Below are 57,671 nucleotides of genomic sequence, written 5' to 3'. Positions count from 1 at the left end.
GATTTCCGGCGCTGCCCGATCTTCCAGGACCTGAGCAGCGGGATCACCCCCGCCGGCATCGAGTACTACCTGCCGCTGTTTTTCGAAGAAACCTCCACCCTGTTCGACTACCTGCCCCAGGACACCCAGGTGTTTTCCCTGCCGGGCATTGAGCAGGCGGCGGAAAACTTCTGGAACGACGTGCGCAACCGCTACGAAGAGCGTCGCGTCGATCCTTCCCGTCCTTTATTACCTCCGGCCGAACTGTTCCTGCCGGTGGAAGACTGCTTTGCCCGCCTCAAGGGCTGGCCACGAGTGGTGGCCAGCCAGCAAGACGTGGAAACCGGCGTCGGCCGTGAACGTTTCCCGGCCAAGGCGTTGCCGGACCTGGCCATCGAAGCCAAGGCCACGCAGCCCCTGGCGGCGCTGGCAGGCTTTCTCGATGCATTTCCCGGCCGCGTGCTGTTCACCGCTGAATCCGCAGGTCGTCGCGAAGTGCTGTTGGAGCTGCTTGAGCGCCTGAAGCTGCGACCGAAGACGGTGGACAGCTGGCCGGACTTCGTCGCCGGCAAGGATCGCCTGGCGATTACCATCGCGCCACTGAACGACGGGCTGGTCCTGGATGACCCGGCCCTGGCACTGGTGGCCGAAAGTCCTTTGTTCGGCCAGCGCGTCATGCAGCGCCGTCGTCGCGAGAAACGCGCCGACGCCGCCAACGACGCGGTCATCAAGAACCTCACCGAACTGCGCGAAGGCGCGCCCGTGGTGCACATCGACCACGGCGTGGGCCGCTACCTGGGCCTGGCGACACTGGAAATCGACAACCAGGCCGCCGAGTTCCTGACCCTCGAATACGCCGAGGGTGCCAAGCTCTATGTACCGGTGGCGAACCTGCACCTGATCGCCCGCTACACCGGCAGCGACGACGCCCTGGCCCCGCTGCATCGCCTGGGTTCGGAAACCTGGCAGAAAGCCAAGCGCAAGGCGGCCGAACAGGTGCGCGACGTGGCCGCCGAGCTGCTGGACATCTACGCCCGTCGTGCGGCCCGCGAGGGCTATGCCTTCGCCGATCCGAAAGCCGACTACGAAACCTTCAGCGCCGGTTTCCCGTTCGAAGAAACCGTCGACCAGCAGACCACCATCGAAGCCGTGCGCGCCGACATGCTCGCACCCAAGCCGATGGACCGGCTGGTGTGTGGCGACGTGGGCTTCGGCAAGACCGAAGTGGCGATGCGCGCCGCGTTCATTGCCGTGCACGGTGGCAAGCAGGTAGCGATCCTGGTGCCGACCACCCTGCTCGCCCAGCAGCACTACAACAGTTTCCGCGACCGTTTTGCCGACTGGCCGGTGACCGTGGAAGTGATGAGCCGTTTCAAATCCACCAAGGAAGTGAACGCCGCCGTGGCCGACCTGGCCGAGGGCAAGATCGACATCGTCATCGGCACGCACAAGCTGCTGCAGGACGACGTGAAGTTCAAGAGCCTGGGGCTGGTGATCATCGACGAAGAGCACCGCTTTGGCGTGCGCCAGAAAGAACAGCTCAAGGCCCTGCGCAGCGAAGTCGACATCCTGACCCTGACCGCCACACCGATCCCGCGCACGTTGAACATGGCAGTGTCGGGCATGCGCGACCTGTCGATCATCGCCACGCCGCCGGCCCGTCGCCTGTCGGTGCGCACCTTCGTCATGGAACAGAACAAAAGTACGATCAAGGAAGCCTTGCTGCGCGAGCTGTTGCGTGGCGGCCAGGTCTATTACCTGCACAATGACGTGAAGACCATCGAGAAATGCGCCGCCGACCTGGCCGAGCTGGTGCCGGAAGCGCGTATCGGCATCGGCCACGGGCAGATGCGCGAACGCGAACTCGAACAGGTGATGAGCGACTTCTACCACAAGCGCTTCAACGTGCTGATCGCCTCGACCATCATCGAGACCGGCATCGACGTGCCGAGCGCCAACACCATCATCATCGAACGCGCCGACAAGTTCGGCCTGGCCCAGTTGCACCAGTTGCGCGGCCGGGTTGGTCGTAGCCACCACCAGGCCTACGCCTACCTGTTGACGCCACCGCGCCAGCAGATCACCCCGGATGCGGAAAAACGCCTGGAAGCCATCGCCAATACCCAGGATCTGGGCGCCGGCTTCGTACTGGCCACCAACGACCTGGAAATCCGCGGTGCCGGCGAATTGCTCGGCGACGGCCAGAGCGGCCAGATCCAGGCCGTTGGTTTCACCCTGTACATGGAAATGCTCGAACGCGCGGTCAAGTCGATCCGCAAGGGCGAACAACCGAACCTCGATCAACCCCTGGGCGGCGGGCCGGAAATCAACCTGCGGGTGCCGGCACTGATCCCGGAAGACTACCTGCCGGACGTCCACGCACGGCTGATCCTCTACAAACGCATCGCCTCGGCCAGCGACGAGGAAGGCCTCAAGGACCTGCAAGTGGAGATGATCGACCGCTTCGGCCTGCTGCCGGAACCGACCAAGAACCTGGTGCGCACGACGCTGCTCAAGCTCAAGGCCGAACAACTGGGCATCAAGAAAGTCGACGGCGGCCCCAACGGCGGCCGGATCGAGTTCGAGGCCCAGACCCCGGTCGATCCCCTGGTGCTGATCAAGTTGATCCAGGGCCAGCCCAAACGCTACAAGTTCGAAGGGGCCACGATGTTCAAATTCATGGTGCCCATGGAACGCGCGGAAGAGCGCTTCAATACCGTAGAGGCGCTGTTCGAGCGCCTCACTCCGACCACTGCTTGAAGGACGCCAAATGCGCCTGTTTCGCTCACTGACCTTGTTGATGACCCTGGTCGCTCCCCTGGCATTTGCCGACGACCTGTATCAGGTTGAAATGATCCTGGTGCGCCAGAACGCCGAGCCGGCGATTGCCAGCCGCGCCGCACCGGAAGACTGGGACGCCGGCGCGCAACGCCTGGGCGCGGACAGCCAGCGCACACCGGCCATGGGCAACATCGTCGAGAAACTCAACGCCAGCGGCCAATACACGGTATTGATGCACAAGGCCTGGCAGCAGACCCTCGGCGAGCAGGGGCGCAAAATCGCCATCAGCGACGGCGCCGAACAGTTCGGGCAGTTCCCCATCGAAGGCACCCTGGAACTGAAGCTGGGCCGTTTCACCGACGTGGATGCCGATTTCTGGATCAACCAGATCAACGCCAATGGCCTGGTCACCTCCAGTGAGCGCCTCAAGCAGCAGAGCCATACCAAAAATGGCCAACTGAACTTCCTCGACAACGGTCATCTTGGCCTGCTGATCAAGATCACCTCGTTGACCGCGCCCGCGCCACGGCAGGCACCTGAAGTCATTCCGGACTGATTGGCGCGCCTATGCCCTCGCCCCTGAGCAAACCCCTGGCACCTTCCTGGGTCAATCGATTCAAGGAACAGAGCCTGGAGCGCGGGCGCCGTTATGCGCTGGAAAACCGCGTCAGGATCGTCGAGGCCGGCGACAGCACCATCACCGCCAGTTGCGAAGGCTCTGGCGGTAACGTCTACCGTCAGACCATTCGCCTGAAGGAGTCAGCCAAGGGCACGCTGATCCTGCTCGAAGCCGCGTGCTCCTGCCCGGTGCGCATCAACTGCAAGCACTGCGCGGCCGTGTTGCTGCAAGTCCAGGAAACCCTGGCCTACCCGGCCGCCGAAAAAGACGCGCACCTGCTGGAGAAACTCCAGGCCGTGCTGGACAACCGCAGCCCCAAGGCCCCACCACAAGTGCTGGTGGACAACGTGCAACCGGTGCCGCGCCTATGGCTGGCCAGTGTCGAGTTCAGCGCCTTCGAGCCGCGCAACGGCAAGATGCAGCGCTACATCCAACACCGCGCCGCGCTGTCCTTCGGTTACCTGGACGAATACGTCAGCGGCCAGCGCAACACCGACGTGCTGATTCGCCAGGAAACCCAGACGCTGCGGATAAAACGCCAAACCGATGTGGAACAGTCCTACCGCGAACAGCTGCGAATCCTCGGCTTCAAGGTCGCGACCCGACAAAGCAAGGCCCTGCCGGAAAGCGCCGGCGAACTGTACGAGATGGTCAACGATAGTGCCTGGCTGACCTTCACCCTCAACGACCTGCCGAAACTGCGCACCCAAGGCTGGGAACTGCAGATCGACGAAGACTTCGGCTTCGACCTGACGGCAGTGGACGAGTGGTACGCCACGGTAGAGGAAACGCCGGAGCGAGACTGGTTCGACCTGGAACTGGGAATCATCGTCAACGGTGAGCGCCTGAGCCTGCTGCCGATCCTGCTGAACCTGATGCGCTCGCACATCGAACTGTTCAACCCGGAACGCCTGGCCAGGCGTCGGGACGACGAACTCATTCTGGTCAACCTGCCCAACCGCCCGAACTCGGAGTTCGGCCCGCAGCAGGTGGCCCTGCCCTATGGCCGGCTGAAACCGGTGCTGGCGACCCTGGGCGAATTTTACCTGCAAGAACCCGGCACCACCAAACTGCGCCTCAACAGCGCGGACGCCCTGCGCCTGAACCCGCTGCAGGACATGCCGTTGACCTGGGAAGGTGGCGAACACATTCGCGGCCTGGCCCAACGCCTGAGGGACATCAAGGATTACACCGCCACCGCGCCAGAAGGCCTGAACGCGACGCTGCGGCCCTATCAACTCGAAGGCTTGAGCTGGATGCAATCGCTCAGGCAGCTGGAAGTCGGCGGCATTCTCGCGGACGACATGGGCCTGGGCAAAACCCTACAGACCCTGGCGCATATTCTCAGCGAAAAAAACGCCGGACGCCTGGACCGACCGTGCATGGTGGTAATGCCCACCAGCCTGATCCCCAACTGGCTCGACGAGGCGGCTCACTTCACGCCGCAACTCAAGGTGCTGGCCCTGTATGGCGCCGGGCGCAAAAAGCATTTCGAACGACTGGCCGATTACGACCTGGTCCTCACCACCTATGCCCTGCTGCCCAAGGATGTCGAACGCCTGGCCGCGCAGCCATTGCACGTGCTGATTCTCGATGAAGCCCAGTACATCAAGAACCCCACCAGCAAAGCCGCCCAGGCCGCCCGCGAGCTCAACGCCCGCCAGCGGCTGTGCCTGTCCGGCACGCCCCTGGAAAATCACCTGGGGGAACTGTGGTCGTTGTTTCACTTCCTGTTGCCGGGCTGGCTCGGGGACGTCAAGAGTTTCAATCGCGATTACCGTGTACCGATCGAAAAGCGTGGCAGCGATGTACGACTGCAGCACCTCAACGGTCGGATAAAACCTTTCCTGCTGCGCAGGACCAAGGAGCAAGTGGCGACGGAGTTGCCACCCAAGACCGAGATCATCCATTGGGTCGAACTCAGCGACGCCCAGCGGGACGTCTACGAAACCATGCGCCTGGCGATGGACAAGAAGGTCCGCGACGAGATCACCCGCAAAGGCGTGGCCCGCAGCCAGATCATTATTCTCGAAGCACTGCTCAAGCTGCGCCAGGTGTGTTGCGACCTGCGCCTGATCAGCGACGCCACCCTGCCCGCTCGAGGCAGCACCTCGGGCAAGCTCGACAGCCTGATGGAAATGCTCGAAGAGCTGTTTGAAGAAGGTCGCCGGGTGCTGTTGTTTTCCCAATTCACGTCCATGTTGGCGCTGATTGAAGATGAACTGAAGAAACGCGGCGTCGATTATGCCCTCCTGACCGGCCAGACCCGGGACCGTCGCACGCCCGTCAAGGAATTCCAGAGCGGCAAGCGTCAGATCTTCCTGATCAGCCTGAAGGCCGGTGGTGTAGGCCTGAACCTGACCGAGGCCGACACGGTGATTCACTACGACCCGTGGTGGAACCCGGCCACCGAAAACCAGGCGACCGACCGGGCCTACCGCATCGGCCAGGAAAAGCCGGTGTTCGTCTACAAGCTGATTGCCCGAGGCACGGTGGAAGAGAAAATCCAGCTGCTGCAAAAGGAAAAATCCGACCTCGCGGCCGGGGTGCTGGACGGACGCGTAGCCGGAGACTGGAAATTGCAGAGCGATGATATTGAGGCGTTGTTCGCGCCGCTGCCGGACAAGCTGGAAAAGCGCTAACCCCCCAATCCTTGTGGGAGCCGAGCTTGCTTGCGATGGCGGAGGGTCAGATCGCGCCGATGTTGCTCCCACCTTGCTTCGAGATAGCGACCTTCAAAAGATGCTAATCAACCAGCTGGGCAGCCCTCAGCGCGCCAAGCGCCGCCAACCAGCGAGGGTCCTGGCGATACTCGGTGGAGGCAAAGGCCCGGCCACGCATGCGGGCGATCCGTGCCGAAGGCTTGACCTTCAGGCGCTGGGCAGCGCTCAAGGCCAACTCTGCAGCCGCGCGATCATTGCACACCAGGCCCATGTCGCAACCCGCCGTCAACGCCGCTTCGATACGACTGGCGGCATCACCGACCACATGAGCACCGGCCATCGACAGGTCATCACTGAAGATCACACCCTCAAATTGCAACTCGCCGCGCAGGATGTCCTGCAGCCAGCGGCGGGAAAACCCGGCTGGATTGGCGTCGACCTGCGGGTAGATGACATGGGCCGGCATGACGGCGGCCAGTTGCTTGCTCAGCCTGGCGAACGGCACCAGGTCATTGGCGCGAATCTGCTCGAGGCTGCGCTCATCGTTCGGAATCGCCACGTGGGAATCGGCCTCGGCCCAGCCATGCCCCGGGAAATGCTTGCCAGTGGCGGCCATCCCGGCGGCGCTCATGCCGCGGATGAAGGCACCGGCCAATAACGCAGCGCGCTCGGGATCGCCTTCGAAGGAACGACTGCCGACGACGGCGCTGCGCTGGTAATCGAGGTCCAGCACCGGGGCAAAACTCAAGTCGAGGCCGACCGCCAGCACTTCGGTAGCCATGATCCAGCCACACTGCTCGGCCAGGTATTCGGCATTCGGGTTATCGGCTATCGCCCGCATCGCCGGCAGCCGCACAAAACCCTGGCGCAGCCGCTGAACACGACCACCTTCCTGATCCACCGCCAATAAAAGGTCGGGGCGGATGGCGCGGATCGATGCGCTCAACTCGCGCACCTGACGTGGATGCTCGATATTGCGGGCAAAGATGATCAGGCCGCCTACTTCAGGCTGGCGCAACAGGTGGCGATCTTCGGCCGTCAGCCAGGTACCGGCGACGTCCACCATCAACGAGCCTTGCAGGCCAGCAGTCATAGCATTTCCTTGATAATGATGAACCCGTGCGGTAACACAGGCACGACCACACCGCTGGGCCCAAGGCCCGGCAGGTTGCGGTCATGCAATGAAAAATGGAACGGGTTCGAAACGAGAGTCGGCATGGGCGGCTAGCTTAGCGGATGTAGGCCGCCGCGCCCACCCGTGCACTTACGCCTTGGCCAGCGCCGGCGTTGATTTACTGCGCGGACGCAGTTGCGCGGCAGCCATGGCTTCATCGGTGACGCCACTTTCGGCACGCATGCCCGCTGCCAGGAACGGCACCATCAGGCGCATCACCTGCTCGATGGACGTGTTCACGCCAAAATCGGTTTCAGCAATGGCGCGCAGCGCCTTGATACCGGACATGCTGAACGCCGCGGCGCCGAGCATGAAGTGCACCCGCCAGAACAGCTCGATGGGTGGAATACGCGGTGCGGCCTCATTGACCAGCAGCATGTAGCGACGGAAAACCTTGCCGTACATGTCTTCCAGATAACGTCGCAGGTGGCCCTGGCTCTGGCTGAAGGCAAGGCCCAACAGGCGCATGAAAATGGACAGGTCGTTGCCGCTGCGCGGTTGCACGACAAGGGCTTGCTCGACCAGGATTTCCAGCAGCTCTTCCAGGGTCGGCTTGACGTCAGGCTTGGCCTGGCGCCGTTCCAGCTCGCGATCGAGGCTGAGGCAGAAAGGCCCGAGGAACCGCGAGAATACCGCCTGGATCAGGGCCTTTTTCGAGCCGAAGTGATAGTTCACCGCCGCCAGGTTCACCCCGGCCTTGCTGGTGATCAGACGCAACGAGGTTTCAGCGAAACCTTTTTCCGCGAACAACTGCTCGGCAGCATCGAGAATGCGTTCAACGGTTTCCGACTGGGCCATGGTTACTCCGCCTGACAAACACTTGTTTGAAACATACGTTTCAGCCTAGGGGTTGTCAAGCCTGCCGGGGCGTTTTGCGAACGCCCGGTCACGTATTTAACCACACCTTTTCACGGGTGGTAGCCATGTCGTATCCAACAGCCCGACCGACCGTCCAGCGGCCGATGAAAAAAGGAGGATTGCCAAGCGGCGTCCACTGTATATAATCCCAGTCACTGTATAAAAAGACAGAGCGATCAATATGCTAAAGCTGACGCCACGCCAAGCAGAGATTCTGGCCTTCATCAAACGCTGCCTCGAAGACAACGGCTACCCGCCGACCCGTGCGGAAATCGCCCAGGAACTGGGTTTCAAGTCGCCCAACGCGGCTGAAGAACACCTCAAGGCGCTGGCGCGCAAGGGCGCGATCGAAATGACTCCGGGCGCATCCCGTGGCATTCGTATTCCCGGCTTCGAAGCCAAGGCCGACGAAACCACCCTGCCGATCATCGGCCGGGTAGCGGCAGGCGCACCGATCCTGGCCCAGCAGCATGTCGAGGAATCCTGCAACATCAACCCTTCGTTCTTCCATCCTCGGGCCGATTACCTGCTTCGTGTACACGGCATGAGCATGAAGGACATCGGCATCTTCGACGGTGACCTCCTGGCCGTGCACACCACCCGCGAAGCCCGCAATGGCCAGATCGTGGTGGCGCGAATCGGCGACGAGGTGACCGTCAAGCGCTTCAAGCGCGACGGCAGCAAGGTCTGGCTCATCGCCGAAAACCCGGAGTTCGCGCCCATCGAAGTGAACCTGAAAGATCAGGACCTGGTCATCGAAGGCTTGAGTGTCGGCGTCATTCGCCGCTAAAGGAGGCTTTATGCAGTTCCCTCACACACCACAACACACACAACTTCCGCTGTTCGAGGCATTCATGGCCCAACCGCTGGCTCCAGTCCTGAAAGAGGTCATCGAGTCGCCCTGGGGCGTCGAGCCCGAGGCTTTCAGCGAACTGTCGTTACGTGGTGCGGCCGGAAACTGCCTGAACCTGCTGGCGCCGATTCTGCGAGAACTCAGCCAGGACCAGGATGCTCGCTGGCTGACGCTGATCGCACCACCGGCCAGCGTCACCCAGGCCTGGCTGCGGGATGCCGGCCTGAACCGCGAACGCATCCTGTTGTTGCAACCACGGGGCGCCCAAAGCGCCCAACAGTTGACCTGCGAGGCCTTGCGCCTGGGCCGCAGCCACACCGTGGTCAGCTGGCTCAACCCGCTAACCGCGACCGCACGGCAACAGTTGATCAGCGCCGCCCGTACCGGGGACGCACAAAGCCTGAATATTCGATTGGGCTAAGACAAACGCGGGGCTTCTCCAAGACAGAGAAGCCGACCAGTCACACTATCCAAAAAAGCCGACAGGCGGGATCAATGAAGGACCCGCGGCCCCTCTTCCTTGTTGAATTCGCCTTCAACGAGGCGACCTGCCATCTGGACGCCCACGCTCAGCATCGCCTTGGCGACTTCGACGTGCTGGCCCTGCAGGAATACCTTGGCATCTTCGGAGAAGTTCAGGGTAACCAGAGAACCCTCGTCCTCAGCCCTGCGCAGCTCGATGCGGCCATCAGGAAGTTCGACAATTTCTAGAAAGGACGTAGGCATAAAAGTCTGTTCTCCACGAAAGGCGAGGATTATATAGTCATCGGCCAGGCTCCGCTCGGGATCTTGACCAAGCGTTATCAACGAATGTAACGGGCCGAGGGAAAACTCAGCACTCGTTCAACCCTTCACGAAAGCGTATCGCCAGGCTCTTGAGGTTCTGGCGCCAGCTCTCCAGCTCCTCCCGGCTCAACTCCTGCTCGGGCTCTTGCTCGTCCAGATTGACCGCCACGATCAACGGCTGGGTCACGTCCCCCTTGGGCTTGCGCGGGGCCCGCGGCGGCTCGAACAGCGCCGCATGGGCCGCCAATAGCTTCGCCAGCCAGGTTTCCGGGTTGTGCGCCAATTCGACCATTTCGGCCAATTCCGGGATAGCGATGGTTTCCAGCACTTCACGGGTCAACAACAGCTCGGCCCGCGGCGCATTCGCTTGTGGCAGGCGATAGAAACCGGCGATTTCATGGCACAACCCCAACAATGCACCGTACAGGTGAAACAGCGCGGATTCGCGTCCTGCCTGGAGCAACGCCGGGGAATTCATCGCACGTCCATCCTCGGCCCTGGTAAGTGCTTCAAGCGACAGACCGGCGAAATAGATTTTCTGATTGGTGCGGGTATAGAGTTCGTGGGCCATGGCGGCATCTCCCCAACGAAATGAAAGCTTCACGCAAGTGTGACAGTGTCATGGATCAACCGAGGCCACTGCAAGCCAAAAACAAAAAGGCCGCATGAAAACCTGTGGGTTGTCATGCGGCCTTTTTGTACATTCGAGGCTATCAGGCTGAGGAGCCTCGTTAGCCCCGGATCGTCAAACAGGCGCCATCAATCAGCGCTTGTCTTCAACCGTCCACTTACCGCCGTCGTAGTAGGCTTTCCAGCCGGTCGGCTTGCCGTCAACTTCGGTCTGCACGTACTGCTCCTTGGTCTTGCGGCTGTAGCGAATGACCGCCGGACGTCCATCCGGGTCTTTCTGCGGCGCCTCGCAAAGGAAATGGTACTTCGGATCGATTTCGTCCTTGTGCGGCACGATTTCCATCACCAACGGCGCACGGGTCTCACGGTTTTTCGGGAACTGGCTGGCTGCCAGGAACAGGCCGGAGGCGCCGTCGCGCAGGATGTAGGTGTCGTTGACCTTCTCGCACTTGAGCTCAGGCATCTTCACCGGGTCCATCTTCGGCGGCGCCGCGTCACCGCTCTTGAGCAGCTTGCGGGTGTTCTTGCAGGTCGGGTTGGTGCAACCGAAGAACTTGCCGAAACGACCGGTCTTGAGCTGCATCTCGCTGCCACACTTGTCGCACTCCAGGCTCGGGCCTTCGTAGCCCTTGATGCGATAAGTGCCCTCTTCGATCTCGTAGCCGGCACAGTCCGGGTTGTTACCGCAGATGTGCAGCTTGCGCTTTTCATCCAGCAGGTAGGCATCCATCGCCGTGCTGCAGATCGGGCAACGATGCTTGCCGCGCAGCACCAGGGATTCCGATTCGCCCTCGTCGTCCGCGGCGATTTCGTCGCCCGGCACCAGGTTGACGGTCGCCTTGCAGCGCTCCTTGGGTGGCAAGCTATAGCCCGAGCACCCGAGGAACACGCCGGTCGAGGCGGTACGGATTTGCATCGGACGCCCGCAGGTCAGGCATGGGATGTCGGTCATGACTGGCTGGTTGGCGCGCATGCCGCTGTCAGGGCTTTCGGCCACTTCGAGCTTTTTCTTGAAGTCGCCGTAGAACTCGTCGAGAACGTTTTTCCAGTCGCGCTCGCCCTGGGCCACATCGTCGAGGTTCTCTTCCATACCGGCGGTGAAGCCGTAGTCCATCAGGTTCGAGAAGCTTTCGGACAAACGCTCGGTAACGATGTCACCCATCTTTTCCGAATAGAAGCGACGGTTGTGCAGCGCCACATAGCCGCGGTCCTGGATGGTGGAGATGATCGCTGCGTAGGTCGAAGGACGACCGATGCCGCGCTTTTCCATTTCCTTGACCAGGCTGGCTTCGGAGTAACGAGCCGGTGGCTTGGTGAAATGCTGTGTCGGATCAAGCTTGATCAGCTTCATCACGTCGCCCTGGGCCATGTCCGGCAGGACGTCGTCATCCCCAGGCTTGGTGATTTGCGGCATGACGCGGGTGTAGCCGTCGAACTTCAGGATACGGCCCTTGGCGCGCAGCTCGAAGTCGCCGGCACCGACGCTGACCGTAGTCGACAGGTATTGTGCCGGCAGCATCTGGCAGGCCAGGAACTGGCGCCAGATCAGCTCGTAGAGACGCTCGGCATCGCGTTCCATGCCCGACAGCTTGCTTGGCTCGGTATTGGCATCGGACGGACGAATCGCTTCGTGCGCCTCCTGCGCGCCTTCCTTGCTGCTGTAGACGTTCGGCGTGTCCGGCAGGTACTTCTTGCCGAACTCACTTTCTATATAAGTGCGCGCCATCGCCACGGCATCGGCCGAAAGGTTGGTCGAGTCGGTACGCATATAAGTGATGTAGCCGGCTTCGTACAGGCGCTGGGCCATCATCATGGTTTTCTTCACGCCGAAGCCCAGGCGATTGCTCGCGGCCTGTTGCAGCGTGGAGGTGATGAACGGCGCCGACGGTTTGCTGCTGGTCGGCTTGTCTTCGCGCTTGACGATGCTGTAGCTGGAAGCCTTGAGCTTCTCCAGCGCCGCCATGGCCTGGGCTTCGTTGAGCGGCTTGAAGGCTTCACCCTTCTCGCGGGCCACGTCGAAGCGCACAGTCGCGCCCTTGGCAGTGCCGAGGTCGGCGTGGACTTCCCAATACTCTTCAGGGATGAACGCACGGATTTCCCGCTCGCGTTCCACCACCAGCTTCACCGCGACCGACTGCACGCGGCCGGCCGACAGGCCGCGGGCGATCTTGGCCCACAGCAGTGGCGAGACCATGTAGCCCACCACGCGGTCGAGGAAGCGACGCGCCTGCTGGGCGTTGACCCGATCGATATCCAGCTCGCCCGGCTGGGAGAAGGCTTCCTGGATGGCCTTCTTGGTAATTTCGTTGAACACCACGCGCTTGTAGCGGCTGTCATCCCCACCAATGGCTTCGCGCAGGTGCCAGGCAATGGCTTCCCCTTCGCGGTCCAAGTCCGTCGCGAGATAGATGGTGTCGGCATCCTTGGCGAGCCGGCGCAGCTCCTCGATGACCTTTTCCTTGCCCGGGAGGATCTCGTACTTGGCTTTCCAGCCGTGCTCCGGATCGACCCCCATGCGTGAGACCAGCTGCTTGCGCGCCTTTTCTTTCGGCGACAGCGCCGGGCCTTCACCGGCAGCAGCCTTGCCGCGCTTGGCGGCTGGCTCCTTGCTGGCGCTAGCCGAACCGCTGGTGGGCAGGTCTCGGATATGGCCGATACTCGACTTCACCACGTATTGGTTGCCCAGATACTTGTTGATGGTCTTGGCCTTAGCCGGGGATTCCACAATGACCAGCGATTTGCCCATGGATCAGAAAATTCCTGAATTCTAAAAAGTGAAAGGCGGTTGGCGCCTGACGCGGCACCGCTATATATAGTGGCTGCAAGGTGAGGTCAAGCGCAGGGTTGCCCACATACCGGCCTCAAGGCTTGGAAAAAATGCTCTCCTCGGCCTGCACCAAAGCAAAGCGTGGCACCTGTTCGCCGTCAACCTCAACGGACTCCTCGAACATGCTCAAGGGACGCACCCAAAAGCCGTAATCGCCATACAGGGCTTGATAGAAGACCACTTCTTCCTCGGTCTCGGAATGCCGCGCGACACTGAATACGCGGTACTGCGGACCTTTGTAATGTTGGTAGAGCCCAGGTTGTATCGGCATGCTTGGCACTCACTCAAATTTTTTCAAAATAAAAACAAAATCTTTTTTTTACTAAACCCGAAAAAACAAAAACCGGGGCACTTGGCCCCGGCTTCCATCAACGCGACGCTTAGACGCGTTCGAAGACAGTGGCGATGCCCTGGCCGAGGCCAATGCACATGGTGGACACACCGAAGGTGCCGCCATTCTGCTTCATGACGTTGAGCAGCGTGCCGGAAATACGCGCACCGGAGCAACCGAATGGGTGACCCAAGGCGATCGCGCCGCCGTGCAGGTTAACCTTCTCGTTCATCTTGTCGAGCACTTTCAAATCTTTCAGCACTGGCAGGGCCTGTGCGGCGAAAGCTTCGTTGAGTTCGAAGAAGTCGATATCGGCAATACCCAGGCCTGCACGCTTCAAGGCTTTCTGCGTGGCCGGTACTGGACCATAGCCCATGATCGCCGGGTCCACACCCGCCACAGCCATCGAACGAATCACCGCCATCGGCTGGATACCCAGGTCCTGGGCACGCTGGGCCGACATCACGATCATGCACGAGGCACCGTCGGTGATCTGCGACGAGGTACCGGCTGTCACGGTGCCGCCCTTCGGATTGAATGCCGGCTTGAGGGCCGCCAGGCTTTCCAGGGTAGTTTCCGGACGAATGGTTTCGTCGTAGTCGAACAGCTTCAGGAAGCCGTTCTCGTCGTAGCCCTGCATCGGGATGATCTCATCCTTGAACTTGCCTTCCACGGTCGCCTTGTGGGCGAGCTGGTGGGAGCGCACGCCAAAGGCGTCCTGCTGTTCGCGGGTGATGCCGTGCATTTTGCCAAGCATTTCCGCAGTCAGGCCCATCATGCCCGAGGCTTTTGCCGCGTACAGCGACATGTGCGGGTTCGGATCGACGCCATGCATCATGCTCACGTGGCCCATGTGCTCGACACCACCGACGACGAATACGTCACCGTTGCCGGTCATGATCGCCTGGGCGGCGGTGTGCAGCGCGCTCATGGACGAACCGCACAGGCGGCTGACGGTCTGGCCCGCCGCCGTGTGAGGGATCTGGGTCATCAGCGAGGCCATGCGGGCGATGTTCCAACCCTGCTCCAGGGTCTGGTTCACACAGCCCCAGATCACGTCTTCGACTTCGTTGGGGTCGACCTTGACGTTACGCTCCAGCAGCTTGCTGATCAGGTGCGCCGACATGTCTTCGGCGCGGGTGTTGCGGTGCATGCCGCCCTTGGAGCGGCCCATCGGCGTACGACCGAAGTCGACAATCACGACGTCTCTAGGATTCAAGCTCATAAATGTTCTCTCGCTCTAGTCGTTGGGCGCTTAACCGAAGAAGCTCTGGCCGTTCTTGGCCATTTCACGCAGCTTCGCGGTCGGGTGGTACAGCGCGCCCAGATCAGCGTACTGGTCAGCCAGGGCAACGAACTCAGCCACACCGATCGAATCGATGTAGCGCAGCGCACCGCCACGGAATGGAGGGAAACCGATACCGTAGACCAGACCCATGTCGGCTTCGGCGGCGGTTTCGACAATGCCGTCTTCCAGGCAACGCACGGTTTCGAGGCACAGCGGGATCATCATCCAGTTGATGATGTCCTCGTCGGTGACTTCGCGCTGCTCGTAGACGATCGGCTTGAGCACTTCCAGCACCGACGAATCGGCGACTTTCTTCTGCTTGCCGCGCTTGTCTGTCTCGTAGGCATAGAAGCCCTTGCCGTTCTTCTGGCCCAGGCGCTTGGCTTCGTAGAGCACATCGACAGCCGAACGGCGATCGTCCTTCATGCGGTCCGGAAAGCCTTCGGCCATGACGTCGCGACCGTGGTGGCCGGTGTCGATGCCGACGACGTCCATCAGGTACGCCGGGCCCATCGGCCAGCCGAATTTTTCCATGATCTTGTCGATGCGCACGAAGTCCACACCGGCGCTGACCAGCTTGGCGAAACCGCCGAAGTACGGGAACAGCACGCGGTTGACCAAAAAGCCCGGGCAGTCGTTGACGACGATCGGGTTCTTGCCCATTTTCTTGGCGTAGGCCACGGTGGTGGCAACGGCATGTTCGCTGGACTTCTCGCCACGGATCACTTCCACCAGCGGCATCATGTGCACCGGGTTGAAGAAGTGCATGCCGACGAAGTTCTCCGGACGCTTGAGGGCCTTGGCCAGCAGCGAAATGGAGATGGTCGAGGTGTTCGAGGCCAGGATGGTGTCCTCTTTGACCTGGTCTTCGACTTCAGCCAGTACCGCCTGCTTGACCTTCGGGTTCTCGACAACGGCTTCGACCACCAGGTCGACATGGCCGAAATCGCCGTAGGACAGGGTCGGACGAATGCCGTTGAGCACTTCGGCCATCTTCGCAGCGCTCATGCGACCTTTGTCGACACGGCCGACCAGCAGCTTGGCGGCTTCGGCCAGGCCCTGCTCGATCCCGTGTTCGTTGATGTCCTTCATCAGGATCGGCGTACCTTTGGACGCCGACTGGTAGGCGATACCACCCCCCATGATGCCAGCACCGAGTACCGCAGCCTGCTTCACGTCACTGGCGATTTCGTCGTAGGCCTTGGCCTTTTTCTTCAGTTCCTGGTCATTGAGGAACAGACCGATCAGGCTTTGCGCAGCCGAGGTCTTGGCCAGCTTGACGAAGCCAGCAGCCTCGACTTCCAGGGCCTTGTCGCGACCGAAATTCGCGGCTTTCTGGATGGTCTTGATCGCTTCGACCGGCGCCGGGTAGTTCGGGCCTGCCTGGCCGGCCACGAAACCCTTGGCGGTTTCGAAGGCCATCATTTGTTCGATGGCGTTGAGTTTGAGTTTTTCCAGCTTCGGCTGACGCTTGGCCTTGTAGTCGAACTCACCGCTGATGGCGCGCTTGAGGGTTTCAAGGGCCGCTTCCTGGAGCTTGCCAGGTTCGACCACGGCATCCACTGCACCCACTTTCAGCGCATCTTCAGCACGGTTTTCCTTGCCGGCGGCAATCCACTCGATGGCGTTGTCGGCACCGATCAGGCGCGGCAGGCGCACGGTTCCGCCGAAGCCTGGGTAGATGCCCAGCTTGACTTCCGGCAGGCCGATCTTGGCCGTGGTGGACATGACGCGGTAATCCGCCGCCAGGCACATCTCCAGGCCGCCACCCAGGGCGATGCCGTTGATGGCCACGACGGTCGGTACGTTGAGGTCTTCGAAGTCGCTGAAAATACGGTTGGCTTCGAGGTTGCCAGCGATCAGTTCGGCATCGGGCAGCTTGAAGTTGTCGACGAATTCGGTGATGTCGGCACCGACGATGAACACGTCCTTGCCGCTGCTGACGATCACACCCTTGATCGAAGCATCTGCCTTGATAGTGTCCACGGCCTGACGCAATTCATTCAGGGTTAGACGGTTGAACTTGTTGACGGACTCACCCTTGAGGTCGAATTTCAATTCGACGATGTCACTTTCAAGAGCCTTAACCGTGATGGCTTTACCTTCGTAAATCATCAACTGATCTCCACGATATGGAAGCTGAACAGTACACGTTGAACGCTGACCACTGGTTGGGCATTGACGTTTACCGTCGATGCTACGCCAATCCGCCAGGCACACCCGTCAACGCGATAGTCGGGGTCTGTAGGAGCATTCTGAAAATACAAACGCTCAATTCATACGCCCGTTTGATTTGGGTACGTCACCTTCACGGAATTTCCGACAATTGTCAATCGCCCTAAACACAGGCGTGAACGCGACTTCACGGTCATTTCCGTACCATACGGATCCGCAACACGGCGCCGCATGAGCAGCTATTCATAGGATCAATAATTAGAAAAATCGCCCTAATTCCAGACATACCGGATCCAGCCGACTACGCTGTCGGGAGCGCGATTGAACATTTGGGAGTGAAGGGCGTTACGAACGCACGCCCTGGTACGCGTTTGATTACCGGCCTGCCTGGCCAACCCGCCCGATGAGACTGTCGGGCTTTTTTATGCCTGTAGGAGCTGCCGAAGGCTGCGATCTTTCGCGTGAGACTCAATGGCCCGGGTAAAGATCGCAGCCTCGCTCCGCTCGACAGCTCCTACGCAGCTAAATTCGCTCAGGCCAGCGCCTTGAGCGTGCTGGCAATGTCCTGCAAAACAGTGGCTTCGCCCTTCTCGCCCCAGTACAAGGCGATCATTTGCCGGTCGGCTTCGACCTTATAGACGTTGGCCGGCAATTTTTCGAAATGATTGAGCAGCGCCTCATCCTGGCAGACTTCCCGCCATTGGTTGACCCACACGCCCGGCGCGGTCTGCCAATAGCTCCAGGCCGCCGGTTCCTTGCCGCGCCGGGGCCGGTGGTACTGCGCGCAAGGGTTTGGCGGCTGCTGGCCGAGCCAGTGCGGCCACTCCTGCGGCGCCAGCTGCATGGCCAGGCCCAGGCGTCGTGCCTCCATGCGCAGGGCCATGCGACCGCTCTGAACACGGGACGGACGCAACCATGCCAAGGGGCTTAACACCACCAACAGGATTGACACCACTATCCAGACCGTCATATTCGTACTCCCGAATTCTGATGAGCCCATTGAGCCATGTCGCCGTCAATGCGCTTGAAACCAGCCATACTTACCGTATTGCAATTCTCTGGAGTGCTTCCCATGTACTACGAACACATTCTGGTCGCCGTCGACCTCACTGAAGAATGCGATCCGGTCGTCAAGCGCGCCCTCGCCCTTTGTGAAGGCCGGGACACCAAGCTTTCGCTGGTGCATATCGTCGAACCGATGGCCATGGCCTTCGGTGGCGACGTCCCCATGGACCTTTCCCAGTTGCAGCAGCAGCAATTCGACCAAGCCAAGGAACGCCTTGACCGACTGATCGTGAAATACCCTGCCCTGAAAAAGGAATTCAGCCACCTGACCTACGGCCAGCCGCGCCAGGAGATCCATCACCTGGCCAAGGAACAGGGTTGCGACCTGATTGTGGTCGGCAGCCATGGTCGCCACGGCCTGGCGCTGTTGTTGGGCTCGACCGCCAACGACGTGCTGCATGGCGCGCCCTGCGACGTGCTGGCGGTGCACCTGATCAAGCGCACATGACCCCTGAACCTGTGGGAGCAAAGCTTGCTCGCGATGAAGGCATCTCGGTCTGTCGAATGACCGCGTTATCGTTCATCGCGAGCAGGCTTTGCTCCCACAGGCTCACCCCTACAGGGGAATAGCGTTTCAAATAAAAATCCCGGCGCTCATCGCTGAGCGCCAGGATTTCTTACCTCAATGAATCAAGCGTCCAGTTCAGCCCAGCGCTCGAGCAGTGCGTCCAGCTCGGCCTGCAACTGCTCCAGCTGCGCGATGACCTTGGCGGTTTCGGCAGCAGGTCGCTGGTAGAAGCCGGCCTCAGCCATCTGCGCTTGCACCGCGGCGATCTGCTGTTCCTTCGCGTCGATATCACCCGGCAGCGCCTCCAGCTCACGCTGCAGCTTGTAGCTGAGTTTCTTCTTGGCCGGTGCCGGGGCCGCTGCGGCAGCTACCGGGGCCGGCTCGGCCTTGACCACGGCCGAATTCAGGTCGGCCTTGCCGGACTTGCTCTCGGTTACTCCCAGCAGACGCGGTGAGCCGCCCTGGCGCAGCCAGTCCTGATAACCACCGACGTATTCACGCACCAGGCCTTCGCCTTCGAACACCAGCGTGCTGGTGACCACGTTGTCGAGGAATGCCCGGTCGTGACTGACCATCAGCACAGTACCGTTGAAGGTCAGCAACACCTCCTCCAGCAACTCCAGGGTTTCCACGTCCAGGTCGTTGGTCGGTTCGTCGAGCACCAGCAGGTTCGCCGGCTTGCTGAACAACTTGGCCAGCAACAGACGGGCGCGCTCGCCCCCCGACAGCGCCTTGACCGGCGTACGGGCACGCTGGGGGCTGAACAGGAAATCACCGAGGTAGCTCAGCACATGGCGACTCTGACCGTCGATGTCGATGAAATCGCGACCTTCGGCCACGTTATCGATCACGGTCTTTTCCAGGTCCAACTGATGGCGCAACTGGTCAAAGTAGGCGACGTCGATCTTCGTGCCCTCCTCCACCTTGCCATTGGTCGGCACCAGGCCGCCGAGCATCAGCTTGAGCAAGGTGGTCTTGCCAGTGCCGTTGGCACCCAGCAGGCCGATGCGATCGCCACGTTGCAGGACCATGGAAAAGTCCTTGATCAGGAACGGGCCGCCCGGGTGCGCGAAACTCACGTTCTCAAGGACCATCACCTGTTTGCCGGACTTGTCAGCGGTATCCAACTGAATGTTGGCCTTGCCGGTGCGCTCGCGACGCTCACTGCGTTCCATGCGCAAGGCCTTGAGCGCCCGCACACGGCCTTCATTGCGGGTGCGACGCGCCTTGATACCCTGGCGAATCCAGACTTCTTCCTGGGCCAGTTTCTTATCGAACAACGCGTTAGCGGTTTCTTCCGCCGCCAGCGCCGCTTCCTTGTGCACCAGGAAGCTGGCGTAGTCGCCGTTCCAGTCGATCAGGCCGCCACGGTCCAGTTCAAGGATGCGGGTCGCCAGGTTTTGCAGGAAGGAACGGTCGTGGGTGATGAACAGCACCGCCCCCTGGAAGTCCTTCAAGGCTTCTTCAAGCCAGGCAATGGCGCCGATGTCCAGGTGGTTGGTCGGTTCGTCGAGCAGCAGCAGGTCCGGCTCGGAGACCAGGGCCTGGGCCAGCAGGACGCGGCGACGCCAGCCGCCGGACAACTCGGCCAGGGTCTTGTCGGCCGGCAGTTGCAGGCGGCTCAGGGTGCTGTCGACCAATTGCTGCAGACGCCAGCCGTCTCGGGCTTCAAGGTCGTGCTGCACGTGCATCAACTTGTCCAGATCGGCATCGGTGACGATGTTCTGGCTCAGGTGGTGGTACTCGGCCAACAGCGCGCCGACACCGTCCAGGCCTTCGGCGACCACGTCGAACACAGTCCGCTCGTCGGCCACCGGCAGTTCCTGGGGTAATTCGCCGATTTTCAGGCCTGGCGCGCGCCAGACCGAGCCGTCATCGGGCTTCTGATCGCCCTTGACCAGCTTCATCATGCTGGACTTGCCAGTGCCGTTGCGGCCGATGATGCACACCCGCTCACCACGGGCGATCTGCCAGGACACCTTGTCCAACAACGGCATCGCGCCGAAAGCAAGGGACACATCGCTGAATTTGAGCAGGGTCATGAGCTTCTCCAAAAACCGGGCGCGCATTCTACCTGAGATGACGCCTCAGGGGTCCGCCAATTTCGCCACCGAAGCACTCTGCATGACAAATGTTGCGAACTTGCACCGACGGACCCGCAAAGCTTTCGCCAGCTGCTGGCAAAAGGCTAAGCTACAGACAGTTACCCTGGGTTACCCCTTGGGCTTGTCATGTTTTTTTATGCCCGGATGTCTCATGCGCAGTCGCCTTTTCAGTGTTTTATCGTGTCTTTTTGTATGTGCCACTGCCGTTCAATCCGCGCAGGCGGTGGATATCTCCACTCAACGCCAATATTACGACGAGGCCAAGCGCGCCTTGGCCAAAGGTGATTCCGGTCCCTACTTTCGCTATAGCCAGGCCCTGCGCGATTATCCGCTGGAGCCGTACCTGGCCTATGACGAGCTGACCGCCCGCCTCAAGAGCGCCAGCAACGCCGAAATCGAGAAGTTCCTCGCCGAACATGGCGACCTGCCCCAGGCCAACTGGATGAAGTTGCGCTGGCTGCGTTGGCTGAGCGAACGCGGCGATTGGGAGACCTTCGTCAAGTATTACGACCCCAAGCTCAATTTCACCGAACTGGACTGCCTTAACGCCCAGTACCAGCTCAGCCATGGCTTGAAGGCCGAAGGCTATGCCAACACCGAAAAGTTGTGGCTCTCCGCCAAATCCCAGCCCCAGGCGTGCGATGCGCTGTTCGGCCTATGGGCCTCCCAGGGCCAATTGACCGAACAGAAACGCTGGGCGCGCGTAAAACTGGCGGCCCAGGCCCGCAACTTCCCGCTGGCCAACAGCCTGGTCAGCGGCCTGACCACCCTCGCCCCCCGTGGCAAGTTGCTGGTGGACGTGGCGCAAAAGCCCGATCTGCTCAACCAGCCTTCGCGCTTCAGCCCGGCCGATGAGCCGATGGCCGATATCGTCAGCCTCGGCCTGCGTCGCCTGGCCCGCCAGGATCCGGAAAAAGCCATGGCGCTGCTGGACGGCTATGCCAGCACCATGCACTTTTCCCGGGATGAAAAAGTGGCGATCGCCCGGGAAATCGGCCTGACCCTGGCCAAGCGCTTTGACAGCCGGGCCTTGGGCGTGATGACGAAATACGACCCGGAACTGCGCGATGACACCGTTTCGGAGTGGCGCTTGCGCCTGCTGCTGCGCCTGGCTCGCTGGGACGATGCCTACAAACTGACCCGCCGCCTGCCCGAGTCGCTGGCCAGCACCAACCGTTGGCGATATTGGCAGGCCCGCACGCTGGAGCTGGCACAGCCGCAGAACCCCGAGGCGCTGGAGCTCTACAAGCATCTGGCCCGGGAACGGGATTTCTATGGCTTCCTGGCCGCCGACCGTTCCCAGTCGCCGTACTCTCTGATCAACAAGCCACTGGTAATGAGCCAGGCGCTGATCAACAAGGTTCGCAATACGCCGGGCATACGTCGGGCCCTGGAGTTCCACGCCCGCGGAGACATCGTCGACGGACGCCGCGAGTGGTATCACGTCAGTCGTCATTTCAACCGGGACGAAATGGTCGCCCAAGCCAAACTGGCCTATGACCTGAAGTGGTATTTCCCGGCCATTCGCACCATCAGCCAGGCCAAATACTGGGACGACCTGGACATCCGCTTCCCCATGGCCCACCGCGAAACCCTGGTGCGCGAGGCCAAGGTCCGTGGCCTGCATTCGAGCTGGGTGTTCGCAATCACTCGCCAGGAAAGCGCCTTCATGGACGACGCCCGCTCCGGGGTCGGCGCCACCGGCCTGATGCAATTGATGCCTGGCACCGCCAAGGAAACCGCACGCAAGTTCAGCATTCCCCTGGCCTCACCACGGCAAGTGCTGAACCCGGACAAGAACATCCAGTTAGGCGCGGCCTACCTGAGCCAGGTTCACAGCCAGTTCAACGGCAACCGCGTCCTGGCCTCGGCGGCCTACAACGCCGGCCCCGGTCGCGTGCGCCAGTGGCTGCGCGGCGCCGACCACTTGAGCTTCGATGTCTGGGTCGAAAGCATCCCATTCGACGAAACCCGCCAATACGTGCAGAACGTGTTGTCGTACTCGGTGATCTACGGTCAGAAACTCAACTCGCCGCAACCGCTGGTGGATTGGCATGAGCGGTATTTCGATGATCAGTGATTATTAGCGCAAGCTGTTGCTGAGAAGAAAAGAAATGCCCACATCGAAAGATGTGGGCATTTTTTGGTCGGTTACTCGCTCCGACAGGGGATTCATGTGGACGCCATACCTAGTCGGTTGCCGCCTCCAGCCCCACATTGAACTGCAACGCCGCCAACCGCGCATACAGCGCATTGCTGGCAACCAGCTCCTGGTGAGTGCCCACGGCAACCACTTTGCCCTGGTCCATCACCGCGATCCGGTCGGCGTTTTTCACCGTGGCCAAACGGTGGGCGATGACCAGGGTCGTGCGGTTTTTCATCAGGCTGGGCAGGGCCTGCTGGATCAGGTGTTCGCTTTGCGCATCGAGGGCGCTGGTGGCCTCATCCAGCAGCAGGATCGGAGCGTCCACCAGCAACGCCCGAGCGATGGCCAGGCGCTGGCGCTGCCCGCCGGACAGGCCCAGGCCGCCGTCGCCCAGGTGGGTCTGGTAGCCGTCGGGCATTTTTTCGATGAAGTCGTGGGCGTGGGCGATCTGCGCGGCCTCACGCACCTGCTCGGACGTCGCTTGCGGGTTGCCGTAGCGGATGTTCTCTTCGACCGTGCCGAAAAACAGCGCCGGGTTTTGTGAAACCAGGGCGAAGTGGCGGCGCAGGTCCAGCGGATCGAGTCGAGTCAACGGCACATCGTCGATCAGGATCTGCCCTTGCACCGGATCGTAGAAGCGCAGCAGCAGGTCATACACCGTCGACTTGCCTGCACCGGAAGGCCCGACCAGGGCCAGGGTCTCGCCGGCCTTGATGGTCAGGTCGAGGCCGTCGACCGCATAACTGTCCGGTCGGGAGGGATAGGAAAAACGCACGCCTTCGAGGCGCAAATCGCCCCGGACTCGCTCCGGCAAGGTGACAAGGCCTGAAGCCGGCGGCTGGATGATGTTCTGCGAACGCAGCAACTCGGCAATGCGCTCTGCCGCACCCGCCGCCCGTTGCAGCTCGCCGATCACCTCGCTCAGCGTGCCGAAGGCGCTGCCGACGATCAGGCTGTAGAACACGAACGCTGCCAGCTCACCGCCGGAAATCCGCCCGGCGATGACGTCCATGCCCCCGACCCAGAGCATCACCCCCACCGCGCCCAGCACCAGCACGATCACCAGGGTGATCAGCCAGGCACGCTGGGCGATGCGCTTGCGGGCGGTGTCGAAGGCCTGCTCCACGGTCACGGAAAAACGTTGTTCATCCTGGACCTGATGGTTGTAGGCCTGCACGGTCTTGATCTGGCCGAGGGTTTCGGAGACGTAGCTGCCGACATCGGCAATGCGGTCCTGGCTCTGGCGCGACAAACTGCGCACCCGACGACCAAAGACCAGGATCGGCGCCAATACCAGCGGCAGGGCAATCACCACGATGCTGGTCAGCTTGGGGTTGGTGATGAATAGCAACACGATGCCGCCGACCACCATCAAGGCGTTGCGCAAAAACAACGACAGCGACGAACCGATCACCGATTGCAGCAAGGTCGTATCGGCGGTCAGCCGCGACTGGATTTCCGAACTGCGGTTGTTTTCGTAGAAGCCGGGGTGCAAGTACACCAGGTGGTTGAAGACCTGCCGCCGGATATCGGCCACCACCCGCTCGCCGATCCAGGACACCAGGTAAAAACGTGAAAACGTCCCGATCGCCAACCCGACCACCAGCACCATGAACAGGCCGATGGATTGATTGAGCAGATGCGGCGAGCGGGTCATGAAGCCCTGGTCCACCAGCAACCGGATGCCTTGGCCCATGGACAAGGTAATACCGGCAGTGACAATCAGAGCCAGCAAGGCGCCGGCGACCTGTTTGCGGTAAGGGGCGATGAAGCCACTGGCCAGGCGTATGGCACGGCGATGTCGGGAAGAAAGCATCAAGGGCATCCGATAATGCAGCAGGAAAAAGGCCGGCCAGCGACGCCAAAGCGTAGCGGAACCAAATTGAATCAGAATGAGTCAGGTTAAATATGACCACTACGACTAGTGGCTAGATGTTATCGGTCTAAAGTCCGGCTGGAAACGCAACTGTGTTTCTGATTGAGTGGAGATGTCGCCATGAACCTACAAGGAGTGTCATGGCTCGGTCACCTGGCGACATTAAAGTAGGCACACAACCTGATGAGGAGACAGGCCATGTCCTTGCAACACAGCAGCGACGACAAGATTCAAGTAATCCGCACGCAACCGGACCAGTCCCTGGGCTGCTCGTTCATCGATGCCCAAGGGCGCGAAGTACCGATCACCGAAGACATGATCCGCAAATCCTGCAGCGAGCTGGAAAAACGACTGGTCAAGCCTGCCGAACAACAGTGATACAGCCCGTCTCGATTGGACCCGACCTTGATGTCGGGTTTTTTATGCCTGTTGATTTTGCAGGTTTTGGGCCAGGCTTTTGTGGCGAGGGAGCTTGCTCCCGCTGGGTTGCGAAGCAACCCCAGTTTCCAAAAAGCGACGACTGCTGCGCAGCCGGGCGGGAGCAAGCTCCCTCGCCACAATAGCGCTCCGCGCTAGATGGCAGTGGCACCCAGCGCCGTCACGATCTGTTGCAAGACCGCCGACTGCCCGTCGATACAAACCTTCAAGCTGTCGATTTCCCGCCGTGGTGGATAATGCTTGCGCAAGGCATCGAACGCGCTGCGTTGTTCGCCGACCGTGCCCACCAGGCTGCGGCGAAAGTTCGCGTCGTCGCCACGGGGGTCGTACACGCTCCGACACAGCGCCGCCAACGCCCATGCCGGGTCGGTTCCGGCGTCCAGGGTGATGCCACCCAGCCAGGGCCGAGGCAGCAGGTCGCTGAGGCTGACTTCAACCGGTCGCTCCAGGAAAGCGCACAAGGCCTGGTAGATCTGGGCAGTGCCACGCTGGCGGCCATCGAGGCTGTAACCGGCAATGTGCGGTGTGGCAATCACGCACAAGTCGGCCAGGTCCACATCCACGGTGGGCTCCTGCTCCCAGACATCCAGCACCGCTTGCAGGTCTTCGCGCTCCAGCAACACTTCGCGTAGCGCGGCATTGTCGATCACCGGGCCGCGGGCCGCATTGATCAGCCAGGTCCCGGGCTTGAGCTGGTTCAGACGCGCTTCGTCGAACAGGTGCCAGGTCGGTTGCTCGCCGTCGCGGGTCAACGGTGTGTGCAGGCTGATCACATCGCACTGCTCGATGATCTGCTCCAGGCTCACATAGTCGCCCCCCTCGGCGGCCTGACGCGGCGGATCGCAGACTTTCACGGTCCAGCCCAGCCCCTTGAGCACCTCGATCAACCGCCCGCCCACCTGGCCGGCACCGACCACGCCGAAGGTGCGCTGCTTGAGGTCCGCGCCTTCGATTTCAGCCAGGGTCATCAGGCTGCCCAGTACATAGTCCACCACGCCACGGGCATTGCAGCCTGGCGCACTGGCCCAGCGGATACCGGCCTCGGCAAGATAGTCCAGGTCCAGGTGATCGGTGCCGATGGTGCAGGTGCCGACGAAGCGCACCTTGCTGCCTTCCAGCAGGGCCCGATTGACTTGGCTGACCGAACGCACCAACAGCACATCGGCTTGCTCAACCATCGTCCGGTCGATCCCCCGGCCCGGTACCCGGCGGATTTCACCAAAACCTTGGAAAAACGCATCAAGCAGGGGGATGTTTTCGTCAGCGACGATCAGCATGGCAGAGCTCCTTTGGCGGGAGGGGCAGTGTAGGCGTTCCGTTGGGCCTGTGCATTACCCGAAGCGAATGTTGTGGCGAGGGGATTTATGTGGGAGCAAAGCTTGCTCGCGATGCAGGCGCCTCGGTTCCCAAGGAGACCGCGTCATCTTCATCGCGGGCAAGCCTTGCTCCCACAGGCGAAAGAACGATTACAAATCCACAACACAGGTTTTTTCCTGACCACTGCGTCAAGGCGTAGAATTCGCCGCCTTGCGCTTAACCTTTTCGGACGCTTGCCCTGTGAATCCTGTCATCGACGCCCCCACCACCACCCTCTCCCGCCCGGCACGGGTTCGCCTGGAACTCAGGACCCTGCTGGCCCTGGCGTTGCCGATCATGGTGGCGCAACTGGCAACCACTGCCATGGGGTTCGTCGATGCAGTGATGGCCGGCCGGGTCGGCCCACGGGACCTGGCGGCCGTGGCCCTGGGCAACTCGATCTGGGTGCCGGTGTTCCTGTTGATGACCGGCACATTGCTGGCAACCACGCCGAAAGTTGCCCAGCGCTTCGGCGCCGGTACGTTCGACGAAATCGGGCCGCTGGTGCGCCAGGCGCTGTGGCTGGCATTGGTGGTGGGGTTGATCGCGACGCTGGCGCTGCTCAGCGCCGAGCCGATCCTGCACATCATGAATGTGGACCCCGAACTGATCGGCCCATGCATGGAATACCTGCGGGGCATCGGCACGGGCCTGCCGGCCGTGGCGCTGTATCACGTACTGCGCTGCTTCAGCGACGGCCTGGGGCGCACGCGGCCGGCGATGGTGTTGGGGTTGTGCGGGCTGGCGCTGAACATTCCGCTCAATTACATCTTCATCTATGGGCACCTGGGCGTGCCCGCCATGGGCGGCGTTGGTTGTGGCTGGGCCACGGCCATCGTGATGTGGGTCATGGCCCTGGGCATGGCCGGTTGGGCCCGGTGGGCGCCGGCCTATCAGTCGAGTCGGTTGTTCAGCCGTTTCGACTGGCCGCAATGGGCGGTCATCAAACGCCTGCTGGGCATCGGCTTGCCGATTGGCATTGCGGTGTTCGCCGAGTCGAGTATTTTCGCGGTGATCGCGCTGCTGATCGGCAGCCTCGGCGCCACGGTGGTGGCCGGGCACCAGATCGCCCTGAACTTCAGCTCCCTGGTGTTCATGATCCCCTACTCCCTGGGCATGGCCGTCACGGTGCGAGTCGGCCAGGCCCTGGGCCGTCGCCAGCCGCGCGAAGCGCGCTTCGCTGCTGGGGTGGGCATGGGCACGGCCCTGGCGTACGCCTGCCTGTCGGCGAGCCTGATGTTCGCACTGCGCGGGCCTATCGCGGCGATCTATACCGCCGATCCGGTGGTGATCGACGTGGCTTCGATGCTGATCGTCTACGCGGCGCTGTTCCAGTTTTCCGACGCGATCCAGGTCACGGCGGCAGGCGCGTTGCGCGGCTTCCAGGACACTCGGGTGACGATGATCCTGACCCTGTTCGCCTATTGGGGCATCGGCCTGCCGGTGGGTTACGCCCTGGGCCTGACCGACAGGCTCGGTGCCGCCAGCGGCCCGAGCGGGTTGTGGCAAGGCCTGATCGTAGGCTTGAGCTGCGCGGCGCTGATGCTGTCGATCCGCCTGGCACGCAGCGCGCGCAAGCAGATCCGCCTCAGCCGTTCGACGGGTTAAGCGAGTTTCTTGCGGATCCAGTAGAGGTAAGTGCCCGCTTCCTCCTGCTGGGCCACCAGTTCGTGGTCCAGGAACACGCAAAACTTGGGGATGTCGCGGCGAGTCGAGGGGTCGGTGGCGATCACTTTCAGCAGCCCACCAGGGACCAGGTCGCGGATGTGCTGGTGCAGCATCATCACCGGTTCCGGGCAATTGAGACCCGTGGCATCCAGCGTGCCGTCGACCGGCGTGTCGTTCATTTCACTCATGTTCTACTCCTGAAGCTGGCCGGCATTGTCGCGCAATGTCGGTTCTGAGCAAAGCCTGTGGAATCGCAAACAGGTGGAAGCAAAACTATGGGAGCAGGACCGTGGGAGCAAGGCTTGCCCGCGATGCAGGCACCTCGATCTCCGGACCGCGTCATCGTTCATCGCGAGCAAGCTTTGCTCCCACAGCTTTGCTCCCACGGGGCTTTTTCGTGTCCAGCCGCCGCAGATGGCACGTCACTTCCTCGCGGTCGTGGTACAGCTGCTTGCAACCGATCTCGACCTTGATCCCCCGAGCCTTGAAACCCTCGGCAATGCGTTCGAGCAGGCGCTTGACCTCGGCATAACGCTGTTTCATCGGCAGCTTGAGGTTGACCACGGCCTCGCGACAATGGCCCTCGCCGATCCACTCTTCCAGCATCGCCGCGTTGCGCGCCGGTTTCTCGACGATGTCGCAGACCATCCAGTCCACCGGCTGCTTGGGCTTGAACGTGAAGCCGTCCGCCATCAGGTGCTGCACCAGACCGGTGTCCATCAGGCTTTCGGCCATCGGGCCATTGTCGATGGCTGTCACCAGCATGCCCCGGTTGACCAACTGCCAGGTCCAGCCGCCCGGCGCGGCGCCGAGGTCCACGCCGGTCATGTCGCTGTGCAGGCGCTCGTCCCACTGGTCCCGGGGGATGAAGTGGTGCCAGGCCTCTTCAAGCTTGAGGGTGGAGCGGCTCGGCGCTTCCCGGGGAAATTTCAGGCGGGGAATGCCCATGGGCCACATCGCCGAGTTATCGGATTCGGCCAGGCCCAGGAACACTTCGCGGCCGCTCTTGAAGGTCAGCAGCAGGCGCGGCTTGCGTGGGTCGTCCACCAGCTTGCCGGCGCCAATCAGCGCCTTGCGCAAGGGGCCTTCGAACTTTTTGCAGAAGTTCGACAATTCCTTGCCGTCGTTGGTATCCACCACCTCCAGCCACAGGCTGCCACAGGTCGGGAAAGCGGCCATGTGGGCCAGGATGACGCTGATGCGATCGGTTTCCGGCAAATCGATGAAAGTACCGCGCGCCCACTGGCGCGGAAAAATCAGTTCGGCGAAACGCTGGCCGCCCATCAGCCGCTCGGCGCCGTCGTCTTCGGTGCAGACAAATTCAGCACAGGCACTGGCCGGTTTGGCCTTGGCGTAGCCGGCCACGTTGAGCCGGGCCGCGTGTTCGGCGATCTCGGAACAGACCTCGCCTTCGAAGCCCGGGCGGCAGTGCATGAAAAGCGTATTCATTGAAACTCCGTAGCAAAGCCTGTCACGAAAACCGCCGCATGATAGCGGACTTCGGAACCCCGAACCTGCCCATAGAGTCCAGTGATTAGTCATACGCTCAAAACAGGGCTAGGTTAAAGGCTCTGTCCGTCCCGTCAGTCCGTAGCCGTGCGGACTCAAAGGAGTGATTTCAATGCCGTCCCTCGATAGCCTGAAAACCCTTAAAACACTGCAAGTCGACGCCAGGACCTACCACTACTTCAGCCTGCCGGATGCCGCCCGAAGCCTGGGCGACCTGGACAAACTGCCCATGTCGTTGAAGGTACTGCTGGAAAACCTGCTGCGTTGGGAAGATGAAAAAACCGTCACCGGCACCGACCTCAAGGCCCTGGCCGGGTGGCTCAAGGAACGCCGCTCCGACCGCGAGATTCAATACCGCCCCGCCCGGGTGTTGATGCAGGATTTCACCGGCGTCCCCGCCGTGGTCGACCTGGCCGCCATGCGCGCCGCCATGGAAAAGGCCGGCGGCGATCCTCAGCGGATCAACCCGCTGTCGCCGGTGGACCTGGTGATCGACCACTCGGTGATGGTGGACAAATTCGCCAGCAGCCAGGCGTTCGAGCAGAACGTCGACATCGAAATGCAACGCAACGGTGAACGCTACGCCTTCCTGCGCTGGGGCCAGAGCGCTTTCGACAACTTCAGCGTGGTGCCACCGGGCACCGGCATCTGCCATCAGGTCAACCTCGAATACCTGGGCCGCACCGTGTGGACCAAAGAGGAAGACGGTCTCACCTACGCGTTCCCGGACACCCTGGTGGGCACCGATTCGCACACTACCATGATCAATGGCCTCGGCGTGCTGGGCTGGGGCGTCGGCGGGATCGAGGCGGAAGCGGCCATGCTCGGCCAACCGGTGTCGATGCTGATTCCCGAGGTCATCGGCTTCAAACTCGTCGGCAAGCTGCGCGAAGGCATCACCGCCACCGACCTGGTGCTGACCGTCACGCAGATGCTGCGCAAGAAAGGCGTGGTGGGCAAGTTCGTCGAGTTCTATGGCGACGGTCTTGCCGACCTGCCCCTGGCCGACCGCGCCACCATCGCCAACATGGCTCCGGAATACGGCGCCACCTGCGGTTTCTTCCCGGTGGACGAGGTGACCCTGGACTACCTGCGTCTGTCGGGAAGGCCGACGGAAACAGTGAAACTGGTGGAAGCCTATTGCAAGGCCCAGGGCCTGTGGCGCTTGCCCGGCCAGGAACCGGTGTTCACCGACACCCTGGAGCTGGACATGGGCAGCGTCGAAGCCAGCCTCGCCGGGCCGAAACGCCCTCAGGACCGGGTTTCGCTGCCGAACGTCGGTCAGGCTTTCAGCGACTTCCTGGGGTTGCAGGTCAAACCCACCAGCAAAGAAGAAGGTCGCCTGGAAAGTGAAGGTGGCGGTGGCGTCGCGGTGGGCAATGCCGACCAGGTGGGCGAAGCCGAATACGAATTCGAAGGCCACACCCATCGCCTGAAAAACGGCGCGGTGGTAATCGCCGCCATCACCTCGTGCACCAACACCTCCAACCCCAGCGTGATGATGGCCGCCGGGCTGCTGGCCAAAAAAGCCGTGGAAAAAGGCCTGACCCGCAAGCCCTGGGTCAAGAGTTCCCTGGCCCCGGGCTCCAAGGTGGTCACCGATTACTACAAGGCCGCCGGCCTGACCGAATACCTGGATAAACTCGGTTTCGACCTGGTGGGCTATGGCTGCACCACCTGCATCGGCAACTCCGGGCCGTTGCCGGAGCCCATCGAAAAAGCCATCCAGAAAGCCGACCTGACCGTGGCCTCGGTATTGTCGGGCAACCGCAACTTCGAAGGCCGGGTGCACCCACTGGTGAAGACCAACTGGCTGGCCTCCCCGCCGCTGGTGGTCGCCTATGCCCTGGCCGGCACGGTGCGCATCGACATCAGCAGCGAGCCGCTGGGCAACGACCGGGACGGCAAGCCGGTGTACCTGCGGGACATCTGGCCCAGCAGCCAGGAAGTGGCCGCCGCCGTGGCCCAGGTCAACACCAGCATGTTCCACAAGGAATACGCCGCCGTGTTTGCCGGTGACGAGCAATGGCAGGCCATCGAAGTGCCGCAAGCGGCGACTTACGTCTGGCAGGACGACTCGACCTATATCCAGCACCCGCCATTCTTCGACGACATCGGCGGCCCGCCACCGGCCATCAGGAACGTCGAGGGTGCCCGGGTCCTGGCCCTGCTGGGGGACTCGGTGACCACCGACCACATCTCCCCGGCCGGCAACATCAAGACGGACAGCCCGGCCGGTCGCTACTTGCGCGAACAGGGCGTGGAGCCGCGAGACTTCAACTCCTACGGTTCCAGGCGCGGCAACCACCAAGTGATGATGCGCGGCACCTTCGCCAATATCCGCATTCGTAACGAAATGCTCGACGGCGAAGAAGGCGGCAACACGATCTACATTCCCAGCGGCGAACGAATGCCGATCTACGACGCCGCCATGCTGTACCAGGCCACGGGCACGCCCCTGGTGGTGATCGCCGGCCAGGAATATGGCACCGGGTCGAGCCGGGACTGGGCCGCCAAGGGCACGAACCTGCTCGGGGTCAAGGCAGTGATCGCCGAAAGCTTCGAGCGCATCCATCGCTCCAACCTGGTGGGCATGGGCGTACTGCCATTGCAGTTCAAGCTCGACCAGAACCGCAAGAGCCTGAACCTCACGGGCAAGGAAACCTTGGACATCCTGGGACTCAATGACGTCGAACTGACGCCGCGCATGAACCTGCCCCTGGTCATCACCCGCGAGGACGGCAGCCAGGAGCGAATCGAAGTGCTGTGCCGGATCGATACCTTGAATGAAGTGGAGTATTTCAAGGCCGGCGGGATTCTTCACTATGTCTTGCGGCAGTTGATTGCCGGTTAAAGATAAGCACCCACTGTGAGCGAGCTTGCTCGCGATAGCGGTCGATCAGCCAATATCGATGTTGACTGACAAGTCCCTATCGCGAGCAAGCCCGCTCCCACAGCTTCTGCGGCTTACTGACCGTTATTAGCGTTTTAACAGGCGGTGTTTTTATATCAGCCTGCCTATAATCCCGCCGACGCTCACGGGACAGAGTCTGCCAACTGCTTGCTCTCCTGCGCATGAACCTGCATGGACGCAAATGTGCTCTTTGCGCGACACGGTGGCGTCGAACACCCGACGGCCGCCCTCGCCCAGAGCGCTCCTGCTAAAAGGATGCTGTATGCCTGCTTTACCCTGGCTTCACCTGGCCCTTCTCTCCACAGGCTACTGTCTGGCGCTGGTCTACGGCCATTTGGCCTGGACGGCGGTCATCTCGGTCGCGCTGCTGTTGTTCGCCGGGTATGCGGTTCGCCAGCAGCAAACGCCGGTAGGCCAGTTTCTCGGGCATGCCTTGTTCCTGGTCATGGCCCTGGCACTGGCCCTGCATTGGATGCCTGGCTTCTTCAATGGGCGGGTGATCCCGGCGCAACGCCTGACCGACGATGCCGCGCCGTTTGCCATGTACCTGAACCAGGACAAGCCGCTGATCGGTTTCTGGCTGTTGCTGGCCTGCCCCTGGATCGTCGGCCGACGATCGTTGCGCCTGTCGGTCCTGGCCACGGCACAGGGCCTGGCATTGAGCGCGGTGCTGGCCCTCGGCGGGGCGGTGCTGCTGGGCATGATCCATTGGGCACCCAAATGGCCGGATCACGCCTGGATATGGGTGCTCAATAATCTTTTATTGGTGACGCTGGTGGAGGAAGCGCTGTTTCGTGGCTACATTCAGGGGGGCTTGAGCCGGCGCTTCAAACACCTGAATTACGGTGACAACCTGGCGCTGCTCCTGGCCTCGCTGCTGTTCGGCCTGGTACACGCTGGCGCAGGTTGGCAATGGGTGTTGCTGTCGGGCCTGGCGGGGGTCGGCTACGGCCTGGCGTATCGTTTCGGCGGCCTGGGCGCGGCGATTGCCACGCATTTTTTCCTCAACCTGCTTCATTTCGCCCTATTTACCTACCCGATGCTGGCGTGATAGCGACAAGCAAAAATAACTTCAATTAAAACCTGACACCGCCGACAACCTTTCATAGCCTTTCAAAGCCTTGCGGATCTACACACCATGCGCAACAACCAACCCGTCACACAACGCGAAAGGACCTTCCCGGCCCAGCAACGATTGATTTCGACCACCGACGCCAAGGGCGTAATCACCTACTGCAACGACGCGTTCGTTGACATCAGCGGGTATTCGAAGGAAGAACTGATTCGTTCGCCGCACAATCTCGTGCGCCATCCCGACGTCCCATCCGCGGTGTTCGCGCACATGTGGGGTACGCTGAAACAAGGCTTGCCATGGATGGGCATCGTCAAGAACCGCAGCAAGAACGGTGACCATTACTGGGTCAACGCCTATGTCACGCCCGTGTTCGAGGGCAATCAGGTGATCGGCTACGAGTCGGTACGAGTCAAGCCCAGCGCCGAGCAGATCGCCCGCGCCGAAGCGCTTTATCAACGCATCAACCAAGGCAAGTCCGCGGTTCCGGGCAGCGACAAATGGGTGCCCATACTGCAGGACTGGCTACCGTTTATCCTGGTCAGCCAGTTGAGTTTCATCGTCGGCGCGTTCCTGGATTCCTCCTGGGGCTTCGCTCTGGCCGCCCTGCTGTCGGTGCCGCTGGGGCTCCTGGGCTTGCAATGGCAGCAACGCGGGATCAAACGCCTGCTGCGCCTGGCCGAGCAAACCACGTCCGACCCGCTGATCGCGCGGATGTACACCGACAGCCGCGGCGTCCAGGCACGCCTGGAGATGTCGATCCTCAGCCAGGAAGCGCGCCTGAAAACCTGCCTGACCCGCCTGCAGGACACCGCCGAGCACCTCAACGACCAGGCTCGCCAGTCCAACACCCTGGCCCATGACAGTTCCAGCGGCCTGGAGCGCCAGCGGGTGGAAACCGAACAGGTCGCCACGGCCGTCAACCAGATGGCGGCAACGACCCAGGAAGTCGCCAGCCACGTGCAGCGCACCGCCGATGCCACCCAGGAAGCCAATCGCCTGACCAGCCGCGGCCGCGACATCGCCGGCGAAACCCGCGAAGCCATCGAGCGCCTGTCGGTGGTGGTCGGCGAGACCGGGCAGACCGTGACCCAGCTGGCCAAGGACAGCGACGAGATCGGTGGTGTGGTCGACGTGATCAAAGGCATCGCCGACCAGACCAACCTGCTGGCCCTCAACGCCGCCATCGAAGCGGCCCGTGCCGGGGAAATGGGCCGCGGCTTTGCCGTGGTGGCTGACGAAGTGCGGCAACTGGCACAACGCACCAGCGAATCCACCGGGCAGATCCACGCCCTGATCGCCAAGCTCCAGCAGACCGCCACCAACGCCGTGCAAACCATGGATGCCGGCCATCGGCAAGCCGAAGAAGGCGTGGCACGGGTCATGGAAGCGGACGAGGCGCTGGTGGGAATCAGCGAAGCGGTGGCCCATATCACCGACATGACCACCCAGATCGCCGCCGCCACCGAGGAGCAAAGCTCAGTGGCCGAGGAGATCAGCCGCAACATCAGCAATATCTCGGAACTGGCCGACCAGACCTCGGGCCAGGCCCACAGCTCGGCACTGCTGAGCGAAGAACTGACTCGAACGGCCCATACGCAGTATTCGTTGGTGGAGCGGTTTAACCGCTGACTTCAATTGGGCCAACTGAAAACCCGGACAGCGAAAGCTTCCGGGTTTTTTACTGCCTGAAAGATCGCTTTCGCGAGCAGGCTCGCTCCCACAGGGGCTCTAGTAACTCATTGAAATGCATTCTAATTGTGGGAGCGAGCCTGCTCGCGATGAGGCCATGGCAAGCAGCATCAATCTCGAGACAGAAACCCGGCCACTCCCTGCGCCGCCGCCTCCAGATGCTGCTCATGACTGAACCCCGAAGCCTTCAGCGGCTTCAAATCATGATCGCCCGACGCCAGCCACAACACCTCGATGCTCGGTGACAAGGTGCAGCCCTGCACCGCCTCCCGATTGCCCAACGCATCGCGCTCGCCCTGGACGATCAAGGTCCGGGTTTTCAACGCCGCCAGATGCTCGACCCGTGGCTTCTGCGGCTTGCCCACCGCGTAGAAGGGATAGCCCAGGCACACCAGCGCATCGGCGCCCAGCTCATCGGCCAGCAGGCTCGCCATGCGCCCGCCCATGGATTTACCCCCCACGGCCAAGCGCCCAGCGACATAAGGCCGCACCGTGGCGTACACCTCACGCCAGCATTCCAGCAGCTTAGGTGCCGGGTTGGGTGGCCGCTTGCCCCCATCCAGGCGCCGCTGGGCCATGTAGGGAAACTCGAAGCGCAACACGTTGACGCCCTGTGCGCCAAGGCGCGCGGCCATTTGTTCCATAAAGCCACTGTCCATTGGCGCACCGGCGCCATGGGCCAGGATCAGGGTGGGTGCCCTGGCGCTGGCGACCGATTGCCCGGCTGTCCACAACCAGCCGTGTTCGGCCACACATCGCGCCCATTGATCCCCGTCAATACTGGCCTTGTGCTGTTTGTCCATGCTGACCTCGCTTTTAGTCTGCCTATAACTCCAGGCGAAGAACGCCGCACTGCCTTGCGCAGGCGCTACTTCGGCTGAACCGTGGATGGGGAACCATGAACACTTCTATCAGTACCGCCTACAACTACAAGGTGGTCCGCCAATTCGCCATTATGACGGTGGTGTGGGGCATCGTCGGCATGGGGCTCGGGGTTTTTCTCGCCGCCCAATTGGTCTGGCCACAACTCAACTTCGATTTGCCCTGGACCAGCTTCGGCCGCCTGCGCCCGCTGCACACCAACGCGGTGATCTTCGCTTTCGGCGGCTGCGCCCTGTTCGCCAGTTCGTTCTACTCGGTGCAACGCACCTGCCAGACTCAGTTGTTCGCGCCGAAAATCGCCGCGTTCTGCTTCTGGGGCTGGCAACTGGTGATCCTGCTGGCAGCCATCAGCCTGCCATTGGGCTACACCAGTTCCAAGGAATACGCCGAGCTGGAATGGCCGATCGATATTCTGATCACCATCGTCTGGGTCGCCTACGCCATCGTGTTCTTCGGCACATTGGCAAAGCGCAAGACCAAGCACATCTACGTCGGCAACTGGTTCTTCGGTGCGTTCATCATCACCGTGGCGATCCTGCACCTGATCAATAACGCCGAATTGCCGGTGAGCTTCACCAAGTCCTATTCGGCCTATGGCGGTGCAACCGATGCGATGGTGCAGTGGTGGTACGGCCACAACGCCGTGGGCTTTTTCCTCACCGCGGGCTTTTTGGGGATGATGTATTACTTCGTGCCGAAACAGGCCGAGCGCCCGGTGTACTCCTATCGCTTGTCCATCGTGCACTTCTGGGCGTTGATCACCCTGTACATCTGGGCAGGTCCCCACCACCTGCACTACACCGCGCTGCCGGACTGGGCACAGTCACTGGGCATGGTGATGTCGCTGATCCTGCTGGCACCGAGCTGGGGCGGCATGATCAACGGCATGATGACCCTTTCGGGCGCCTGGCATAAGTTGCGCAGCGACCCGATCCTGCGGTTTTTGGTGGTGTCCCTGGCGTTCTACGGCATGTCGACCTTCGAAGGTCCGATGATGGCGATCAAGACCGTCAACGCCCTCTCCCACTACACCGACTGGACCATCGGCCACGTTCATGCCGGCGCCTTGGGCTGGGTGGCAATGGTGTCCATCGGCGCGCTGTATCACATGATCCCGAAAATCTTCGGTCGCGAGCAGATGTACAGCATCGGCCTGATCAATGCGCACTTCTGGCTCGCGACCATCGGCACCGTGCTGTACATCGCCTCCATGTGGGTCAACGGCATCGCCCAGGGCCTGATGTGGCGTGCAATCAACGACGACGGCACGCTGACCTACTCCTTCGTCGAAACCCTGGTGGCCAGCCACCCAGGCTTCGTCGTGCGGTTGGTGGGCGGGGCGATCTTCCTCAGCGGCATGCTGCTGATGGCCTACAACACCTGGCGCACCGTGCAGGCTTCCCAGCCTGCCGAAGCCGCCGCTGCCGCGCAGATGGCCTGAGGAATCCACCATGAAACACGAAACAATCGAAAAAAACGTCGGCCTGCTGATGCTGCTGATGGTCCTGGCCGTGAGCATTGGTGGCCTGACCCAGATCGTGCCGCTGTTCTTCCAGGACGTGACCAATAAACCGGTGGACGGCATGAAGCCCTACACCGCCCTGCAACTGGAAGGTCGCGACATCTACATCCGCGAAGGCTGCGTCGGCTGCCACTCGCAGATGATCCGTCCGTTCCGCGCCGAGACCGAGCGCTACGGCCACTACTCCGTTGCCGGCGAAAGCGTCTGGGACCACCCATTCCTGTGGGGCTCCAAGCGCACCGGGCCGGACCTGGCACGGGTCGGCGCGCGCTACTCCGATGACTGGCACCGCGCCCACTTGTACAACCCGCGCAACGTCGTGCCCGAATCGAAAATGCCGGCCTACCCATGGCTGGTGACCCAGGCAGTAGACAGCAGCCACACCGAAGGCAAGCTGCGCGCCATGCGCACCCTGGGCGTGCCGTACACCGACGACGACATCACCGGTAGCGTGGCCTCGCTCAAGGGCAAGACCGAAATGGACGCGCTGGTGGCCTACCTGCAAGTGCTCGGCACTGCCATCAAGAGCAAGAGGTGAGCCATGGTTCTTGAAATGAGTACTGGAATGATCCGCGGCCTGGGCACGGTCGTGGTGTTCGTGGCCTTCATTGGCCTGACCCTGTGGGTATTCAGCAGCAAACGTCGTCCAGAGTTCGCCGAAGCGCGCCTGTTGCCGTTCGCCGACGAGCCACCTGCCGACATCGCCACCCCCCAAGACCCTGCAACAAGGAGTACCCGGCCATGACCACCTTCTGGAGTACGTGGATCTGCGTACTGACCATCGGCAGCCTCATCGGCCTGACGTGGCTGCTGATCGGCACCCGCAAGGGCGAGACCAAGGGCAGCGTCGACCAGACCATGGGCCACAGCTTCGACGGCATCGAGGAGTACGACAACCCGCTGCCGCAGTGGTGGTTCCTGTTGTTCGCCGGCACCCTGGTGTTTTCCGTCGGCTACCTGGTCCTCTATCCAGGCCTGGGCAACTGGAAAGGCATCCTGCCGGGCTACGAGAACGGCTGGACCGGCGCCCATGAATGGGAAAAGGAAATGGCCAAGGCCGACGCCAAGTTCGGGCCGATCTTCGCCAAATTCGCCGCCATGCCCGTGGAAGAAGTGGCCAAGGACCCACAGGCCTTGAAGATGGGTGGCCGCCTGTTCGCCTCCAACTGCTCGGTCTGCCACGGCTCGGACGCCAAGGGTGCCTTCGGCTTCCCGAACCTGGCCGACAGCAACTGGCGCTGGGGCGGCGCTGCCGACACCATCAAGACCACCATCATGGGCGGCCGCATGGCGGCGATGCCGGCCTGGGGCGAAGTGCTGGGAGAGGCCGGGGTCAAGAACGTGGCCGCGTACGTACGCCACGACTTGGCCGGCCTGCCTCTGCCGGCGGACAGCGGTGCCGACCTGCAAGCCGGCCAGCAGGCCTTCAACACCACCTGCGTCGCCTGCCACGGCGCCAACGGCCAAGGGACCGAAGCCATGGGCGCGCCGAACCTGACGCACCCAGCCGGTTTCATCTACGGCACCAGCCTGGCACAGTTGCAACAGACCATTCGCCATGGTCGCCAGGGCCACATGCCGGCGCAGAATGAGTTGCTGGGCAATGACAAAGTGCAATTGCTCGCCGCTTACGTCTACAGCCTGTCTCACGGCACCGGCACCGAGCGTCTGCAAGCTGAAAGCAAAAGCGAATAAATCCTGACCACACCAACAGCCGCATTCATCTGGATGCGGCTGTTCCGTGCCCCTGCGCGACGCATTGTCGCACCCTTCCATAGTCTTTCTTTCGGTTCCCCGGATTCGGGTCTAAGCTTGCCGTTGCATGCGCTGGCGACTGCCGGTTTCAGGTCCACCCGACCCGATGCGTTCGACAATCGTTCGTCAAAAAGGCCGCAAAGGCAGGTGAATACCGGCTGTTGCGACAGTTGCCTGGCATCACCCGAACGCTGTGTTTGAACACACCCCGTTACAACCGACCTGACCCCCTCGCCTCTTTCCTTCGTTGCGACAATTTGCCGTGGGCGATTTTTGTCCCTACACCGAACATGGAAAGGCCGCAGAATCAGCTTTGGAAAGCATTGACCCAGGTCATGGCGCGTTGCAATGACCCCCCGCTTTCTCCATACTTGCGACCGATTTTTATCCTAATAAAACACCCAAACCGTGGAACCTTAGAATGAGCACAGCAATCAGTCCGACTGCTTATAACTATAAGGTAGTCCGCCAGTTCGCCATCATGACGGTGGTCTGGGGGATCCTTGGCATGGGGCTCGGTGTCTTCATCGCCTCGCAACTGGTCTGGCCGGAGTTGAACTTCGATCTGCCATGGACGACATTTGGACGCCTGCGCCCGCTGCACACCAACCTGGTGATCTTCGCCTTCGGTGGTTGTGCATTGTTTGCCACTTCTTACTACGTCGTGCAGCGAACCTGCCAAACGCGACTGATTTCCGACAGCCTCGCGGCCTTCACCTTCTGGGGTTGGCAAGCCGTGATCGTCGGCGCGATCGTAACCTTGCCACTGGGTTACACCACCACCAAGGAATACGCAGAGCTGGAATGGCCCCTGGCTATCCTGCTGGCCATCGTCTGGGTGACCTATGCGCTGGTGTTCTTCGGCACCATCGTCAAGCGCAAGACCAAGCACATCTACGTCGGTAACTGGTTCTACGGTGCCTTCATCCTCGTGACGGCCATGCTGCACATCGTCAACCACGCCTCCCTGCCGGTCAGCTTCTTCAAGTCGTACTCGGCCTATTCGGGCGCGACCGATGCGATGATCCAGTGGTGGTACGGCCACAACGCCGTGGGCTTCTTCCTGACCACAGGCTTTCTGGGGATGATGTACTACTTCGTGCCGAAGCAGGCCGAGCGTCCTATCTATTCCTATCGCCTGTCCATCGTGCACTTCTGGGCGCTGATCACCCTGTACATCTGGGCAGGTCCCCACCACCTGCACTACACCGCACTGCCGGACTGGGCGCAGTCCCTGGGCATGGCGATGTCGATCATCCTGCTGGCGCCAAGCTGGGGCGGCATGATCAACGGCATGATGACCCTGTCGGGCGCCTGGCATAAGCTGCGCACCGACCCGATCCTGCGGTTCCTGGTGGTGTCGTTGGCGTTCTACGGCATGTCGACCTTCGAAGGCCCGATGATGGCCATCAAGACCGTCAACTCCCTGAGCCACTACACCGACTGGACCATCGGCCACGTGCACGCTGGTGCGCTCGGCTGGGTTGCGATGATTTCCATCGGCGCCATCTACCATATGATCCCGAAACTGTTCGGTCGTGCGCAGATGCACAGCACCGGCCTGATCAACGCGCACTTCTGGCTCGCGACCATCGGCACCGTGCTCTACATCGCCTCGATGTGGGTCAACGGCATCACCCAAGGCCTGATGTGGCGTGCAATCAACGACGACGGCACCCTGACCTACTCGTTCGTCGAAGCCCTGCAAGCCAGCCACCCGGGCTATATCGTCCGAGCCCTGGGCGGCGCGTTTTTCGCCAGCGGCATGCTGTTGATGGCCTACAACGTGTACCGCACCGTTCGTGCCTCTGACCCGGCTGAAGCTGAAGCCGCCGCCAAGATCGCCGTAGTTGGAGCTCACTGATGAAGCACGAAGCCGTAGAGAAGAATATCGGCCTGCTGGCCTTCTTCATGGTCATCGCCGTGAGCATCGGCGGCCTGACCCAGATCGTTCCGCTGTTTTTCCAGGACGTGACCAACAAGCCGGTCGAAGGCATGAAGCCACGTACCGCCCTTGAACTGGAAGGTCGCGACATCTACATCGCCAACGGTTGTGTCGGCTGCCACTCGCAGATGATCCGTCCGTTCCGCGCCGAGACCGAGCGCTACGGCCACTATTCGGTGGCCGGTGAAAGCGTCTGGGACCACCCGTTCCTGTGGGGTTCCAAGCGTACCGGTCCGGACCTGGCCCGTGTTGGCGGCCGCTACTCCGACGACTGGCATCGTGCGCACTTGTACAACCCGCGCAACGTGGTGCCTGAGTCGAAAATGCCGGCCTACCCGTTCCTCGTAGAAAACAAGCTCGACGGCAAAGACACCGCCAAGAAAATGGAAGTCCTGCGCACCCTGGGCGTGCCTTACACCGACGAAGACATCGCCGGTGCCAAGGATGCCGTCAAGGGCAAGACTGAAATGGACGCGCTGGTGGCCTATCTGCAAGGCCTGGGCACCATCATCAAAAGCAAACGGTGATTTAGATGGATATCGGGATGATTCGTGGCCTGGGCACCGTCGTCGTGATGGTTGCCTTTATCGGTCTGGCCTTGTGGGTGTTCAGCCCCAAGCGCAAGTCGGAGTTTGAAGACGCGACCTTGCTGCCGTTCGCGGATGATCCCGAAGCCATCAAGCACGTCGAGCAAGCTTCTAGGAGTAACAAAGAATGACTACGTTCTGGAGTCTGTACGTCACAGTCCTCAGTCTGGGAACAATCTTCGCCCTGACCTGGCTGCTGTTGTCGACCCGCAAGGGCCAGCGCACCGAGCAAACGGACGAGACCGTTGGTCACTCGTTCGATGGCATCGAGGAATATGACAACCCACTGCCAAAATGGTGGTTCATGCTGTTCGTGGGCACCATTGTGTTCGCCCTCGGTTACCTGGTGCTCTACCCTGGCCTGGGCAACTGGAAAGGCCTGCTGCCAGGCTACAACTACCTGGACACCGAGAAGCAGACCGCCTTCGCCAACGGCCAGACTGGCTGGACCGGCGTCCATGAGTGGGAAAAGGAAATGGCTCGTTCGGACGCCAAGTTCGGTCCGATTTTCGCCAAGTTCGCCTCCATGCCGATCGAAGAAGTCGCCAAGGACCCGCAAGCCCTGAAGATGGGTGGCCGCCTGTTCGCCTCCAACTGCTCGGTTTGCCACGGTTCCGACGCCAAGGGTGCCTATGGCTTCCCCAACCTGACCGACGCCGACTGGCGCTGGGGCGGTGAACCGGAAACCATCAAGACCACCATCATGGGCGGTCGTCACGCCGTGATGCCGGGATGGGCTGCCGTGGTCGGCGAGCAAGGCGTCGCTGACGTGGCTTCCTACCTGGTGACCAGCCTGCACGGCCGCAAACTGCCGGAAGGCGCCAAGGCCGATCCGGCCAACGGCCAGAAACTGTTCGCGGCCAACTGCGTGGCCTGCCACGGCCCAGCCGGCAAGGGCACGCCCGCCATGGGCGCACCTGACCTGACGCATCCGGCCGGCTTCATCTATGGTTCGAGCTTCGCTCAACTGCAGCAGACCATCCGTTACGGCCGCCAGGGCCAGATGCCTGCCCAAGCGGACCTGCAAGGCAATGACAAGGTCCACTTGCTGGCCGCCTATGTCTACAGCCTGTCTCATGGCGAAAAGGCTCCGGCCGCTGACGCCCAGTAAGACAAGTAGCTGATACACCAAAGGCCCCGCCAATCAGATTGGCGGGGCCTTTTTGTTACTGGCCGAAAAACCTGGGGAAATCCGTTTTGCTTGCCGGCCACCCACACAGGTAGTAACGTGCCTACATTCAAGTTCAAACGAGGACACTTCCATGTCCATCACCACCATCTCCAGCCGCGAATTCAACCACGACACAAGTGGTGCCAAAAAAGCCACCCGTGAAGGGCCGGTGATTATCACCGACCGTGGCAAGCCGGCCCATGTGCTGCTAAGCATTGAGGAGTACCAGAAACTGACCGGCATCGGCACCAGCATTGTCGAGTTGCTGGTCATGCCCGATGCGCCGGACATCGACTTCGATACCGAGCGTGCCGTCATCGCCCCCCGCTCGGTGGACCTGTCCTGAATGTTTTTACTCGATACCAATGTCATCTCGGAACTGCGCAAACCCCAGGCAGACAAAAACGTCCAAGCCTGGGCACGTAGCGTTCCTGCTCCCAGCCTGTATCTCTCGGCGATCACCGTACTGGAACTGGAAACTGGTGTGTTGCGCTTCGAACGCAAGGACCCGGCGCAAGGCAGTCGCCTGCGGGCATGGCTGGATAGTCACGTGATGCCAGCCTTTGCCGGCAGGATCCTGGCCGTGGACCGTGCCGTCGCACTGCGTTGCGCTCGCCTGCATGTGCCTGACCGCAGCAATGAATGCAATGCGTTGATCGCCGCCACCGCCCTGGTCCATGGATTGACCGTGGTGACCCGCAACGTGAGTGATTTTCAAAGCAGCGGCGTGGCGGTGCTCAACCCGTGGGTTGGCTGATGCATATTCGGCAGTCATCACAAAATGGCCTTTTGTGGCGAGGGAACTTGCTCCCGCTGGGCGGCGGTGTAGGAGCTGTGTAGGAGCTGTGTAGGAGCTGTCGAGTGCAACGAGGCTGCGATCTTTCCACTGACAATTGAGTCGAGAGCGAAAGACCAAGATCAAGATCAAGATCAAGATCAAGATCAAGATCAAGATCAAGATCAAAAGATCGCAGCCTTCGGCAGCTCCTACGCGCAGCCGAGCGGGAGCAAGTTCCCTCGCCACAAAAACAGGGCAGTCTTCAGAACGCGCCCTTCGTTTCGCTTACAGTTATGAAATAGCTATAGTCAATTGATCTGAGTCATGACTTGTTACATCCGCTACACCATTCTATGCAGACCCCCAACGCGACCAAAGGTCGCACCCTTGGGCTAGAGCGACAGGCGTATCATTGCGCCACCGCAACACCCTTTCTGACCGTGGTCGGCACGTACTGGCCCCGGCACTTTTCCACTGCCGTGGGATGCATTCGATGAGCAACCAGATTCCGGTACATGACGTCACCCCGCCTGCCAAGGACGCGAACAAAAGCGTCGACCTGTATGCCTCTCGGGAAAAAATCTACACCCGAGCCTTCACTGGCCTGTTCCGCAACCTGCGCATGGTTGGCGGCGCACTATTGTTCCTGCTGTATTTCGGTACGGTCTGGCTGAACTGGGGTGGCCATCAGGCCGTCTGGTGGAACTTGCCGGAACGCAAATTCTTTATTTTCGGCGCCACCTTCTGGCCCCAGGATTTCATCCTGCTCTCCGGGATGTTGATCGTTGCCGCCTTTGGCCTGTTTTTCATCACCGTCTATGCCGGACGCGTATGGTGCGGCTACACATGCCCGCAAAGCGTGTGGACCTGGATCTTCATGTGGTGCGAAAAAGTCACCGAAGGCGATCGCAACCAGCGCATCAAGCTCGACAAGGCGCCCATGAGCGCCCACAAGTTCCTGCGCAAGTTCGCCAAGCACAGCCTATGGCTGCTGATCGGCTTCGTCACCGGCATGACGTTCGTCGGTTACTTCACGCCAATCCGCGAACTGGTGTTCGAGTTCTTTACCGGCCAGGCCGATGGCTGGTCGTATTTCTGGGTGGGTTTCTTCACCCTCGCCACCTACGGCAATGCCGGCTGGCTGCGTGAGCAAGTGTGCATCTACATGTGTCCTTACGCGCGCTTCCAGAGCGTGATGTTCGACAAAGACACCTTGATCGTTTCCTACGACCCGCGTCGTGGCGAAAGCCGTGGCCCACGCAAGAAGGGTGTTGACTACAAGGCCCTGGGTCTCGGGGACTGCATCGATTGCACCATGTGCGTCCAGGTCTGCCCTACCGGCATCGACATCCGCGACGGCCTGCAGATCGAGTGCATCGGCTGCGCGGCCTGCATCGACGCCTGCGACAACATCATGGACAAAATGGATTATCCACGCGGCCTGATCAGCTACACCACCGAACACAACCTTTCCGGGCAGAAAACCCATAAACTGCGCCCGCGCCTGATCGGTTATGCCTTGGTACTGCTGACCATGATCAGCCTGTTGGCAGCAGCGTTCTTCATGCGCTCGCTGGTGGGTTTCGACGTCAGCAAGGACCGCGTGCTGTACCGCGAAAACGCCGAAGGCCGGATCGAGAACGTCTACAGCCTGAAGATCATGAACAAAGACCAACGCGACCATACGTACGTCCTGGAAGCCACTGGCCTGCCCGACCTCAAGCTGCAAGGCCGCCGGGAAATCAAAGTCGCGGCCGGCGAGATCTACAGCCAGCCAGTCGAGCTGTCCAGCGCACCAGAACAACTGCCATCGAGCACCAACGAGGTGACCTTCATCCTCAAGGACGCCGATGACGAAAGCGTACATGTCGAAGCCAAGAGCCGGTTCATCGGCCCACAAACTCGTTGAGAGAACTGAACATGCCTGCAGCAACCGCCACCAGCCCTTGGTACAAGCACCTCTGGCCGTGGATCATCATCGCGATCCTGACTTGTTCGGTGACACTGAGCCTGACGATGGTAACCATTGCAGTGAAGAACCCGGACAACCTGGTCAACGACAACTATTACGAAGCCGGCAAGGGCATCAATCGTTCGCTGGAGCGTGAATTGCTGGCCCAGACCCTGCAACTGCGCGCCAACGTGCAACTGGACGAGCTCACCGGTGAAGTGAACCTGCGCCTGAACGGCAACAGCCGTCCCCAGACCCTGGAACTGAACCTCATCTCGCCGACCCAGCCGGAGAAGGACCGCAAGATCGTCCTGACCCGCAACGACAGCGAACCGGGGCGCTACGTCGGCCAGTTGACGGACAAAGTCGAGGGCCGTCGCTTTGTCGAATTGCTCGGGGTGGAGAACGACAAGACCTGGCGCCTGTTCGAAGAAGAACAGATCAACCACAACCAGGACATCCTGCTCGGCGATGAACCGCTGCAAGGCGCTGAAGACCTGGGAAAATAAGCTAGACGACAGCCCCTGTAGGAGCTGCCGAGCGAAGCGAGGCTGCGATCTTTGCCCAGCCGCTTGAGTCCCAAGCGAAAGATCAAAAGATCAAAAGATCAAAAAATCGCAGCCTTCGGCAGCTCCTACAGTTTGTGTATCTCCTTGCTTGCAAGCCCACTATGCCAGGCCTTCATGCGACAACCATGACCACTCCACAGCCCTGCTACCATTGCGCCCTGCCCGTACCTGCGGGCAGTCGCTTCACTGCCGTTGTCCTCGGTGAAACCCGCGAGCTGTGCTGCCCGGGCTGCCAGGCTGTGGCCGAGGCCATTGTCGCCGGTGGCCTGGAAAGTTATTACCAGCATCGCAGCGAAGCGTCGGCCAACCCTGACACCCTGCCCGTCCAGTTGACCGATGAACTGGCGCTGTACGATCGCCCTGACGTGCAGCAATCATTCGTGCGCCATGAAGGCGAACTGGCCGAAACCACCCTGTTGATGGAAGGCATCAGTTGTGCTGCCTGCGGCTGGTTGATTGAAAAACAATTGCGCAGCCTGCCGGCCGTGGCCGAGGCGCGGTTGAACCTGTCCAATCATCGCCTGCATGTACGCTGGGCCGACGCTCAACTGCCGCTGAGCACGCTGCTCGCCGAATTGCGCCAGATCGGCTACGTAGCGCACCCGTACCAGGCCGACCAGGCCTGTGAACAACTCGCCGCACAAAACCGCCTGGCCCTGCGCCAACTGGGTGTAGCCGGCCTGCTGTGGTTCCAGGCGATGATGGCGACCATGGCCACCTGGCCGGAATTCAACATCGACCTGAGCCCGGAGATGCACACCATCCTGCGCTGGGTTGCCCTGTTCCTTACCACACCCATCGTGTTCTATAGCTGCGCGCCATTCTTCAAGGGCGCCATGCGCGACCTGCGCACCCGCCACCTGACCATGGACGTTTCGGTGTCCCTGGCCATCGGCGGCGCTTACGTTGCCGGAATCTGGACGTCGATTACCGGTGTCGGCGAGTTGTACTTCGATGCCGTGGGCATGTTCGCCCTGTTCCTGCTGGCCGGCCGTTACCTGGAACGCCGGGCCCGGGAGCGCACGGCTGCCGCCACCGCCCAGCTGGTCAATCTGTTACCGGCCTCGTGCCTGCGCCTGGAGGATAACGGCCAGAGTGAACGCATCCTGCTCAGCGAATTGCGCACCGGTGACCGGGTGCTGGTGCATCCCGGGGCGGTCCTGCCGGCTGATGGCAGGATCCTCGATGGCCAGTCCAGCATCGACGAATCGCTGCTGACCGGCGAATACCTGCCACAACCTCGCCAGGTGGGCGACGCGGTCACCGCCGGCACGCTGAACGTCGAAGGGGCCTTGACGGTCCAGGTGCTGGCCCTTGGGCAAGACACCCGGTTGTCGGCCATCGTGCGGCTGCTGGAACGGGCCCAGGCCGAGAAGCCGCGACTGGCGGAAATCGCCGACCGCGCCGCCCAATGGTTCTTGCTGTTCTCCTTGCTCGCCGCTGCCGTCATCGGGCTGGTGTGGTGGCAACTGGACGCTTCGCGCGCGTTCTGGATCGTCCTGGCGATGCTGGTCGCCACCTGCCCTTGCGCGTTGTCCCTCGCCACGCCGACCGCCCTCACCGCGGCCACCGGCACCCTGCACAAGCTTGGCCTGCTGCTGACACGCGGCCATGTGCTGGAAGGCCTGAACCAGATCGACACGGTGATTTTCGACAAGACCGGCACCCTCACCGAAGGCCGCCTGGCGTTGCGTGCCATTCGGCCATTGGCGGCCCTCGACAGCGATCAATGCCTGGGCTTGGCCGCAGCCCTGGAAAACCGCTCCGAACACCCCATCGCCCGCGCCTTCGGCCGCGCGCCGTTGGCCGCCGAACAGGTGCAAAGCACCCCAGGGTTGGGGCTGGAAGGCTTGGTGGCCGAACAGCGCCTGCGCATCGGCCAGCCCGGTTTTGTCTGCGAACTGAGTGGCGCCGCCGTACCGAAAATGCCGGACGAACCGGGGCAATGGCTGTTGCTGGGCAATGAGATCGGGCCACTGGCCTGGTTCGTCCTCGATGACCGCTTGCGCGTCGATGCCCCGGCCCTGCTGGCGGCCTGCAAGGCACGGGGTTGGCGGACATTGCTGCTATCGGGAGACAGTTCGCCGATGGTTGCCAGCGTCGCCGCCGAGCTGGGCATCGATGAAGCCCGCGGCGGCCTGCGCCCGGACGACAAACTGGCCGTGTTGCAGCAGTTGCACCAGCAGGGTCGCAAGGTGCTGATGCTCGGCGATGGCGTGAACGACGTGCCAGTGCTGGCGGCGGCGGACATCAGTGTCGCCATGGGTTCGGCCACTGACCTGGCCAAGACCAGCGCCGACGCGGTACTGCTGTCCAACCGCCTCGACGCCCTGATCCACGCCTTCAGCCTGGCCCGCCGCACCCGCCGGGTAATCATTGAGAACCTGGTGTGGGCAGGGCTGTACAATGGCCTCATGTTGCCGTTCGCCGCCCTCGGCTGGATTACGCCGGTGTGGGCCGCGGTCGGCATGTCCATCAGTTCGTTGACCGTGGTGTTGAATGCGCTGAGGCTGACGCGTCAGCCCAAGACGCCGGTTTTCGACGCCACGCCCGATACCCGCCCGCTGCCGGTCTGAGCCGCACGGGCATGGAGTTCCGACATGCCAGCTCTCTACGTGATGATCCCCGCCGCGCTGCTGATCGTGGCCATCGCCGTGTACATTTTCTTCTGGGCCGTGGACAGCGGGCAGTACGACGACCTCGACGGTCCGGCCCACAGCATTCTGTTCGACGATCAGGACCCGAACCACAAGGCGGCAGTGGACGAAGCCAGTGGCGAGGCCCGCAAGCCGGACGACAAGGCCCCACCCCATGCTTGATCTGGCGCCACTGCTGGTTTCGGCGGTTATCCTTGGCCTGCTCGGCGGCGGACACTGCCTGGGCATGTGCGGCGGCCTGATGGGCGCCCTGACCCTGGCGATTCCCAAGGAACAACGCAGCCGGCGCTTTCGGTTGCTGCTGGCGTACAACCTGGGGCGGATCCTGAGCTACGCCGCCGCCGGGTTGCTGATTGGCCTGGCCGGTTGGGCCGTGTCCAATAGCCCGGCAGCGATGATCATGCGAGTGCTGGCCGGCTTGCTGTTGATTGCCATGGGCTTGTACCTGGCGGGATGGTGGAGCGGCCTGACCCGCATCGAAAGCGTGGGGCGTGGCTTGTGGCGACACATCCAGCCCGTCGCCAACCGTTTGCTACCGGTGTCGAGCCTGCCCCGGGCCTTGCTGCTCGGCGCGCTATGGGGCTGGCTGCCGTGCGGCCTGGTCTACAGCACCCTGTTGTGGTCCGCCAGCCAGGGCAATGCACTGGACAGCGCGCTGCTGATGCTCGCCTTCGGCCTGGGCACCTGGCCGGTGCTGCTCGCCACCGGCCTGGCCGCCGAACGCGTCACCGCCCTGCTGCGCAAACGCAGCGTGCGCATGGCCGGTGGCTTGTTGGTGATTGTTTTCGGGGTATGGACACTGCCGGGGCCGCATCAACATTGGCTCATGGGGCATTGACCGAATGGAGCTCATATCCACCACAAATTCTTTGTGGGAGCGGGCTTGCTCGCGATTGGCCCTGACTCAGCTCCCACCCCGTTGACGCAAATCAAAACGTCCACGCCCACGCGCCCCTAGACTCGCCCCATGCCAGTCTATCCGGGGAATGCCCGCATGCTCGACACCATTTGTTGGGACTCAGATCTCATCCGCCGTTACGACCTGGCGGGACCACGCTACACCTCGTACCCCACTGCGGCGCAGTTCGGCAGCCAGGTGGGCACCTTCGACCTGCTCCACGCCCTGCGCGACAGCCGCAAGGCCCTGCGGCCGCTGTCGCTGTACGTGCACATACCGTTCTGCGCGAACATTTGCTACTACTGCGCCTGCAACAAAGTCATCACCAAGGACCGCGGTCGCGCCCACGCCTACCTGCAGCGCCTGGAACAGGAAATCCAATTGATCGGCTGCCACCTGGACCCCACCCAGCGCGTGGAACAGTTGCACTTTGGCGGCGGCACTCCGACATTCCTCAGCCACGACGAACTGCGCCAACTGATGGCCAAGCTGCGCCAGCACCTGAACCTGCTGGACGACGATTCCGGTGACTACAGCATCGAAATCGACCCCAGGGAAGCCGACTGGTCGACCATGGGCCTGCTGCGCGAACTGGGTTTCAACCGGGTCAGTATCGGCCTGCAAGACCTTGATCCAGCGGTGCAGCGTGCCGTCAATCGCCTGCAAAGCCTGGAAGAAACCCGTGCCGTGGTCGAAGCCGCCCGGACCTTGCAGTTCCGTTCGATCAACATCGACCTGATCTACGGCCTGCCCAAGCAGACCCCGGAAAACTTCGCCCGCACCGTCCAGGAAGTCATCCACCTGCAACCGGACCGGCTCTCGGTGTTCAACTACGCCCACCTGCCGGAACGCTTCATGCCCCAGCGGCGCATCAACAGCCTGGATTTGCCGAACCCGGAGCAGAAACTGGCGATGCTGCAAGGCACCATCGAACAACTCACCGACGCCGGTTACCGCTACGTCGGCATGGACCACTTCGCCCTGCCCGACGACGAACTGGCCATCGCCCAGGAAGAGGCCACGTTGCAGCGTAACTTCCAGGGCTACACCACCCACGGTCACTGCGACCTGATCGGCCTCGGCGTGTCAGCCATCAGCCAGATCGGCGATGTGTACTGCCAGAACAGCAGTGACCTGAACCACTACCAGAACACCCTCGCCGACGGACAACTGGCGACCAGTCGCGGGCTGATCTGCAACGCTGACGACCGGCTACGGCGCGCGGTGATCCAGCAGTTGATCTGCCATTTCCACCTGCCCTTCGCCGAGATCGAGCAAACCTTCAACATCGATTTTCGCGGCTACTTCGCGCTGCAGTGGCCGCAATTGCAGGCCATGGCCGCAGACGGGCTGATCGAGCTGGATGACAACCACATCCGGGTCTTGCCTGCCGGGCGCCTGCTGGTGCGATCGGTGTGCATGGTGTTCGATGCCTATCTGGACCAGCACAATCGCCAACGCTTCTCCCGAGTGATCTGAGCGCGACAATTTGACGACGAAGCCACGCTGGCCGGACTGTCTGCTCTGGGGTACCCTTACGTCCTATGCGTGATTTCCCACAAGGATTTAAGAAATGTCCGAGCCAGTCAAACTGCGCGCCCACAACCAGGCCCATTGCAAGGATTGCAGCCTGGCCCCCCTCTGCCTGCCACTTTCGCTGAACCTGGAGGACATGGACGCGCTGGACGACATCGTCAAACGGGGTCGCCCGTTGAAAAAAGGGGAATTCCTGTTTCGCCAGGGCGATACCTTCGATTCGGTCTATGCGGTGCGCTCGGGCGCCTTGAAGACCTTCAACCTGAGCGACGGCGGCGAAGAACAGCTCACCGGCTTCCACCTGCCCAGCGAACTGGTGGGCCTGTCCGGCATGGACACCGAGTCCCACCCGGTCTCGGCCCAGGCCCTGGAAACCACCTCGGTGTGCGAAATCCCCTTCGATCGCCTGGATGAGCTGGCCATACAGCTTCCGCAACTGCGCCGCCAGTTGATGCGCGTCATGAGCCGGGAAATCCGTGATGATCAGCAAATGATGCTGCTGCTCTCGAAAAAAACCGCCGACGAGCGTATCGCCACGTTCCTGGTCAACCTCTCGGCACGCTTCCGCGCCCGCGGGTTCTCGGCCAACCAGTTCCGCTTGAGCATGTCGCGCAACGAAATCGGCAATTACCTGGGTCTGGCGGTGGAAACCGTGTCCAGGGTATTCACTCGCTTCCAGCAGAACGAGTTGATTGCCGCCGAAGGCAAGGAAATTCACATTCTCGACCCGATCCAGCTCTGCGCCCTGGCCGGCGGCTCGATCGAAGGCTGATGGCCGCGCGCGGCTGAGGGATGTTCCCAGCCGCGCTATACTGCCGCGTTTGCAGCTTAGCCAGGACACCTCCACGATGGTCTTTGACTCCTTCGACATCAAATCCCTGATCCGCCCTGTGATCGATTTCCCCAAGCCCGGCGTGATCTTTCGCGACATTACCCCCCTGTTCCAATCCCCGACTGCCCTGCGACTGGTCATGGACAGTTTCGCCCACCGGTATGTCGAGGCCGAGTTCACTCACATCGGCGCGATGGATGCGCGGGGTTTCCTGATTGGCTCGATCCTGGCCTATCAGTTGAACAAGCCGCTGATCTTGTTCCGCAAGCAAGGCAAGCTGCCGGCCGATGTGCTGGCCGAGGGTTACCAGACCGAATACGGCGAAGCCTTCCTTGAAGTGCACGCCGATAGCTTGTGCGAGGGTGATTCGGTGGTGATGTTCGATGACCTGATCGCCACCGGCGGCACGCTGATCGCCGCTGCCAACCTGATCCGCCGCATGGGCGCCAAGGTCCATGAGGCCGCGGCGATCATCGACCTGCCGGAGCTGCTCGGCACCCAGCGCCTGGAAGACATGGGGATTCCCACTTTCTGCCTGACGCAGTTCTCGCTCAGCGAAAAATAATCTCGCCAACGAAACACAACCCCTGTGGGAGCGAGCTTGCTCGCTCCCACAGGGATTTGTGTTGCTGTTACAACGCGATCGGCTTGCGCCCCGCAAACGAATGCGCCAGCGTCCCGCCATCCACCAATTCAAGCTCCCCACCCAGCGGCACGCCGTGGGCGATGCGAGAGGCGACCAGGCCTTTATTGTTGAGCAGTTGGGCGATGTAATGGGCGGTGGCTTCGCCTTCGACCGTCGGGTTCGTAGCAAGGATGACTTCCGTGAACGTACCCGCTTCTTCGATCCGCGCGATCAACTGCGGAATACCGATGGCTTCAGGCCCCAAGCCGTCGAGCGGTGACAGATGGCCCTTGAGCACGAAATAACGGCCACGAAAACCGGTCTGCTCTACCGCATACACATCCATCGGCCCCTCCACCACACAGAGCAAGCTGTCGTCCCGTCGCGGGTCGGCACATTGTGGGCAGAGGTCGTCCTCGGTGAGGGTTCGGCATAAACGGCAATGCCCTACGCCTTCCATGGCCTGGCTCAGGGCCTGGGCCAGGCGCGAACCGCCGCTGCGATCACGCTCGAGCAATTGCAACGCCATGCGCTGGGCAGTTTTCTGACCTACACCCGGCAACGTTCGCAGGGCATCGATCAGTTGGCGAATCAAAGGGCTGAAGCTCATGGAGGAAATGTCCGACATAACAACGAGACGCGGTTTATACCCGCGCCTCCGATTAGCGTCAAATACTCAATCCTGCGCGACCCGCACCACCAACTTGCCGAAGTTGCGCCCTTCCAACAACCCGATAAACGCCTGCGGCGCATTCTCAAGGCCATCGACCACGTCTTCACGGAACTTGACCTTGCCATCACGCACCCAAGGGACCATGGCGCTGATGAACTCCGGCTGACGGTCACCGTAGTCATCAAACACAATAAACCCCTGGATCCGCACACGCTTGGTCAGCAAAGTGCGCTGCAACTGCGGCAAGCGATCCGGGCCGCTCGGCGCTTGATGATCGTTGTAGGAAGCGATCAAGCCACAGAGCGGGATCCGCGCCTTGGCGTTGAGCAATGGCACGACGGCATCAAACACCTTGCCACCGACGTTTTCGTAATAGATATCGATGCCCTTGTCGCAAGCCTGCGCCAGCTCCTGGGCAAAACTCGCGCTCTTGTGATCGACACAGGCGTCGAATCCCAGCTCGTCGACCACGTACTTGCATTTCTCACTGCCACCCGCGACGCCGACGACACGCAGGCCCTTGATCTTTGCCACCTGTCCGACCACCGAGCCCACCGCACCCGAGGCCGCCGCGACCACCAGGGTCTCCCCGGCCTTGGGCTGGCCAATGTCCATCAGCCCCATGTAAGCGGTCATGCCCGGCATACCCAGCACACCCAGGGCCATCGACGGGCTGGGCAGCCCAGAAGGGATGGGCATCACGTTGCGCCCGTCGCTGATGCAGTGGCTCTGCCAACCGGTGGCCCCTACCACCAGATCACCCTCCTGGAATTTCGGGTGCGTCGAGCGTTCCACGCGGCTGACGGCGCCACCGGTCATCACCTCGTCGATTTGCACCGGAGCAGCGTAGGAAGGTCCGTCACTCATTCGCCCGCGCATGTAGGGGTCCAGGGACAGGAACAGTGTCTTGAGCAGGATCTGCCCTTGCGCCAGGTCCGGCAGCGTCACGTGCTCCAGCCGGAAATTGTCCGGGGTCGGGGCGCCGTGGGGGCGGGAGGCAAGGACAATGCGCTGGCTGGAAGTCGATGCTTGTGACATGGAAGCGTCTCCTTGATCGTTGAGTGGCACGTATAGGGAGCAGACCATTGCCAAGGGGGTGGCGTTCGATGTTTGTTCAGCAGGTGCTTGTGGGAGCAAGGCTTGTCCCCACAGATAAGATTTCTGCCACCGCTCGCTCCCATGACAGAAACAAAAATGCCAGGCGCGATGCCTGGCATTGTGTGTAGCCCATCCCGACCGGGATGGTGAATCAGAACGGCAGTTTCATGCCCGGCGGCAGTTGCATGCCGGCCGTCATGCCGGACATCTTGTCCTGGCTGTTGGCTTCGATCTTGCGCACCGCGTCATTGACGGCGGCGGCGAACAGGGCTTCGAGCATTTCCTTGTCGTCTTCGCTCAGGCCTTCGACCACGCTTGGGTCGATGCTGACGCGCTTGATGTCGTGGCGACCGGTCATGACCACGGTCACCATGTCGCCGCCGGACTTGCCGGTGACTTCGGCGTTGGCCAATTCTTCCTGCATCTTGGCCATTTTTTCCTGCATCTGCTGCGCCTGCTTCATCAGGCCGGCCATGCCACCTTTCATCATGGGAATCACCTCGAAAGTACTTGGATAAACAACGCGCCCGGCCCGTTCGGCCCGGCGCCTTCAGTTATGAGCCCTGGGTGACCGGGGCCTCGACAGGTTCGATAGTATCGTGACGAACCACGGCGCCGAACTGTTGCATCATCTGCTGGATGAATGGATCACCGTGGATCGACTCCTCCGCTTCGCGCTGACGGTCCGCACGGCGCCGGGACGCCGCTTGGGCCGGGGTCTCCTGCTCGGGCTTGATCAGCTCGATGGTCAGCGTCAGGGGGCGCTGGTGGTACTGGTTCAGCGCATCGTTGAGGCGACGTTGCTGGGTCGCATTGAACAGGGCGCTATGGGCCGGGTCCAGGTGCAGCAGCCAGTGGTCGCCCTCCACGGCGATCAGCGTGCAGTTGGCGGCGATGCTGCCGGTCATGCCGCTGATCGGCAGTTTAGGGAACAGCTCCAGCCATTGCAGGGCCAGCCCGGTGGCCGGCATCGCCGCAGGTTCCGGCTCGGGCTCCGGGGCCGGCTCAGCGGCGTGCTCGCTGGCCAGGTCGTCCAGGTAGCTGTAGGCCGAATCCATGTCCGGCTCGATGTAATCCTCGTCCAGCGGCGGCTCGTCGTCCTCGTCGACGCCTGGCGTGGCGACATCGACGTCGGCCACTGTCGGCTCGGGCACCGGCGCGGCAACCCACTCCGGCGCATCGGGCACCACGCTGTCGGGCGTTGGCAAAGGCATCGGCGGCAACTCAGGCTGCTCGGCGACGGTCTCCAGGACCGGCTCCACGGCAGGTTGCTGGACAACCTCGGGCTCGATCGGATCGTTCCAAGGCAGATCGACGACGGCTTCAACGACCGGTTCGGGCAGCGCCTCAGCGACCGGTTCAGGTTCTGGCTCAGGGGCTGCAGCAACGGGGGCCGGGGTCGGTGGTACCACAGGCGCTACCGGAGCCGAAGCCACTGCCGGCGCAACGACGGGCGCGGCAGCCACTGGCTTGGCGGAATCAGCTGTGGCCTGGCTGATCCCCACTGGCTTTAGCGTTTGCCTCGGGGCGTCCGCCGTGTCGGCTGGCCGGAACGCCAGCATTCGCAGCAGGACCATTTCGAAGCCGCCGCGCGGGTCCGGTGCCAGGGGCAGGTCGCGACGACCGATCAGGCCCATCTGGTAATAGAACTGCACGTCTTCGGCCGGCAATGCCTGGGCCAGGGCCAGTACGCGATCACGGTCGCCGTGGCCGTTGTCGACACCCTCAGGCAAGGCCTGGGCGATGGCGACCCGGTGCAGCACGTTGAGGATTTCCGAGAGCACGCCATTCCAGTCCGGGCCCTGCTCGGCCAGGTGACGCACCGCTTCGAGCAGCGCCTTCGCGTCGCCTTCGATCAGCGCATGCAAAACGTCATAGACCTGGCCGTGATCGAGGGTGCCGAGCATGGCCCGGACATCCGCGGCCATGACCTTGCCTTCACCGAAAGCGATGGCCTGGTCGGTCAGGCTCATGGCGTCGCGCATCGAACCATCGGCGGCGCGGCCCAGCAGCCATAGCGCATCGTCCTCGAAGGGCACATTCTCGACGCCCAGTACATGGGTCAGGTGCTCGACCACCCGCTCCGGCGTCATGTTCTTGAGGGAGAACTGCAGGCACCGCGACAAAATGGTTGCAGGAAGTTTCTGCGGATCGGTGGTCGCCAGGATGAACTTGACGTAGGGCGGCGGCTCTTCGAGGGTCTTGAGCAGCGCATTGAAGGAATGACTGGAGAGCATGTGCACTTCGTCGATCAGGTAGACCTTGAAGCGCCCACGGCTCGGCGCGTACTGCACGTTGTCGAGCAGCTCGCGGGTGTCTTCGACCTTGGTGCGGCTGGCGGCGTCGATCTCGATCAGGTCGACGAAGCGGCCCTCGTCGATTTCCCGGCAGACCGAGCACTCGCCGCAAGGCGTGGAGGTGATGCCGGTTTCACAGTTCAGGCACTTGGCGATGATCCGCGCGATGGTGGTCTTGCCCACGCCACGGGTACCGGTGAACAGGTAGGCATGGTGCAGCCGCTGGCTGTCCAAGGCATTGATCAGAGCCTTGAGCACATGGGTCTGGCCGACCATTTCGCGGAACGAGCGCGGACGCCATTTACGTGCAAGAACCTGATAACTCATCGAAAACCGTCGCAACGAAGGAACATAAGCGGCTAATGCTAGCGGAGCAGGGGCGAAATTGCATCCGGTGTGCTCGTCTAATCTGACTAAGATTGGATCAGAGACCCGCTTGTCGACATGGGTTTTGCACAATCAGGAGAGTTTATGCGTTCAGCCATGGGGGCTTTGCTGTTGTTGGGTACCAGTTGCTTTGCCGAGGAAGGCCCCCTGCGTTTCGCCATTACCGACGGCTGGGCGATGCCCATGGTGCAGATC

50 protein-coding genes (2 of these 50 cut by a window edge) are annotated in these 57,671 nt (G+C 61.7%); 31 read left to right on the top strand and 19 right to left on the bottom strand.

The genetic code is table 11. The features are described 5' to 3' along the window. The 3 genes in view from mfd to AC09SL_RS01720 are tightly spaced (at most 11 nt apart) and all read left to right on the top strand, a layout consistent with a single transcriptional unit that may run on beyond the window. On the top strand, positions 1-2,739 hold the 3' portion of the coding sequence (gene mfd / locus AC09SL_RS01730) for a transcription-repair coupling factor (RefSeq protein WP_064106771.1). The gene continues 711 nt to the left of window position 1, outside the view; only the last 2,739 of its 3,450 coding nucleotides appear in the window; its start codon lies beyond the left edge, outside the window; its stop codon occupies positions 2,737-2,739. A 10-nt stretch (positions 2,740-2,749) separates the two neighbouring features. Then, a complete protein-coding gene (locus AC09SL_RS01725) occupies positions 2,750-3,316 on the top strand; it encodes a CsiV family protein (RefSeq protein WP_058544638.1) in 567 nt (188 codons plus the stop codon). Positions 3,317-3,327: 11 nt separating this feature from the next. Further along, a complete protein-coding gene (locus AC09SL_RS01720; protein ID WP_058544637.1) occupies positions 3,328-6,021 on the top strand; it encodes a DEAD/DEAH box helicase in 2,694 nt (897 codons plus the stop codon). A 103-nt stretch (positions 6,022-6,124) separates the two neighbouring features. On the opposite strand, the gene nagZ is transcribed toward AC09SL_RS01720, so the two are convergent. Both nagZ and AC09SL_RS01710 read right to left on the bottom strand, forming a co-directional pair. After that, a complete protein-coding gene (gene nagZ / locus AC09SL_RS01715; protein WP_175359753.1) occupies positions 6,125-7,123 on the bottom strand; it encodes a beta-N-acetylhexosaminidase in 999 nt (332 codons plus the stop codon). 183 nt (positions 7,124-7,306) lie between these two features. Next, complete coding sequence (locus AC09SL_RS01710; protein WP_013692622.1) at positions 7,307-8,014, bottom strand: TetR/AcrR family transcriptional regulator; 708 nt, start codon at positions 8,012-8,014, stop codon at positions 7,307-7,309. A gap of 241 nt (positions 8,015-8,255) precedes the next feature. Here AC09SL_RS01710 and lexA point away from each other — a divergent pair, with 241 nt between their 5' ends. Further along, positions 8,256-8,864 carry a transcriptional repressor LexA gene (gene lexA / locus AC09SL_RS01705; protein ID WP_003199651.1) on the top strand — a complete coding sequence of 203 codons (609 nt, stop codon included), beginning with the start codon at positions 8,256-8,258 and terminating at the stop codon, positions 8,862-8,864. Positions 8,865-8,874: 10 nt separating this feature from the next. Further along, entirely contained in the window at positions 8,875-9,348 is a 474-nt protein-coding gene (gene sulA / locus AC09SL_RS01700) for an SOS-induced cell division inhibitor SulA (RefSeq protein ID WP_058544635.1), read from the top strand. A 71-nt stretch (positions 9,349-9,419) separates the two neighbouring features. Here the strand turns inward: sulA and AC09SL_RS01695 are convergent, their stop codons facing one another. The 7 genes from AC09SL_RS01695 to AC09SL_RS01665 form a co-directional block, all read right to left on the bottom strand. Then, positions 9,420-9,653, bottom strand: coding sequence for a hypothetical protein (locus AC09SL_RS01695; protein ID WP_003183419.1), 234 nt, complete (start codon positions 9,651-9,653; stop codon positions 9,420-9,422). A 106-nt stretch (positions 9,654-9,759) separates the two neighbouring features. Continuing rightward, complete coding sequence (locus AC09SL_RS01690) at positions 9,760-10,284, bottom strand: DUF6586 family protein (protein ID WP_014339359.1); 525 nt, start codon at positions 10,282-10,284, stop codon at positions 9,760-9,762. Positions 10,285-10,476: 192 nt separating this feature from the next. Then, the gene (gene topA, locus AC09SL_RS01685) at positions 10,477-13,089 is read right to left on the bottom strand and encodes a type I DNA topoisomerase (RefSeq protein WP_058544633.1); all 2,613 of its coding nucleotides are present in this window, start codon (positions 13,087-13,089) and stop codon (positions 10,477-10,479) included. A gap of 115 nt (positions 13,090-13,204) precedes the next feature. Further along, a complete protein-coding gene (locus AC09SL_RS01680) occupies positions 13,205-13,441 on the bottom strand; it encodes a DUF1653 domain-containing protein (protein ID WP_058544632.1) in 237 nt (78 codons plus the stop codon). A 109-nt stretch (positions 13,442-13,550) separates the two neighbouring features. After that, positions 13,551-14,726 carry an acetyl-CoA C-acyltransferase FadA gene (fadA, locus tag AC09SL_RS01675; RefSeq protein ID WP_024618393.1) on the bottom strand — a complete coding sequence of 392 codons (1,176 nt, stop codon included), beginning with the start codon at positions 14,724-14,726 and terminating at the stop codon, positions 13,551-13,553. A gap of 30 nt (positions 14,727-14,756) precedes the next feature. Next, entirely contained in the window at positions 14,757-16,904 is a 2,148-nt protein-coding gene (gene fadB / locus AC09SL_RS01670) for a fatty acid oxidation complex subunit alpha FadB (RefSeq protein WP_058544631.1), read from the bottom strand. Between the two features lie 592 nt (positions 16,905-17,496). Then, complete coding sequence (locus tag AC09SL_RS01665) at positions 17,497-17,934, bottom strand: hypothetical protein (protein WP_058544630.1); 438 nt, start codon at positions 17,932-17,934, stop codon at positions 17,497-17,499. Positions 17,935-18,036: 102 nt separating this feature from the next. On the opposite strand from AC09SL_RS01665, the gene AC09SL_RS01660 reads away from it, so the two are divergent. Continuing rightward, positions 18,037-18,477, top strand: a complete 441-nt coding sequence (locus AC09SL_RS01660) for a universal stress protein (protein ID WP_058544629.1) — start codon at positions 18,037-18,039, stop codon at positions 18,475-18,477. Positions 18,478-18,659: 182 nt separating this feature from the next. Here AC09SL_RS01660 and AC09SL_RS01655 read toward each other — a convergent pair whose 3' ends face one another. After that, the gene (locus AC09SL_RS01655; protein WP_058544628.1) at positions 18,660-20,579 is read right to left on the bottom strand and encodes an ATP-binding cassette domain-containing protein; all 1,920 of its coding nucleotides are present in this window, start codon (positions 20,577-20,579) and stop codon (positions 18,660-18,662) included. Between the two features lie 214 nt (positions 20,580-20,793). Between AC09SL_RS01655 and AC09SL_RS01650 the strand changes: the two genes are divergently transcribed. Further along, positions 20,794-22,722 (top strand): transglycosylase SLT domain-containing protein, encoded by a 1,929-nt coding sequence (locus AC09SL_RS01650; protein WP_058544627.1) that lies wholly within the window; start codon positions 20,794-20,796, stop codon positions 22,720-22,722. Positions 22,723-22,831: 109 nt separating this feature from the next. Here AC09SL_RS01650 and AC09SL_RS01645 read toward each other — a convergent pair whose 3' ends face one another. After that, entirely contained in the window at positions 22,832-24,613 is a 1,782-nt protein-coding gene (locus tag AC09SL_RS01645; protein WP_165826041.1) for an ABC transporter transmembrane domain-containing protein, read from the bottom strand. Between the two features lie 249 nt (positions 24,614-24,862). On the opposite strand from AC09SL_RS01645, the gene AC09SL_RS01640 reads away from it, so the two are divergent. Further along, the gene (locus AC09SL_RS01640; protein ID WP_058544625.1) at positions 24,863-25,042 is read left to right on the top strand and encodes a PA1571 family protein; all 180 of its coding nucleotides are present in this window, start codon (positions 24,863-24,865) and stop codon (positions 25,040-25,042) included. 194 nt (positions 25,043-25,236) lie between these two features. Here the strand turns inward: AC09SL_RS01640 and pdxB are convergent, their stop codons facing one another. Continuing rightward, on the bottom strand, positions 25,237-26,379 hold the full coding sequence (pdxB, locus tag AC09SL_RS01635; RefSeq protein WP_058544624.1) for a 4-phosphoerythronate dehydrogenase PdxB: 1,143 nt from the start codon (positions 26,377-26,379) through the stop codon (positions 25,237-25,239). Between the two features lie 280 nt (positions 26,380-26,659). Between pdxB and AC09SL_RS01630 the strand changes: the two genes are divergently transcribed. Next, positions 26,660-28,066, top strand: a complete 1,407-nt coding sequence (locus AC09SL_RS01630) for an MATE family efflux transporter (RefSeq protein ID WP_058544623.1) — start codon at positions 26,660-26,662, stop codon at positions 28,064-28,066. Here AC09SL_RS01630 and tusA read toward each other — a convergent pair. Beyond that, positions 28,063-28,314: a sulfurtransferase TusA gene (tusA, locus tag AC09SL_RS01625; RefSeq protein WP_014339369.1), complete on the bottom strand. Its 252-nt coding sequence runs from the start codon at positions 28,312-28,314 to the stop codon at positions 28,063-28,065. The two genes, AC09SL_RS01630 and tusA, sit on opposite strands and share 4 nt — an antisense overlap. A 151-nt stretch (positions 28,315-28,465) precedes the next feature. Further along, complete coding sequence (gene rlmM / locus AC09SL_RS01620; RefSeq protein ID WP_018608570.1) at positions 28,466-29,575, bottom strand: 23S rRNA (cytidine(2498)-2'-O)-methyltransferase RlmM; 1,110 nt, start codon at positions 29,573-29,575, stop codon at positions 28,466-28,468. A 172-nt stretch (positions 29,576-29,747) separates the two neighbouring features. On the opposite strand from rlmM, the gene acnA reads away from it, so the two are divergent. The 3 genes from acnA (at position 29,748) to AC09SL_RS01605 (ending at position 35,253) form a co-directional block, all read left to right on the top strand. Then, entirely contained in the window at positions 29,748-32,489 is a 2,742-nt protein-coding gene (gene acnA / locus AC09SL_RS01615) for an aconitate hydratase AcnA (RefSeq protein WP_058544622.1), read from the top strand. Positions 32,490-32,811: 322 nt separating this feature from the next. After that, positions 32,812-33,600 (top strand): CPBP family intramembrane glutamic endopeptidase, encoded by a 789-nt coding sequence (locus AC09SL_RS01610; protein ID WP_058544621.1) that lies wholly within the window; start codon positions 32,812-32,814, stop codon positions 33,598-33,600. A gap of 87 nt (positions 33,601-33,687) precedes the next feature. After that, a complete protein-coding gene (locus AC09SL_RS01605; RefSeq protein WP_058544620.1) occupies positions 33,688-35,253 on the top strand; it encodes a methyl-accepting chemotaxis protein in 1,566 nt (521 codons plus the stop codon). A 170-nt stretch (positions 35,254-35,423) separates the two neighbouring features. Here AC09SL_RS01605 and AC09SL_RS01600 read toward each other — a convergent pair whose 3' ends face one another. Further along, the gene (locus AC09SL_RS01600) at positions 35,424-36,116 is read right to left on the bottom strand and encodes an alpha/beta family hydrolase (RefSeq protein WP_058544619.1); all 693 of its coding nucleotides are present in this window, start codon (positions 36,114-36,116) and stop codon (positions 35,424-35,426) included. Positions 36,117-36,211: 95 nt separating this feature from the next. Here AC09SL_RS01600 and ccoN (AC09SL_RS01595) point away from each other — a divergent pair, with 95 nt between their 5' ends. The 18 genes from ccoN (AC09SL_RS01595) (at position 36,212) to AC09SL_RS01510 (ending at position 52,961) form a co-directional block, all read left to right on the top strand. Next, entirely contained in the window at positions 36,212-37,636 is a 1,425-nt protein-coding gene (gene ccoN, locus AC09SL_RS01595) for a cytochrome-c oxidase, cbb3-type subunit I (RefSeq protein ID WP_057452412.1), read from the top strand. Positions 37,637-37,646: 10 nt separating this feature from the next. Continuing rightward, the gene (gene ccoO, locus AC09SL_RS01590; RefSeq protein ID WP_014339376.1) at positions 37,647-38,255 is read left to right on the top strand and encodes a cytochrome-c oxidase, cbb3-type subunit II; all 609 of its coding nucleotides are present in this window, start codon (positions 37,647-37,649) and stop codon (positions 38,253-38,255) included. A gap of 3 nt (positions 38,256-38,258) precedes the next feature. Further along, the gene (locus AC09SL_RS01585) at positions 38,259-38,462 is read left to right on the top strand and encodes a cbb3-type cytochrome oxidase subunit 3 (protein ID WP_058544618.1); all 204 of its coding nucleotides are present in this window, start codon (positions 38,259-38,261) and stop codon (positions 38,460-38,462) included. Next, the gene (ccoP, locus tag AC09SL_RS01580) at positions 38,459-39,412 is read left to right on the top strand and encodes a cytochrome-c oxidase, cbb3-type subunit III (RefSeq protein WP_058544617.1); all 954 of its coding nucleotides are present in this window, start codon (positions 38,459-38,461) and stop codon (positions 39,410-39,412) included. The genes AC09SL_RS01585 and ccoP (AC09SL_RS01580) overlap by 4 nt, the downstream gene beginning before the upstream one ends. Before the next feature lie 481 nt (positions 39,413-39,893). After that, positions 39,894-41,336 (top strand): cytochrome-c oxidase, cbb3-type subunit I, encoded by a 1,443-nt coding sequence (gene ccoN, locus AC09SL_RS01575; protein WP_058544616.1) that lies wholly within the window; start codon positions 39,894-39,896, stop codon positions 41,334-41,336. After that, positions 41,336-41,944: a cytochrome-c oxidase, cbb3-type subunit II gene (gene ccoO / locus AC09SL_RS01570; protein ID WP_003199605.1), complete on the top strand. Its 609-nt coding sequence runs from the start codon at positions 41,336-41,338 to the stop codon at positions 41,942-41,944. Before ccoN (AC09SL_RS01575) ends, ccoO (AC09SL_RS01570) begins: the two co-directional genes overlap by 1 nt. Positions 41,945-41,949: 5 nt before the next feature. Further along, positions 41,950-42,135: a CcoQ/FixQ family Cbb3-type cytochrome c oxidase assembly chaperone gene (locus tag AC09SL_RS01565; protein WP_003175465.1), complete on the top strand. Its 186-nt coding sequence runs from the start codon at positions 41,950-41,952 to the stop codon at positions 42,133-42,135. Further along, positions 42,132-43,115 carry a cytochrome-c oxidase, cbb3-type subunit III gene (gene ccoP, locus AC09SL_RS01560; protein WP_064106770.1) on the top strand — a complete coding sequence of 328 codons (984 nt, stop codon included), beginning with the start codon at positions 42,132-42,134 and terminating at the stop codon, positions 43,113-43,115. Before AC09SL_RS01565 ends, ccoP (AC09SL_RS01560) begins: the two co-directional genes overlap by 4 nt. A gap of 151 nt (positions 43,116-43,266) precedes the next feature. After that, the gene (locus tag AC09SL_RS01555; protein WP_024618410.1) at positions 43,267-43,521 is read left to right on the top strand and encodes a type II toxin-antitoxin system Phd/YefM family antitoxin; all 255 of its coding nucleotides are present in this window, start codon (positions 43,267-43,269) and stop codon (positions 43,519-43,521) included. Beyond that, on the top strand, positions 43,522-43,932 hold the full coding sequence (locus AC09SL_RS01550) for a type II toxin-antitoxin system VapC family toxin (RefSeq protein WP_058544615.1): 411 nt from the start codon (positions 43,522-43,524) through the stop codon (positions 43,930-43,932). It abuts the gene before it with no gap. A 514-nt stretch (positions 43,933-44,446) separates the two neighbouring features. Further along, positions 44,447-45,862 carry a cytochrome c oxidase accessory protein CcoG gene (gene ccoG, locus AC09SL_RS01545; protein ID WP_064106769.1) on the top strand — a complete coding sequence of 472 codons (1,416 nt, stop codon included), beginning with the start codon at positions 44,447-44,449 and terminating at the stop codon, positions 45,860-45,862. Positions 45,863-45,873: 11 nt separating this feature from the next. Next, a complete protein-coding gene (locus AC09SL_RS01540) occupies positions 45,874-46,413 on the top strand; it encodes a FixH family protein (protein ID WP_058544614.1) in 540 nt (179 codons plus the stop codon). Between the two features lie 185 nt (positions 46,414-46,598). Then, positions 46,599-49,049 carry a heavy metal translocating P-type ATPase gene (locus tag AC09SL_RS01535; RefSeq protein WP_058544613.1) on the top strand — a complete coding sequence of 817 codons (2,451 nt, stop codon included), beginning with the start codon at positions 46,599-46,601 and terminating at the stop codon, positions 49,047-49,049. Positions 49,050-49,073: 24 nt separating this feature from the next. Beyond that, entirely contained in the window at positions 49,074-49,292 is a 219-nt protein-coding gene (gene ccoS / locus AC09SL_RS01530; RefSeq protein WP_003183505.1) for a cbb3-type cytochrome oxidase assembly protein CcoS, read from the top strand. Next, positions 49,285-49,968, top strand: a complete 684-nt coding sequence (locus AC09SL_RS01525; protein ID WP_058544612.1) for a sulfite exporter TauE/SafE family protein — start codon at positions 49,285-49,287, stop codon at positions 49,966-49,968. The genes ccoS and AC09SL_RS01525 overlap by 8 nt, the downstream gene beginning before the upstream one ends. 156 nt (positions 49,969-50,124) lie before the next feature. Further along, positions 50,125-51,507 (top strand): oxygen-independent coproporphyrinogen III oxidase, encoded by a 1,383-nt coding sequence (gene hemN / locus AC09SL_RS01520; protein ID WP_058544611.1) that lies wholly within the window; start codon positions 50,125-50,127, stop codon positions 51,505-51,507. Between the two features lie 94 nt (positions 51,508-51,601). After that, positions 51,602-52,336 (top strand): fumarate/nitrate reduction transcriptional regulator Fnr, encoded by a 735-nt coding sequence (gene fnr, locus AC09SL_RS01515; RefSeq protein ID WP_003199588.1) that lies wholly within the window; start codon positions 51,602-51,604, stop codon positions 52,334-52,336. A gap of 76 nt (positions 52,337-52,412) precedes the next feature. Next, positions 52,413-52,961, top strand: a complete 549-nt coding sequence (locus tag AC09SL_RS01510) for an adenine phosphoribosyltransferase (protein WP_058544610.1) — start codon at positions 52,413-52,415, stop codon at positions 52,959-52,961. A 67-nt stretch (positions 52,962-53,028) separates the two neighbouring features. On the opposite strand, the gene recR is transcribed toward AC09SL_RS01510, so the two are convergent. From recR to dnaX, 4 genes are all read right to left on the bottom strand, one after another. Further along, on the bottom strand, positions 53,029-53,631 hold the full coding sequence (recR, locus tag AC09SL_RS01505) for a recombination mediator RecR (RefSeq protein WP_053183983.1): 603 nt from the start codon (positions 53,629-53,631) through the stop codon (positions 53,029-53,031). Positions 53,632-53,697: 66 nt separating this feature from the next. Next, positions 53,698-54,732, bottom strand: coding sequence for an NADP-dependent oxidoreductase (locus AC09SL_RS01500; RefSeq protein ID WP_116642840.1), 1,035 nt, complete (start codon positions 54,730-54,732; stop codon positions 53,698-53,700). Positions 54,733-54,943: 211 nt separating this feature from the next. Continuing rightward, positions 54,944-55,282, bottom strand: coding sequence for a YbaB/EbfC family nucleoid-associated protein (locus tag AC09SL_RS01495; RefSeq protein ID WP_003183512.1), 339 nt, complete (start codon positions 55,280-55,282; stop codon positions 54,944-54,946). A gap of 64 nt (positions 55,283-55,346) precedes the next feature. Beyond that, complete coding sequence (dnaX, locus tag AC09SL_RS01490) at positions 55,347-57,416, bottom strand: DNA polymerase III subunit gamma/tau (protein ID WP_058543191.1); 2,070 nt, start codon at positions 57,414-57,416, stop codon at positions 55,347-55,349. Positions 57,417-57,560: 144 nt separating this feature from the next. On the opposite strand from dnaX, the gene AC09SL_RS01485 reads away from it, so the two are divergent. Next, positions 57,561-57,671, top strand: partial view of a substrate-binding periplasmic protein gene (locus AC09SL_RS01485; protein ID WP_058543190.1) — the start only. It continues 660 nt past the right edge of the window; the window shows 111 of its 771 coding nt (coding positions 1-111); it begins with the start codon at positions 57,561-57,563; the stop codon falls past the right edge of the window.

The sequence above is a fragment of the Pseudomonas sp. PF05 genome, from assembly GCF_056521845.1.
This window is presented reverse-complemented; position numbering and strand designations above follow the sequence as displayed.

Excerpts from the sequence above, each read along its gene's own strand:
- AC09SL_RS01725 (WP_058544638.1), top strand. The coding sequence starts at position 2,750 with ATGCGCCTGTTTCGCTCACTGACCTTGTTGATGACCCTGGTCGCTCCC.
- AC09SL_RS01720 (WP_058544637.1), top strand. The coding sequence starts at position 3,328 with ATGCCCTCGCCCCTGAGCAAACCCCTGGCACCTTCCTGGGTCAATCGA.
- AC09SL_RS01710 (WP_013692622.1), bottom strand. The coding sequence starts at position 8,014 with ATGGCCCAGTCGGAAACCGTTGAACGCATTCTCGATGCTGCCGAGCAG.
- lexA (WP_003199651.1), top strand. The coding sequence starts at position 8,256 with ATGCTAAAGCTGACGCCACGCCAAGCAGAGATTCTGGCCTTCATCAAA.
- sulA (WP_058544635.1), top strand. The coding sequence starts at position 8,875 with ATGCAGTTCCCTCACACACCACAACACACACAACTTCCGCTGTTCGAG.
- AC09SL_RS01695 (WP_003183419.1), bottom strand. The coding sequence starts at position 9,653 with ATGCCTACGTCCTTTCTAGAAATTGTCGAACTTCCTGATGGCCGCATC.
- AC09SL_RS01690 (WP_014339359.1), bottom strand. The coding sequence starts at position 10,284 with ATGGCCCACGAACTCTATACCCGCACCAATCAGAAAATCTATTTCGCC.
- topA (WP_058544633.1), bottom strand. The coding sequence starts at position 13,089 with ATGGGCAAATCGCTGGTCATTGTGGAATCCCCGGCTAAGGCCAAGACC.
- AC09SL_RS01680 (WP_058544632.1), bottom strand. The coding sequence starts at position 13,441 with ATGCCGATACAACCTGGGCTCTACCAACATTACAAAGGTCCGCAGTAC.
- fadA (WP_024618393.1), bottom strand. The coding sequence starts at position 14,726 with ATGAGCTTGAATCCTAGAGACGTCGTGATTGTCGACTTCGGTCGTACG.
- fadB (WP_058544631.1), bottom strand. The coding sequence starts at position 16,904 with ATGATTTACGAAGGTAAAGCCATCACGGTTAAGGCTCTTGAAAGTGAC.
- AC09SL_RS01665 (WP_058544630.1), bottom strand. The coding sequence starts at position 17,934 with ATGACGGTCTGGATAGTGGTGTCAATCCTGTTGGTGGTGTTAAGCCCC.
- AC09SL_RS01660 (WP_058544629.1), top strand. The coding sequence starts at position 18,037 with ATGTACTACGAACACATTCTGGTCGCCGTCGACCTCACTGAAGAATGC.
- AC09SL_RS01655 (WP_058544628.1), bottom strand. The coding sequence starts at position 20,579 with ATGACCCTGCTCAAATTCAGCGATGTGTCCCTTGCTTTCGGCGCGATG.
- AC09SL_RS01650 (WP_058544627.1), top strand. The coding sequence starts at position 20,794 with ATGCGCAGTCGCCTTTTCAGTGTTTTATCGTGTCTTTTTGTATGTGCC.
- AC09SL_RS01645 (WP_165826041.1), bottom strand. The coding sequence starts at position 24,613 with ATGCCCTTGATGCTTTCTTCCCGACATCGCCGTGCCATACGCCTGGCC.
- AC09SL_RS01640 (WP_058544625.1), top strand. The coding sequence starts at position 24,863 with ATGTCCTTGCAACACAGCAGCGACGACAAGATTCAAGTAATCCGCACG.
- pdxB (WP_058544624.1), bottom strand. The coding sequence starts at position 26,379 with ATGCTGATCGTCGCTGACGAAAACATCCCCCTGCTTGATGCGTTTTTC.
- tusA (WP_014339369.1), bottom strand. The coding sequence starts at position 28,314 with ATGAGTGAAATGAACGACACGCCGGTCGACGGCACGCTGGATGCCACG.
- rlmM (WP_018608570.1), bottom strand. The coding sequence starts at position 29,575 with ATGAATACGCTTTTCATGCACTGCCGCCCGGGCTTCGAAGGCGAGGTC.
- acnA (WP_058544622.1), top strand. The coding sequence starts at position 29,748 with ATGCCGTCCCTCGATAGCCTGAAAACCCTTAAAACACTGCAAGTCGAC.
- AC09SL_RS01610 (WP_058544621.1), top strand. The coding sequence starts at position 32,812 with ATGCCTGCTTTACCCTGGCTTCACCTGGCCCTTCTCTCCACAGGCTAC.
- AC09SL_RS01605 (WP_058544620.1), top strand. The coding sequence starts at position 33,688 with ATGCGCAACAACCAACCCGTCACACAACGCGAAAGGACCTTCCCGGCC.
- AC09SL_RS01600 (WP_058544619.1), bottom strand. The coding sequence starts at position 36,116 with ATGGACAAACAGCACAAGGCCAGTATTGACGGGGATCAATGGGCGCGA.
- ccoN (WP_057452412.1), top strand. The coding sequence starts at position 36,212 with ATGAACACTTCTATCAGTACCGCCTACAACTACAAGGTGGTCCGCCAA.
- ccoO (WP_014339376.1), top strand. The coding sequence starts at position 37,647 with ATGAAACACGAAACAATCGAAAAAAACGTCGGCCTGCTGATGCTGCTG.
- AC09SL_RS01585 (WP_058544618.1), top strand. The coding sequence starts at position 38,259 with ATGGTTCTTGAAATGAGTACTGGAATGATCCGCGGCCTGGGCACGGTC.
- ccoP (WP_058544617.1), top strand. The coding sequence starts at position 38,459 with ATGACCACCTTCTGGAGTACGTGGATCTGCGTACTGACCATCGGCAGC.
- ccoN (WP_058544616.1), top strand. The coding sequence starts at position 39,894 with ATGAGCACAGCAATCAGTCCGACTGCTTATAACTATAAGGTAGTCCGC.
- ccoO (WP_003199605.1), top strand. The coding sequence starts at position 41,336 with ATGAAGCACGAAGCCGTAGAGAAGAATATCGGCCTGCTGGCCTTCTTC.
- AC09SL_RS01565 (WP_003175465.1), top strand. The coding sequence starts at position 41,950 with ATGGATATCGGGATGATTCGTGGCCTGGGCACCGTCGTCGTGATGGTT.
- ccoP (WP_064106770.1), top strand. The coding sequence starts at position 42,132 with ATGACTACGTTCTGGAGTCTGTACGTCACAGTCCTCAGTCTGGGAACA.
- AC09SL_RS01555 (WP_024618410.1), top strand. The coding sequence starts at position 43,267 with ATGTCCATCACCACCATCTCCAGCCGCGAATTCAACCACGACACAAGT.
- AC09SL_RS01550 (WP_058544615.1), top strand. The coding sequence starts at position 43,522 with ATGTTTTTACTCGATACCAATGTCATCTCGGAACTGCGCAAACCCCAG.
- ccoG (WP_064106769.1), top strand. The coding sequence starts at position 44,447 with ATGAGCAACCAGATTCCGGTACATGACGTCACCCCGCCTGCCAAGGAC.
- AC09SL_RS01540 (WP_058544614.1), top strand. The coding sequence starts at position 45,874 with ATGCCTGCAGCAACCGCCACCAGCCCTTGGTACAAGCACCTCTGGCCG.
- AC09SL_RS01535 (WP_058544613.1), top strand. The coding sequence starts at position 46,599 with ATGACCACTCCACAGCCCTGCTACCATTGCGCCCTGCCCGTACCTGCG.
- ccoS (WP_003183505.1), top strand. The coding sequence starts at position 49,074 with ATGCCAGCTCTCTACGTGATGATCCCCGCCGCGCTGCTGATCGTGGCC.
- AC09SL_RS01525 (WP_058544612.1), top strand. The coding sequence starts at position 49,285 with ATGCTTGATCTGGCGCCACTGCTGGTTTCGGCGGTTATCCTTGGCCTG.
- hemN (WP_058544611.1), top strand. The coding sequence starts at position 50,125 with ATGCTCGACACCATTTGTTGGGACTCAGATCTCATCCGCCGTTACGAC.
- fnr (WP_003199588.1), top strand. The coding sequence starts at position 51,602 with ATGTCCGAGCCAGTCAAACTGCGCGCCCACAACCAGGCCCATTGCAAG.
- AC09SL_RS01510 (WP_058544610.1), top strand. The coding sequence starts at position 52,413 with ATGGTCTTTGACTCCTTCGACATCAAATCCCTGATCCGCCCTGTGATC.
- recR (WP_053183983.1), bottom strand. The coding sequence starts at position 53,631 with ATGAGCTTCAGCCCTTTGATTCGCCAACTGATCGATGCCCTGCGAACG.
- AC09SL_RS01500 (WP_116642840.1), bottom strand. The coding sequence starts at position 54,732 with ATGTCACAAGCATCGACTTCCAGCCAGCGCATTGTCCTTGCCTCCCGC.
- AC09SL_RS01495 (WP_003183512.1), bottom strand. The coding sequence starts at position 55,282 with ATGATGAAAGGTGGCATGGCCGGCCTGATGAAGCAGGCGCAGCAGATG.
- dnaX (WP_058543191.1), bottom strand. The coding sequence starts at position 57,416 with ATGAGTTATCAGGTTCTTGCACGTAAATGGCGTCCGCGCTCGTTCCGC.